Raw genomic sequence first — 56,640 nt, forward strand, 5'->3', positions numbered from 1 at the left:
AATACAAGGGCTTCTGGCTGCCGCAGGAATTCGCCAAGGAGGGCGCCATCGCCGAATACTGGGCCTGCCGTGAGAAGGCGGTGGTGATGGATCTCAGTGCCCTGCGCAAGTTCGAGGTCACCGGCCCTGATGCCGAAGCCCTGATGCAGTACACGCTGACCCGCGACGTCAAGAAGCTCGGTGTCGGTCAGGTCGTCTACACCGCCATGTGCTACGAGCATGGCGGCATGGTCGACGACGGCACGCTGCTGCGTCTGGGCAAGGACAATTTCCGCTGGATCTGCGGCGATGACTATTCCGGCGTCTGGCTGCGCGAGCAGGCGGAGAAACTCGGCCTCAAGGTGCTGGTCCGCTCCTCGACCGACCAGATGCACAACATCGCCGTCCAGGGCCCGAACAGCCGCGACATCCTGAAGGAGATCGTCTGGACGCCGCCGCACCAGCCGGCGCTCAGTGAGCTCGAATGGTTCCGCTTCACCATCGGCCGCATCGGCGATGCACAGGGTGTCCCTGTGGTGGTGTCGCGCACGGGCTACACCGGCGAGCTCGGTTATGAGGTCTGGTGCCATCCGCGCGATGCCGAGATCGTCTTCGACGCGGTGTGGGCAGCCGGCCAGCCGCATGGCTTGAAGCCGATGGGCTTTGCAGCCCTCGACATGGTGCGCATCGAGGCCGGCCTGATCTTTGCCAATTACGAGTTCTCCGACCAGACCGACCCGTTCGAGGCCGGCATCGGCTTCACCGTGCCCTTGAAGACCAAGACCGACGACTTCATCGGCCGCGAGGCACTGATCCGGCGCAAGGACAACCCGATCCACAAGCTTGTCGGCCTCGACATCGACGCCAATGTCGCTGTCGGCCATGGCGACTGCGTCCATATCGGCCGCGCCCAGATCGGCATCGTCACCTCGTCGATGCGCTCGCCGATCCTCGGCAAGAACATCGCACTCGCTCGCATCGAGGCAGCACATGCCGAGATCGGCACCGAGGTCGAGGTCGGCAAGCTCGACGGCCAGCAAAAGCGCCTGCCGGCCAGGATCGTGCCGTTCGCCCACTACGATCCCAAGAAGGAACGCCCACGCTCGTAGGCGCAACCGGCACCACACATCACCTTCGACAACGCAAAAGCCCCGCAATCGCGGGGCTTTCTGTTGGTAGCGGCGGGATCAGCCTGATCAGGCGGTGCCATCGAAGACGTGGGCCTTGCCGTGGACACTGATCCGTACGATCGCGCCCACCGTTGGCGCGTCGACGAAGGACCGGCGCAGGATGAGCGGGTGGTTGCCGATAACGGCGGCGTCGGGCGGGTCGAGACTGTTGAGTACACGCAACGCGACAGTGCTTACCGAGCCGGCGAACTCTGCCTCGATGATCTCGCCGAAGACCACGTTGGGTGGGGTATTGGCGACGTCTGCCCGCGACGCCGGCTCAAGGAAGACCTGCTCCGGGCGCAGCATGATACGGGCGACGTCGCGCGGGCTCGTGCTGTCAGCGCCGATGTGGCCGATGGCGCATTCGGCGATGCCGCTTGAGATACGCGCCGGAAGGATGATGCTGTCGCCGAGGAACTCGGCGATCATCCGGTCCTTCGGGCGCAGATAGAGGTCGCGTGGCGCGCCGACCTGCGAGAAGGCGCCGTCGCGCATGACAGCGACCTGGTCGGCGAAAGACAGGGCCTCGGCCTGGTCGTGGGTGACCAGGATCGTGGCGATGCCGGCCTGTTCGAGCAGTTCGGCGACGGCCTTGCGCATCGAGGCGCGCAAGCCCGTGTCGAGAGCCGAGAACGGTTCGTCGAGCAGCATCAGGCGCGGCTTGCGCGCCATGGCACGGGCGAGTGCCACGCGTTGCTGCTGGCCGCCGGAGAGCTGGTGCGGGCGGCGCTTGAGGATGCCCCTGTCGAGGCCGACGACATAAGCGAGGTCGGCGATGCGTTCGTCGCGCGCATCCTCGTCGCGTTTCATGCCGAAGCCAATATTGTCGGCGATGCTGAGATGGGGAAACAGCGCGCCGTCCTGCGCCACCACGCCGATGCCGCGGCGATGCGCCGGCACGACATCGCCATTGCCCGCGAGTTCGGTCCCATAAAGCACGATGCTGCCGGCATCGGGGGCCTCAAAACCGGCGATGAGACGCAACAGTGTGGTCTTGCCGCAGCCCGAGGGGCCGACGATGGCGGTGCGGCTTCCGACTGCGACCGCAAGCTCGATGCCGTCGACGGCGGTGACATTGCCATAGGCTTTGCGCAGGCCATGCAGGTGAAGAAAGCTCATCGGCCGGCCATCCGTCGCGACTGTACATAAAGGAGCCAGGTCAAGGGCAGCGACATCACCACCATGATCAGTGCGTAGGGTGCGGCTGCGGCATAGTCGAGTTCGTTGCTCATCGCCCAGAAGGCCATGGCGAGCGTGCGGGTGCCGTTGGGCGCGAGCATCTGGGTGGCGGTGAGTTCATTGGTGATGCCAAGCCCGACCAGGGCAATGCCGGCGGCGGCGCCCGGCGCGGAGAGGCGCACCGTCGTCGACCACAGCGCGCGCAGCGGGCTGCGGCCGAGGCTGCCGGCCGCCTGTTCGAGCTCGACCGGAGCCTGGGCGATGCTGGCGCGCAGCGACACCAGCGCCCGGGGCAGGAACATCAGCGCATAGGCGGCAAGGATGGTGGCGACGGTCTGGTAGAGCGGCATCGCGACACGCACAGTGACCGTGACCAGAGCGAGCGCGATGACCACGCCGGGCAAGGAGCCGACGATGTAGTTGCAGCTTTCGAGCAGGCGCGGCAGTGGGCCTGGGCGGCGGATCGACAGCCACGCCATTGGAATGGCGATGGCGACGGTGAGCAGCGCGCCGCCGAGCGCCAGCACGAGCGTCTGCCACAGCGCGAGGCTAATGACATCGAGGTTCCAGACCCCGGCGCCACCGGCGACGAGCCAGCGGCCGACGGTCAGGAATGGCACGCCGAGCGCCAGTGATGCTGTGATCAGTGGCAAGGCGAGGCAAGGCACGGTGGCGCGGCCGAGGCTTGTGCGCACAGCGGTGCGCGCAGCACCCGAGCCGACGCGGGCGTAGCGCTCGCCGCCGCGCAGCATGGCTTCGAGCGCCAGGAGCACGAGGCAGCAGACGACCAGCACGCCGGCCAACATGTTGGCCGCCGGTCCGTTGAAGGTCGACTGGAACTGGTCGACGATTGCGGTGGTGAAGGTGTCGAAGCGGATGAAGACATAGAGGCCGTATTCGGCAAGCAGGTGCAGGCCAACGAGCAGCGCGCCGCCCAGCACGGCGAGCTTGAGCTGGGGCAGGACGACCCGAAGGAAAACGCGCCAAGGGGTGTTGCCGAGCGAGGCGGCAGCGTCTTCTAGCGCCGGATCGAGCCGGCGCAGCGTCGCTGCCACCGGCAGATAGATGAAGGGAAAATAGGCGATGACCGAAATCAGCACGCCGGCGAAAAGGCCGTGCATGGATGGAAACAGGGTGATCCAGGCATAAGAATGGACGAAGGCGGGAACGGCGAGCGGCGCTACCGACAGCCCCGACCAGAAACGTGCGCCGGGCAAGTCGCTGCGTTCGGTCAGCCAGGCCAGGGCCACCGACAAAAGCGCGGTGATCGGCACGACGAGGATGACGAGCGAAAGCGTGTTGACCAAGAGTTCACCGACGCGTGGCCGGAACACCAGCTGGGCAACTGAGGTCCAGCCGGTCTGGATCGCAACCCAGATGATGAAGCCGAGCGGCAAAAGGGCAAACAGCGACACCAGCACCGCCGCGACCGCGATCCAGGATGTCGGCAGCAGGCGGGACCAGGCTGCGGCTGGGGTCGATGGCCGCGAAGGATGATATTCAGCCGACGAAGGCGTCACTCCAGGCTCCCGGTTCGCCTCGCGGCGAGGAATAGATGACCATCCGGTGAAGGAATTCCGCCGTCTTGGCAAGCCCTTCAGGTGCAAAAGCTCCCGCGACCGTGTTGCGGGAGCTTGATTGGCGCAGTGGCATTCAGAGCAGCCCGGCCGCCGTCATCAGCTCGGACACCTTCTTGCTGTCGAGCTTCGAGGCCTCGACCTTCGGCGCCTGCAGGTCCTTGAGTGGGGTGAGCTCCGGGTTGGACTCGTCGCCGGTGCCGACGGCATACTCGAACGAGGTGCCGGTCCTGAGGATGCCCTGGCCGGTCTTGCCAGTGATCCACTTGAGGAACGCCTGGGCTTCCTTGGGGTGTTTGCTGGACGCGAGGACCCCACCTCCAGAGATGCTGACGAAGGCGCCAGGATCCTGGTTCTTGAACAGATGCAGCGAGACATTCTTGCTGTTCTCGCCCGTCTTGGCCTGATCGCCATAGTAGTAATAGTGGTAGATCACGGCGCCATCGACCTCGCCGGCATTGACCGCCTTCATGGCGGTGCTGTTGCCGCGATAGGCGGTGAAATTGGCCTTCATGCCCTTCAGCCATTCGACGGTGGCTGCCTCGCCCTTCAGTTCGAGCAGCGCGCCGACAATGGCCTGGAAATCGGCGCCCGACGGCGAGGCCGCCCAGCGACCCTTCCAGCTCGGACCGGCCAGATCGAGCAGCGATTTCGGCAGCTTGTCGGCGGTGAGCTTGGTCTTGTCATAGGCAAAGACGGTGCTGCGCGCGGCAATGCCGGTCCAGTGGCCGTTGGCGGGACGGAATTCCTCGGGCACCTGCGCCAGCGTGTCGGCATCGACAGGCGCGAACAGCCCGGCATTGTCGACCAGCGCCATGGCCGGCGAGTTCTCGGTCAGGAAGACGTCGGCCGGCGACAGCTTGCCTTCGGCGACGATCTGGTTGCCGAACTCGGTGTCGCTGCCCTTGCGGATCGTCACCTTGATGCCGGTTTCCTTGGTGAAGGCTTCGGCCCACTCGTTGGTCAGGCTTTCGTGCTGGGCGTTATAGATGACGATGCCTTTGGCATCCTGCGCCAGAGCGGACGAGGCGTAGAGGGCCAACAGCAGGGCGGCGCTGGTCAAAGCGAAATGGGTGGACTTCACGGGGGCACTCCTTGGAAGCTGAAGGTGTATGCTGGGCCGGACAGGCGGCAGCAATACATGAGTAGCGTAGTCAACATGGATGGACATGTCGACGCCAGGGAAGGCGTTGGCGAGGCGCATTCGGTGAACGATGCTGGGAGCTGGGCCGTATCGAGAAGGCTGCTGGAAACTTGAGCGAAGTCATTCGCTGTCGCGAAGTCAGACGTTACTCGAACAAGCCAGGCCTGTCGGACTGGTGCTATGTTGATCGCAAGTGGAGAAAGCGTTGGACCCCGACCGCCAGATCCGCCGTTAGCCGGCGTTTCTTGGAAATTTGTGCCGACGCCGCACCGCGTGGCGGGGCGGTCAAGACAATCGGCTGCAAATCGTGACCCCGTTCCAGTGCGTCACGATTGCATTGCCCCAGGCGATTTTCTTTTGGCCCAGACGATCTGCGGCTAGGCGCGGCGGTCCCCGAGGATCATTTCGGCTGCCTTCTCGGCGATCATGATGACAGGCGAATTGGTGTTGCCGGAAACGATCGTCGGCATGATCGAGGCGTCGACGACACGCAATCCGTCGAGGCCGTGGACGCGCAGGCGGTCGTCGACCACGGACATTGTGTCAGACCCCATCTTGCAGGTGCCGACCGGGTGGAAGATCGTCGTGCCGATGTCGCCGGCCTTGCGGATGAGATCGGCGTCGCTGTCGTACTGGGTCCCTGGAAGCACTTCCTCAGGCGCGAAGCGCGCGACGGCCCTGGCCTTCATCAGGCGGCGGACATGGCGCAGCGAGGCAATGGCGGTGCTGCGGTCGCCGTCGGTGGAGAGATAGTTCGGCCTGATCTTCGCTGCCTCGCGCGCGTCTGATGAAGCCATGTGCACGCTGCCGCGGCTTTCGGGACGCAGATTGCAGACCGACACCGTGACGGCTGGAAAGCGGTGCAACGGTTCGCCCAGCCGATCAGTGCTGAGCGGCTGAACGTGATATTCGAGATCGGGCGTTTCGAGACGCGGATCGCTCTTGGCGAAAATGCCGAGCTGGCTCGGCGCCATCGACAGCGGGCCGCTGCGCTTCACCGCATATTCGAGCCCCATGGCGGCGCGGCTGAACAGATTGTGGTAGCGCTGGTTGAGCGTCGCCGCCCCCGTTACCTTGAACACGGTCCGGATCTGCAGATGGTCCTGCAGGTTTTCGCCGACGCCGGCCAGCGCGTGACGGATTTCGATGCCGAGGCCTGAAAGCAGCTCGGGCCGGCCGACGCCGGAGAGCTCGAGAATCTTTGGCGAGTTGATGGCGCCGGCGGCGAGGATTGTCTGGCTTGCCTTGACGCGATGCAACTGGCCGTCCTTGCGGAAGACGAGGCCGGTAACGCGCCTGCCGTCGAATTCGAGCTGCTCGGTCTCGGCGCCGGTGACGACACGCAGGTTGCTGCGGTCGGTTATGCCGCGCAGGAAGGCCTTGGAGGTGTTCCAGCGCACGCCGCCCCGCTGGTTGACCTCGAAATAGCCGGAACCTTCGTTGGTGCCGGTATTGAAGTCGTCGGTGCGCGGGATGCCGAGTTCCTCGGCGGCGTCGCGGAAGGCGTCGAGGATCGGCCAGGACAGGCGTTGTTTTTCGATGCGCCATTCGCCGCCCGACCCGTGCATGGCGCTCTTGCCGGCATGATGGTCTTCCGACTTCAGGAAGTAAGGCAGCACATCATCCCAACCCCAACCGACATTGCCGGACTGGCGCCAGCCATCATAGTCGGCGGCCTGGCCACGCATGTAGATCATGCCGTTGATCGACGAGCAGCCGCCCAGCACCTTGCCCCGGGGGTAGTTCAGGCTGCGGCCATTGAGGCCGGCGTCTGGTTCGGTCTTCATCAGCCAGTCGGTGCGCGGATTGCCCATGCAGTAGAGGTAGCCGATCGGGATGTTGACCCAGTGATAGCGGTCGGAACCACCGGCTTCGAGCAAAAGCACGCGATTGCGGGGATCGGCGGACAGCCGATTGGCAAGCACGCAACCGGCGGAGCCTGCGCCGACGATGACGTAGTCATAGTCGCCAAATGAGGAGGATGCTTCGGTCACTGCGGTGCCTGCTTGGACTGCTCAATGGCGATGCGCTGCCAAATCGGGGCCATCGCCTGGTTGATCTCGCCATACAATCGATAGCGCCTGGCATAAACAGGGGCAATCGCGCCATTGGGCGTATAGTGGCGGGCGGCCGAGGTCATCGCCGTCGCACCTTCAGCATAGTCGGCGAAGAGGCCAAAGCCGGTCGCGGCGGCAATGGCGGCGCCCAGCGCGCCGGTCTCGCGACTGCGAGCCACGGTGACCGGAACGCCGAGCACGTCGGCGAAGATCTGCGGCCAGACGGCGCTGCGCGAGCCGCCGCCCGACAATGTGACCTCGTCGAAGATGGCACCCGCCTTGCACAAGGTCTCGACGTGGCGCTTGTGCTCGAAGGCAACGCCCTCGAACAAGGCGCGCAACATATGGCCGCGCGTGTGCCAGCCGGCGACGCCGTAGAATCCGGCGCGGGCGTGGCCGTTCTGCTGCGAGCCATAGAGGAAGGGGTGGTAGATCGGAATGTCGCCATCGGGGTCGACAGACGCGACGAGTTCGCTGCACAATTCGAACGGCGAAGCGTCGCCGTCATGGCCATGCTCGAAGAACTCGCGGACGATCCATTCGAGATTGGCGGCCGAGGTGGCACTCGATTCGATCGCCAGATAGCGCCTGGGGTCGAAGGTCGACAGCATGAAAATCGAAGGGTCGCGGATCGGCTCGTCCGTAATGACCTGGTTGATGCTCCAGGTGCCGGCGATGATCGAGGCTGCGCCCGTGCGGGTGACGCCCGAGCCGACAGCGCTGGCAACTACATCGAACAGGCCTGCCACCACTGGCGTGCCGGCTCGCAGGCCGGTCTGGGCCGCGACCTCTGGCGTGACGTGGCCGGCGATCTCGGCCGATTCCAGCACAGGCGGCAGAAGCTCCATGCAGTCGCCAAGCCCGTAAGCGGCAAGCAGGTCTTGAGCGTAGCGGCGGCTGGGCATTTCAAGCAGGCCGCAGCCAGACATATCAGACGTATCGGTGGAGCGTGCGCCGGTCAGCCGGTTGACGACAAAATCCTTGCACAGAAACACCGTGCCGATGCGGCTGAAAAGCTCGGGCGCATGGCGCTTGATCCAGGCGAGCAGGGTGGGCGTCTGTGCCGCCCACGGCTTTTGCAGGCAATGGGCGTAGGTGCGGTCACCGACATTCTGTTCGCCCCATTCGTCGACGATGCCTATGGCGCGCGTGTCGAGCGACTGGATGCCGATCAGCGGAGCGCCGTCGCGGTCGAGCGCATAGAGCCCGTTGCCATGTCCGGCACAGCCGATGGCAACGATGTCACCGGCGTCGATGCCGGCCTGGTCGATGCACTGGCCGATGACGGCAATGGCGTTGCGCCAGAGCTCGTCGAGGTCGCGTTCGACATGGCCTGGCTTCGGCATGCAGGAGCGGCCGTCGCGGGCGGCGAGCGCAAGTTCGCGCCCTGACGTGTCGAAGATGATCGCCTTGATGACGGTGTTGCCCGCATCTAGGCCAAGAATGTACGTGCCCATTGGCTCCTCCCGATGCCGCTGCTTCAAGCCTGCTTGTACAGGTCGAAGGCTGTGGCACCATCCGCGCCGTCGTGGATGATCGCCATCAGTCCGCGAACGACCGCGCTCGGATGGGCATGCTGGTAGATATTGCGACCATAGACCATCCCCATCGCGCCTTGCGACATCAGCGCCGCCGACTTGTCGAAGACTGTGCGCAGATCCTCCTTGCCGCCGCCACGCACCAGGACCGGGCAGCGTGCCGCCTCGACCACGCGGTGGAAGTCGTTGGGATCGGTGGTCGGGTCGGCCTTGATGATGTCGGCGCCCATCTCGCGGGCGAGGCGGGTCAGCGTGACGATCTTTTCGGCATCGCCGTCGACCATGTAGCCGCCGCTCTGGTCGACGGGCAGCATCGCCAGCGGCTCGATCATCAGCGGCAGACCGTATTTCTCGCAGTCGGCGCGGACGCGTGCGATGTTCTGGACGCATTGCCGGAACAGGTCGGGCTCATCCGGCAGCATGAACAGATTGACCACGACGCAGGCCGCATCCATCTCGATCGCACCGAGCAAAGGCTCGGCCTCGTTCTGAAGCACCGCCCACATCGCCCGATGGCGGATCTTGTTGTAGGGATTGCCCATGTCGATGCGCATCACGAGTGCGGGCTTGTCCTTGCCCGGAACGGTCTGCAGCAGGTCGGCCTGGCCGTAGTTCATCTGGATGGCGTCGGGACGAGCCTTGACCAGCTGACCGACGACGCTTGCCATGTCCTCAAGCCCATTGAGGAAACTCGGTTCGTTGCAGACGCCGTGATCGATGGCGACGTCGAGGCAGCGGCCACCGCCGAACAGCCTGTTCATGCGGACTTTGTGGTTCAGGCGCATAGGGCGCTCCTTTTGTCGTTCGTCTGGGAGAGATCGGAAAGTGCGATGCCGTGCTGATGGGCGAGCAAGGCGAGAAAGGCGCTGCGCTCGGCGGCGGCCTCGGCGGCGCTCCAGCCTTTGTGGTTGGCCAGGATGGCGAGCACGGCCTCGATGAGCTGGAGGTTGAGCCCGCCCGAAATGGCGATGGTTGTGCGGCGCAGGAATATGTCGGCGAGGCATTCGACCTGCTCGCGCTCGACGATCATGCGGATTTCGCCGGTCGAATAGTCGGAGCCCACCAGCATCGGGTCGGAGGCAGCCGCGAAATCGACCGCCGAGGTGCCGTAACGCTCAAGCAGGGCATGCGCGCGTTCGATATTGAGACCGTGCTGTTCCGCCAGCTTTGCGCACCATGCATCCGAGGCGGCGGGAAATTCTCGTCCGCCACCGATGGCGAGGTCCTGGGTGCCGGTATGGCGCGTCAGGCCGAGGCGCTCGAGCGCCATGTCGGCCGCCATCTCGCCGAAGGAGCGGAAGGTCGTCCACTTGCCACCGATCATGCACAAGGTCGCCGGCAGGCCGCCGCTTGGTTCCACGAACTCGCAGAAATGGTCGCGCGGAATGCGCCCGGTGAAGCTGTCGTCGCTGGCAGGCAAGGGGCGCACGCCGGCAAAGCGGAAGACGATGTCTTCTTCGGCGATCACGATCGTGGGGAAAACAAAAGCGAGCGACTGCAGGATGTAGCTGCGTTCGTCGTCCTCACAGCGGACCTGGTCGGGATCATCGACGCGGATGTCGGTCGAACCGATCAGCACCTTGCCGAGATAAGGAAACAGGATGCAGATGCGGCCATCCTCGTTCTCGTAATAGACCATGTGGCCGCCAAGCGCGTCATGCAGCTCGGCATTGTCGACGATCAGGTGCGAGCCCTTGGTACCGCCCATCATGCGCGGGGCGGCCGCGCCAATGGCCTTGTTGGTGAGGTCGATCCAACCACCGGTGGCGTTGATGATCAGCTTGGGGCGGAGCTGCAGGACCTCGCCGGTCAAGCTGTCGGTAAGGGCGAGGCCGTCGTTGGATGCGGCGACCGCGGCATAGTTCAGGGCGTGCGCGGTGGGGCTCGATGCCAATGCGTCGAACAACATCTCCAGGCCGAGGCGCTCGGGACGGCTGACCCAGGCGTCGTAATAGGTGGCGGAGCTGCGGATATCGGAATTGATCGCGGGCCATGTCTTGAGGGTTTCGGCACGGCCGCGGAAGCGGTGCTTCGGCATCAATCGCCGTGCTGCCGTGAACAGGTCGTACATGGTCAGTCCGGCCTTGATCACCAGCGCGCCGCGGCGGCTGGGATTGCGCGTCAGGCCGAGGAAGCGGACCGCGCCGTTGGCGATGCCGGAGAAGGTGTCGAAGATCGGCACCGTCGTCGGCAGCGGCGCGACATAGTGCGGGGCGTTCTTGAGCAGCCGGTCGCGCTCGACCAGCGATTCACGCACCAACTTGAACTCGCCGTTTTCGAGATAGCGAAGCCCGCCATGCACCATGCGCGACAGTGCAGCACTGGCGCCTGAGCAATAGTCGCCCTTGTCGGCGAGCACGACGTCGACGCCTTGCAGCGCGAGTTCGCGGAACACCGAGATGCCGTTGATGCCGCCGCCTATCACCAGCACGGCAATATCGGGCCGCTCTCGCAGAGCGGCGAGTGTGTCGTTGCGGTTCATGTGGGCTGTGCCTTTTCGCTCAGGCATCCATGGCGGTGAGATGCGCGGCGATTGCCGTGTCGATGATTGCCAATTCGTTCGTGCCAAGCGTGATCTCGCCGGCCCGTGCATTGTCGAGCGCCTGTTCGGCTGTGCGCGCGCCGCACAAGCCGAAAGTGATACCGGGCTGGGCGAGTGTCCATGCGATGACGATCTGGGCCATCGACGCCTTGTGCTGTTCAGCGACCGGCGCGATGGCCTGCTTGAGCTTTGCCACCTTCTGCCTGTTGGCGGCGGAAAAACGTGGATTGCCCTTGCGCTGGTCATCGCCGGTGAATTCACGCGAAGGATCGATCATCCCGGTCAACAGGCCGAGCGCCAGCGAGGAGTAGCTGAGCGTGGCGATGTCGTTGCGCTGGGTGATCGGCAGCAGGCTGGTCTCGATCTCACGATCGATCATCGAATAGCGTTCCTGGATCGCGTCGATCTGGCCAGCGGAGACATAAAGCTCGAGGTCCTCGGCGCTGACGTTGGAAGCACCGATGGCGCGGATCTTGCCCGCTGCCTTGAGCTTTTCCAGCGTCGCCATCGTTTCAGCAATCGGCGTCGTCGGATCCTGCCAGTGGGTGATGTAGAGGTCGATGTAGTCGGTGCCGAGGCGGTTGAGGCTCTGCTCGATCTCGTGGGCGATGCCGTCGGCGCCGAGATAGCGGTGCACCGGCTTGCCATCCTGGTCGAAGAAGTGGTTGCCCTTGCCGGAATGCCAGTTGAGACCGCATTTGGTGGCGATGACCACCTTGTCGCGCTTGCCCTTGATCGCCTTGCCGACAATCTCCTCGCTGCGGCCGAGGCCATAGGCAGGCGCGGTGTCGATCAGGCTGATGCCTGATTCAATCGAGGCTTCGATGGCGCGGATCGAGGCCTGCTCGTCGGTGCCGCCCCACATCCAGCCGCCGATCGCCCAGGTGCCGAGGCCGACGGCCGAAGCAGAGACGCCGGAGCGGCCAATGGGGCGTTGGATCTGTCGGGAGCTCATGCTGCCTCCTGTTCGGCAAGGTCGAGAATCTGGAGGCTTGTCGCCTCGTCGGTGACGATGGTGTCGAGATGGTTGCCGCGCATGGCGCTGAGGATGGGCGCGGCCTTGCTCGGCCCGCTGGCGATGCCGATCGAGCGCGGTATGGTGGCGAATTCATCCAAGGTCAGCGACACCAGCGACCGGTTGAGGGCGTAGCCGCAAAGCTTGCCGCGACTGTCGATCAGGTGGGCGAGCAACTCGCCCGATGCGCCCGACTGCTGGATGGCCTGCCGGTCGGCGCTCGATGATGGGTGCAGGTCGTAATAGCTGGAGTCGTCGGTCAAGATCGAGCCGATGCCGACAACCGCCACATCTGCCTCGCGCGCCTTGCGGAAGACATCGGCAACGGAACGCACGCCCATCAGCATTTCGCGCTGTTCCGGCGTGTCGGCAAACAAGGGCGCATGCACCTGGTAGGCGCGGCCGCCGAGCTTGTCGGCCATCAGCGATGCGACGTGGTTGACGTCGGTGTAGTGCTTGCCCTGGACGAGACCGGTGGCCGGGATGACCTCGACATCATAGCTGCGACCGGGCTTCAGCCCGGCAACAAGTGCGCTGACGCCCTTGCCGCCGGTGATCGAGATGGTGTCGCCATCCTTGATGGTGTCGAGCAGCAGACGGGCGGCGGCCTCGCCGACCCGCTGCAGCGCGGTCTGCGGATTGTCGGATACCGAGGGTACGACGACGGCGCGTTCGATGCCGCCGAGCGCGACAAGACGCGTCTCGATGTCGACGAGATGGTCGATCGGCGACTTGATCTTGATCTCGACGAGGCCGAGCTGGTGGCCGCGCTTGATCAGCCGGTTGACGGTGGCGTGCGAGATGCCGAGTTCTTTGGCGATCTCGGCCTGGGTCTTGCCCTCGACATAGTGGAGCACGAGTGCCTGGTGCATCTGGCGGACGGTCGATATGTCGTCGCGGGTGTTGGGGGGAGCCATGATGGTGTCTCGTGCTTGATGCTCAGGACTTCTTGCGGTGCAGGAAGTGGTCGATGGAGACGGCCGCTAGAAGGATGCAGCCCTTGATCATGTCCTGCCAGTAGACGGAGACGTCGAGCAGGATCAGCGAGCTGGTGACCACCGAGAGCAGTGCCATACCGAGAATGGCGCCGAAGATGGTGCCCGAGCCGCCATTGAGAGATGCGCCGCCGATCACCGCCGCCGCGATGATGTTGAGCTCCATGCCGGCGCCGAAGGTGGGCGTCGCAGCACCAAAGCGGGCCATGTAGATGACACCCGCCAGCCCGGCGAGGGTCGAGCACAGCACCGTCACCCAGAACTTCACCTGCTTGGTCTTGATGCCGGAGAACTGCGCCGCCTTCTCGTTGGAGCCGGTGTAGAACACCTTGCGGAAGGCAGTGGCGCGGCGCAGCAGGAAGTCGAAGATCGCAACGACGACGACGAAGATGATGATGACATAGGGCAGGCCGTGGAGGCTGCCCTGGCCGATGGCCTTGAATTCCGGTGGCAGCGAAAACAGCGACAGCGGCGTGCCCTTGGTGATGACCAGGCACAGGCCGCGGACGATGACCATCGCCGCAAGCGAAGTGATGAAGTGGTTGAGCCCGACCACGGTGACGAAAAAGCCCATGGCAGCGCCGATCAAGGCGCTTGTGCCGATGCCGATCAGGCTCGCCGTCCACGGGTCCAGCCCGGCAAGGAACAGCGCGCCCGACACCACCATCGAGAAGCAGACCACCGAGCCGACCGACAGGTCGATGCCGCCGACGATCAGCAGGATGGTCATACCGACCACGACGATGCCCTCGATCGAGAAGCTCATCAGCATGGCGCGGAAATTGCCCCATGTCAGGAAGTGTGGCGAGGCAAAGCTCATGGCGATGCACAGCGCCAGAATGATGACGATCAGGCCGGCTTCGCGCATCGAGGCGAGGCGGGCGAAGTTGATGCGCCCGGCGGTGTCGGGTGCCTTGATCTCGGCATGCATCACGGTTTCTCCGGCTTCCCTAGGTGACATTTTGAGCCTGCTTTTCTTGATTTGAAGAGTTCTGGACGCCCGAGGCGAGCATGATGATGGCTTCCTCGCCGAGTGCGTCGGCGCCGAGTTCGCCGGCGATGCGGCCCTCGCGCACCACGATCACGCGGTCGCACAGGCCGATCAGTTCCGGCAGTTCCGAGGAGATGACGACGATGCCGGTGCCCTTGGCTGCAAGCTGGCGCAGCAGGCGGTGAATCTCGACCTTGGCGCCGACGTCGATGCCGCGCGTCGGTTCGTCCATGATGATGACCTTGGGATCGATCGACAATTGCTTGGCGATCGCCACCTTCTGCTGGTTGCCGCCGCTCAGCGTCGACACTTTGGCATCGATGCCGGCCATACGCACGCCGAGGCGCCTGGTCAGGTCCGTCGCTTGATTGTCCTCGGCCTTGCGGTCGAGCAGGCCGAGCGAACCGGTCAGCTTGCCCAGGTCGAGTGCGGAGACATTGGCCGCGATCGACATATCGAGAAACACGCCCGAGCCCTTGCGGTCTTCGGAGAGATAGACGAGGCCAGCCTTGACGGCATCGCTGTAGCTCGAGATGCGCAAGCTCTGGCGGTCAAGCGCGACGGTGCCCGACATCACGGGCCTGAGGCCACAGATGCTCTGGGCAATTTCACTGCGGCCAGCGCCGATCAGGCCGCCGATACCGAGGATTTCTCCGGCCCGGAGCTCAAGATTGACGCCGCTGAAGCGGTCGCCATCCGATAGGCCTTCGACCGAAAGCAGCTTGTGGCCCGGCTCCTGAGCCAGCTTGTCGGGATAGAGCTGGGTGATCTCGCGGCCGACCATCTTGCGCACGACGTCGTCGGGCGAACTTTTGGCAATGGGGTCGGTGGCGACATAGTGGCCGTCGCGGAAGACGGTGACACGGTCGCAGAGCGAGAAAATCTCGGCCATGCGATGGCTGATATAGACCACCGAAATGCCGCGATCCCTGAGGCCGCGGACGATGGCAAACAGCCTTTGCGCTTCGTTTTCGGTCAGCGCCGCGGTCGGCTCGTCGAGCATCAGCACCTTGCAGTCCAGCGTCAGCGCCTTGGCGATCTCGACGAGCTGCTGGCTGGAAATGGAGAGGTCGGCGACCTTGGTGCGCACCGGAATGGGCGCGAGCAGGTCCATCACCTTCTGCGCGTCGGCATAGAGTTTCTGGAAATTCATCAGCGGCGCGCGACGGGCATTGATCGCGGCCATGTAGATATTTTCGGCGACCGTCGCGTCCTGGCAGAGCGCAATCTCCTGGTGGACGAGTGCTACGCCGAGACGCTGGGCTGCCGCCGGCGAGGGGATCGAAACGCTTGTGCCGTCGATCAGGATCTCGCCCCGGTCGGGCTGCAGCACGCCGGCGATCATGTTCATCAGCGTCGATTTGCCGGCGCCGTTTTCGCCACACAGCGCATGGATCTCCCCGCGCTTGAGCTCGAACTGCACGTCGCTGAGCGCCTTTACCGGCCCGAACGCCTTGGACAGGCCGCGTATTTCAAGAATGGGCGTCTCGGTCACGCCATGCTCCTGCGATGGGCGCCACAAAGGGGAAGGGGACCGGGGTCCCCTTCCGGGTTTTCTGCCGCGAGCGGCAAGGGATGCGACCTTATTCCTCGATGCCCTTGGTGCCGCGACGCTTGAGATACTTGTCCCAATAGAAGTCGTCGGCATTTTCGGCTGTCACGATGGAGAAGCCGTTGTCGACGAAGGGCACGCTCATGCCGTTGGCGCCTGACCGCTTCGTGTCGTTCATCGGGTCGATCAGGTTGGGATGCGCGGCCAGCCACAGCAGCATGAAGCCCATATAGCCCTGCATGCCCTGGTTGGGGTTGACCGAACCGTAGATCTCGCCGGCCTTGATCATGTCAAGGATCTTGGCGTTGACGTCGGCGAGCATGACCTTGATCTTGCCGCCGCCTTCCTTGGCCGCCTGGGCAGCGCCGATGGCCGAGTTGGCTTCCGGCATGAACACCGCACCGAGGTCAGGATGCGCCTGGGCGAGGCTGAGAACGGCCTGATAGGCCTTGGTCGGGTCCTGGTTCGAGGCAGCGCGGCCGACCAGCTTCATGTCGGGCCATTTGGCTTCCATGCGGGCGATGAAGGCCGAGATGCGCTTGTCGTGGTTGTCCTGGCCGGGATTTTCCAGCACGGCATACTCGCCCTTGCCGTCCATCGCCTTGGCGACGGCATCGGCGGCATAGGTGCCTTCGGCCAGATTGTCCGAAGTGATGAAGGAGGTGCGCTTGGAGTTGGGTGAGTCGGCCGCGAAGGTGACGACGGCGGTGCCCTGCTCGATGGCGCGGTTGATCGGCTCGATGAACGGGTCGGAGTTCATCGGGTGGACCAGGATGCCGGCCGGCTTCTGGGCGAGCGCCTGGTCGAAGGTGGCGATCTGCTTGTTGACGTCGTATTCGGGCGTGCCGGTGTATTCCGTCTCGCAACCGAACTGCTGGCCGGCCTGCTTGAACATCTCATAGACCGGGAACCAGTATTCGACGCCCGAGACCATGACGTTCATGACGTATTTCTCACCCGGCTCGCATTTGAACGGGTTGGCGGTTTCGGCAAGCGCCTGGGTCGAAGCCAAACAGGTCGACGCAGCCGCCGCGATTGCGAGCGTGCTCAGAAATTTGCGCAAGTTTCCTCCCTTGGCCGAAGCCATCCTCAATGACCGTCGCGGGCGCCCCAGGCGCCGCTATGTGGATTGATTGCCGCCGGACTTCCTCCCGAAAGCCGACGGTCTGGAGATTACAGCTCACCCAGCATATGTCAATAAAATTCATATACTGAAATATATTTCAGATCAAGCCTCGCGATTCTGAATTTGCGCCGGGGCTGGTCGGGTCTCTGTGGTCGCTACAAAGCTAGACCTTTGTGCCAGCGTGCTGCCATGGCCAACCTTCGCGGATGAGATTTTTCCACTTGCCAATCCAATTAGAAAATATCACCTTCGCAATGTGATGCATCAGTTGCAAAATCCAGGACATCAAAGTCTGGCTGATCGCTCAATGGAGAGGGTTCTCATGGTTGCCGTCAATCGTCGCGGGTTTATTGTCTCGGCTCTCGCCGCGGGCCTTCTGGCCGGAGCCGCCAGCGGCGCGCTGGCTGAGGACAAGCCGAAGATCGAATTCCTCTATTCGCCCTTTGCCGACTATGCGCCGTTCTTCCTCGCCGAGGACCTCGGCTATTTCGACGAATACGGCGTCGACGTGACCCTGTCGCCGAAGAGCGGCACTGCCGAGACGATCCAGATGCTGGCCTCAGGCAACGTCCAGGCGGGCGCTGCGACCTGGGGTGCCGGGCTGTTCAATTCGATCAATGCGGGCGCCACGGTCGCCATCGTCGCGACCTCGGCCAAGATGCCCGACACCGTGCCGTCGCCGTCGCCCTTCATGGTCTCGCAGAAGGCCTGGGACGAAGGCATCAAGACGGTCGCCGACCTCAAGGGCAAGCGTGTCGGTATTCCAGGGCCTGGCGGCTTTGGCATGTATTCGGTCGCCAAGGCGCTGGAAAAGGGTGGTCTGACCGTCGACGACGTCGAGGCGATCTACCTGCCGCCGCCTGCGACTGCCGCCGCCTTCGCCAATGGCGGCCTCGAGGCCGGCTGGAGCATCGAACCCTTCGCCCTGCAGCTCGAGCGCGAAGGCTTGGGTCGTCGCCTCGTCGAGGACCATACCTTCGGCACCGAACTTGGCTTCATCGCGTTCAACAAGGAGTTCGTGGAGGGCCACGAGGATGCCGTCGTCAATTTCCTCGCTGCCTATCTCAAGGCTGCGCGCCAGCTCGACAATGGCGGTTGGAAGGACGAGAAGGTGCTCGACATCGTCGCCCGCTACACCGGCACGGAAAAATCGCTGCTGCAGGGCATAGCCTACACCATTCGTTCGGAAGACGGGTCGATCGACTTGAACTCCGTGCGTGAGCAGGAGGCATTCTTCCGCAAGCGCGGCGACCTCGAATACAAGGGCGACGTCGACATCTCCTCGGTCTATCGCAGCGACCTGCTGAAGCGCGCCAACGAACTGGTGGGCAAGAAGTGACCCAGGCCGCGTTGCCGCAAGGGGCGGGTACGATGAGCGAAACGGCGATCGAGGTGCGCAACCTCACCAAGGCCTTCTACGACGCCGACAGCGACCGCACGACCGTCGCTGCCTACGAGGTCGAGTTCGAGGTCAAGCGCGGCGAATTCGTCTGCATCGTCGGTCCCAGCGGCTGCGGCAAGACGACGGTGCTGCGCATCCTCGCCGGGCTTGAAAGCAAGCTCGGCGGCAGCATCGACATGCGGAGCGAAAACCCGCCAGCGATGGTGTTCCAGGAGGCGTCGGTGCTGCCCTGGCTCACCGTGCGCGAGAATGTCGGCTTTCCGCTCAGCCTGAAGGGCGTTTCTGCCGAAAAGCGGCGGATGCGCGTCGACGAACTGCTCGAACTGACCGGGCTGACCGACTTTGCCGATGCGCTGCCGCACCGGCTGTCCGGCGGCATGAAGCAGCGCGTCTCGGTGGCGCGCGCGCTTGTCGACGACCGCGAGATCCTGTTGATGGACGAGCCGTTCGGCGCACTCGACGAACAGACGCGGCTGGTGCTGCAGCAGGAATTGCTGCGCATCTGGGAGACGACGGGCAAGACCGTCGTGTTCATCACCCACAGCGTCGACGAAGCGCTGACACTGGCCGACCGGGTGTTGGTGATGTCGCCGCGCCCCGGCACCATTATCGCCGATCTCACTGTCCCCTTCGACCGGCCGCGCGACGTCGTAGAGATGCGCCGCGACAAGCGTTTCTGGGACCTCACCTATGAGGTCTGGCGGCTGTTGGCCTCAACTTCGCCGGAGCGCCACGCATGAGCCTCATCACCGCAAAGCTGACCGAAGAACAGATCCGCCAGCTCAAGGCTCCGGCCCAGCGTGAGCGGCTGTTCCGCACCATCTCCTATTTCAGCCCGATCCTGTTGTTGTTGCTATGGGAGATCGCCTCGCAGCTCAATGTCATCGACCGGCGCTTCTTCCCCCCGCCGAGTGCCATTGCCGGCACCGCCTGGCAGATGATCGCCAGCTTCGAAATTTTCGACCATATCGGTGCCACGCTGCGCCGCGTCTCGGTCGGCTATGTCATGGGTGCCGTACCGGGCATTCTGCTCGGCCTGATCCTCGGCCTGTCGCAGCCGGCGCGGCGGGTGCTCGGGCCGATCTTCGCCGCACTCTATCCGGTGCCGAAGATCGCCATTTTGCCGCTGATCCTGTTGATCTTCGGCGTCGGAGACGCCTCGAAATTCGTCGTCATCGCCATCGGCGTGTTCTTCCTCTTGCTCTACAACACGATGGGCGGGGTGATGCAGACGCCGCAGATCTATCTCGACGTTGCCAAGAACGCCGGCGCTACGCGCTTCCAGACATTTTTCCGCATTGCACTGCCGTCGGCTCTGCCCAACATCTTCACCGGGCTCCGGCTGGCCGCGGGGTCGTCCTACATCATCATCGCGGCGGCGGAATTCCTTGGCGCGCGCAGCGGCGTCGGCTTCTTCATCTGGGCGTCGTGGCAGACCTTTGCGGTGTCGCGCATGTTCGTCGGCATCGTGGTGATCTCGGCCCTGGGTTATCTCACCATTCTCGCGCTCGAGGCGCTGGAACGGCGTTTCGTGCCCTGGGCAAAACACTGAGGGGCTGAGGAGCACAAGCTCATGATCGTCGACGCCGACCCCACCGTGAATGCACCCGTTTCCGAGCGCATCTATCTGGCGCTCCGCCAGGAGATCATGCGTTGCGAGATCGTGCCGGGGACGACGCTTGATGCTGCCTCAATCGCCGGCAAGTACGAGGTGTCGAAGACGCCAGTGCGCGATGCCATGCAGAAGCTTGCCGCCGATGGACTGGTTACGATCCTGCCGCGCAGCGGCTATCGCGTCGCTCCCATCACCTTCCAGGCGGTGCACGACATCCTCGACATGCGCGCCGCGATCGGACCGCATGCCGCGCGGCAGGCGGCACGTTACGCCACGCCGGCGGAAATCGCGCTGCTGCGCCAGATCGTGAGGGAATATGCCCAGCCGATGGATATCGGCACCATGCAGCAGGTGGCTCGGCGCTTTCACCTCGCCATTGCCCGCTGCAGCCGCAACAAGCGTGTCGTCGCGCTTTCGGAGACCCTGTTCGACGAGCTCGAACGCCTGCTGCGCTTTGCCATCGATTTCACCGTCAAGGCAGGCGAGCATTCCGACGAGCACACGGCACTGGTCGATGCGATTGCGGCCGGCGACGGCGAGCGGGCCGCGGCGATAGAGTTCGCCCATATCAAGCACTCCAGGGAGTTCCTGATCGAGCGTCTGATGACGCTGGGCTACCTCTCGGCAAGCGAGATCCAGCTTGGCGGCGCAGCGCGGAGCCCGGCCGAATGATCGCGATCCCTGATGCGGCCGGCCGGTTGGCGGCAGCACTTGGCGGCGGCCCGGCAGCGCAGCTCGCGGCTTCGGCGCTGGTCGAGGCCGATGCTCTCGGCCTGCCGCGTTTCGGCATCGCCATGCTCGACGAATGGACTGTCGATGCAGCGCCGGTGCCGGCACGCGAGAGCTCGCAGGCCATAGGCTGGCTCGACTGTGCCTCATGCTTTGCACCGCTGGCGGTCGCCAGCGCCACGCTCGACCTTGCCGAGGCCGCCAGGCAGTTCGGCGTCGCCGCGGTGTTCCTGCGCGGTGTCAGGGGCTTTGGCCGGCTCGCACCCTTTGTTCGCCATCTCGCAGATGGCGGCCTGCTCGGCATCGCCGGTGCGGAAGGCCCGCCTTTCGTCGCGCCACATGGCGGTACCCGTCCGGTGATCGGCACCAATCCGCTGGCGCTTGCCATAGGGCAGGGTTCCGAACGCGTCGTCATCGATGTCGCCACCAGCACGGCAACCATGGCCGATATCCGCAACGCCCGTGCTTCGGGCGCGCCCTTGCCTGAGGGGATCGCCCTGGATGGCGAAGGACGGCCGACCAGAATCGCCGCCGAGGTTGCGGCATTGCTGCCGCGTGGCGGCCAGATCGGCTCGCTGCTCGGATTGGTGGTCGAGCTCATGGCCGGCGTCGCGGGTGGCGGCAGGGGAGATCCGAAAGGCCGGGGCGTGTTCCTGCTTGCCTTCGATCCGTCACGCGCGGGTGAAGGCATCGACTGGCAAGCCAGGCTGGCCGGGCTGAAGGGCGACTGGATCGAGGGCGGCGGTCACTGGCCGCGTGGCGGCCGCGCGGCACCCGAGGCCGTGCTGGACGACGATTTCGTCCAGCGTCTCGACACCTCTCTCGCCCGCATGACGATCCAGCCAGGCCGATGACCACGCCGGTCAACCAGATGCAGAGTTTGTAAGCCAGATGACCACAAAGCCCGTTTCAGCACCTGTCTTTTCCATCGATGTCTTGGACGGCCTGATCGACGAGCCGCGGCAGATCGTCGTCTCCGGCCTCGTCCCTGACGAACTCGTCGCCGTCTCTGCCCGCACCGAGCGGGCGCATGGCGTGACCTGGATGAGCCAGGCGACCTTCTTGGCGGACGCCGACGGCGTGGTCGACCTGGCCCGCGACGCGCCGGTCGGCGGAGACTATGCCGAAGTTGCAGCCATGGGCCTGATCTGGAGCCAGCAGCCGGTCGACAGCACCAGCGCCGAGCTCTTCGCCGACGATATCATGCAGCCCATGGCGACGACGCTGACAGCCGAAACCGCCGGTGGCGTGCGGGCCGAGGCCAGGCTTTTTCAGGCTTTCGCCGCGCCTGGAGTGGAGCGATGCGAGATCCGCGACGACGGATTGGTCGGCACGCTGTTCACGCCCGCCGGGCCGGGACCGCATCCGGTCGTCATGGTGCTCAACGGCTCGGGCGGCGGCATTAACGAACCGCGCGCAGCACTGCTTGCGTCCCGTGGTTACCAGGCCTTTGCGCTCGGCTACTTCAAGGCGCCGGGGTTGTCGCCCTTCATCACCGAAACACCGCTCGAATATCTCGAGGCCGGCCTGCGCTGGGCGCGTCGAGAGCTCCAGCCGAAAGACGGCTTCGTTGCTGTCAGCGGCCAGTCGCGCGGCGGCGAACTCGCGCTGCTGCTCGGCGCCACGTTCCCTGAACTGGTCTCCGCCGTGATTGCTTTCGTGCCAGGTGCTGTGGTCCATGGCGCCCAGGGCGCGGGCGATCCGGCACGTGGCGGCTGGCAAGGCACGACCTGGACAAGGGGCGGCGTTCCGCTGCCCCATCTGTGGCAGGACAATGCCGCCGTGCACTGGCATCCCTGGGCCGGCGAGGCTCCGCCCAGCCGGCATCACTCGGTCTTCTTCGAAGGCTTGAAGGACACCAAGCTTGCGGCCCGCGCGCGCATTCCAGTCGAGAACATTGCGGGTCCGGTGCTGCTGATCTCGGGCCGTGACGACCGCGCCTGGCCGTCCAGCCTCTATTCCCGCATGGTCGCTTCGGCCTTGCGGAAGCACGACCATCGTCATCTGGTCAGGCATCTCGATTTCGACGATGCCGGTCACGCCATCAACCTGCCGATTGTGCCGTCGACCCAGATCAGTCGCCTGCATCCGGTGTCGAAGGTCCCTTACACCAATGGCGGCACGCCCTCCGGCAACTCGAGGGCCGACACCGGCTCTTGGCGCGGCATGCTCGCCTTCCTGGACGAGATCACCGGGGCCGCCACCCACCAGAATGCCCACGCAAAAAGCTGAATTCTTCGAAAGGGAGACGAACATGCCCACAAGAGAACATTTGGAAGGCCAGTGGCGCGAATGGCGCTACGCTCATGTCGCCAAGATGTTCCGGCCTTATGGCTGGACCTCGCTGGTCGCCCAGTACTGGCTGGAAGCCGGCGACAAGGACGTCAGCTTCGACCTGCTCCCCGGAACCTGGTCGGTCGAGGACACCAAGGTCATGTTCACCCCGCCCGCTTCGGGGCCGAACCTCTCCGTCAATGGCACCTATCCGACCGAGCCGATCGAGATCATTCCGGGCCGCAACCAGACCTATGGCCACGGCAAAAGCGAGCCCGTCTATTTCGGTGTCAACGAGGTCGAAGCTATCCTGCGCAGCAGGAATGACGGCAAGTCGCTTTATGGTGTGCGCGTGCGCGATCCGCGCGTGGCGACGACGGTGGAGGAGGCGGGCGTTTCCGCATTCGACTACGATCCAGCATGGCGTATTCCCGGCGTCTACACGCCGACTGATATCACCGAATACGAGGCGGAAACCGTCGAAGCCGGTGTGCGTGAATCGACGCCGCGGATCGGCACCTTCACCTTCGAGCACAATGGCAAGAGCTATACCATCGAGCTGATCGGCAAGGACACGGCAACGGGCGTGCAGCCGGTGGCCCACGTCCGCGACAAGACCAGTGGCCCCGTCACCTACGGTGCCGGCCGCGTCATCGAACTGCAGTTCACCGACGGCACCAACAGCCGCATCGACTGGATCGATTTCAACTATGCGGTGGCGCTGCCATGCGCCTTCACCAACTTCGTCACCTGTCCGCTGGTCCCGCGCGAGAACCAGCTCGATTTCGAGGTTCTCGCCGGTGAAAAGCGCCCGGCGCGGGACGTGGTCAGGACGATGACCTATCAGGCTGGCACAGACGCCGCCTGACAGGCATTTGCCGCTCACGCGTGCGGTTCCCGATGTGGTGGGGTGACAGACACCTCGCCATTTGCAATCACTTCTGTTTCGACAGGAGGCGCGGGCGATGATGACGGGAGCGATGTGCAGGGCGGCGCGTGCGCTGGTGGAAATCAGCCGGCAAAGACTGGCTGTGGCCTCCAGCGTCGACGAGGCCGATATCGAGGCCTTCGAACGCAAGACCGGCATCCCGGACGATGCCGCCATTGGCGCGCTTCAGGCGGCATTGGAACATTACGGCGCCGTCTTCATCCCCGAGGAGGGCGGCAATGGCGCGGGCGTGCGCCTGAAGTTCAGCCGGTCGGTGACCAAAAGACTGTCGATGCTCGAGGGCGAGGGCGGGCCTGCCGCCAGCGACGACGTTCCCTGAGGCGGCTCATGATCTCGTCCTTGAGGCTATCGGGCAATCCGGTCTAGCTTCACGCATGCGACTGTTGTCTGCCCTGTTGTTGTCGCTTGTGTCGTCGGCCGCCTTTGCGCAAGACTGCGTCGTGCTGCTGCATGGCCTCGCGCGCTCCGACGTGTCCTTCCTGCTGATGGAAGAGACATTCACCAAACTCGACTACGCCGTCGTCAGCGACACTTATCCTTCGGTCGAGGCGCCAATCGGGCAGTTGATCGCCCATGTCGGTGCGTCGGCGGCAAAGTGCGGTCCGGCAGCCAGGGTCAACTTCGTCACCCATTCGATGGGCGGTATCCTGCTCCGGGCCTGGCTGAAGGACAACCGGCCGCCAAATCTCGGCCGGGTGGTGATGCTTGCGCCGCCCAACCACGGCTCCGAGGTCGTCGACACGCTCGGCGGCCTCAAGTTGTTCGAGATGCTCAATGGCCCCGCCGGCATGCAGCTCGGCACGGGGCCGGACAGCGTTCCGAACCAGCTCGGTGCTGCGGATTTCGAGGTCGGCATCATCGCCGGTGACCGCAGCGTGAACCCGATCCTGTCGACGATGTTCGACGGGCCCAATGACGGCAAGGTGTCGGTGGAAAGCACCAGGCTCGCCGGCATGGTCGACCACATCGTGCTGCCGACCACCCACACCTTCATGATGAACAATCCGCTGGTCATCGCCCAGACGATCAACTTCCTGCGCGACGGACGGTTCGACCACCAGCTGACATTGGGCGAACTGCTGCGGCGCGGGCTGGGCAACTGAGCGGGGAAGGCCCGGCGAGTTGGTTGCTGCAAAAGTCCTGAACAGCTGGCAGGAAGTGCCGCATCGGCGTCACTCGCTGTGGTAGTCGTCGATGAGCATGCGCTCGAAATCGAGCCCGCGCTGCCAGTTGTTGAGACGGCGATAGACGGCGTGGCCATAGTCGTCAGGCAGGTCGACCCGGCCATCGGTCTCCACCAGGACGCAGGCGCGCAGCCGCTTGCGATGTTCGTGGACCTTGGCAAGCGTGACGGCGCGGACGCGCTCGCGCGGCACGTTCCGCGCTTTCATCTGAGCGACGCCGTCGCGAACCGCTTCTTCAGTGGGTTCCACTGTCAGCCATGTCTCGGGGTCGCCGAAGATATGGCGGCCGCCGATCGAGGGCGTCGAGACGACGGGCAGCCCGGCAAGCAGGTATTCGATGCTGGCATACATCGCGCCTTCTTCCGCCGACAGGCACAGGCCGGTGGCGCTTGCCGCCATGACCGAATTGATCGCCCGCCAATCGAGCTTCTCGATGCGGTGGCCATCGTGCGGGTTGAGAAAGTGATGCGCTGGCATCATGCGCTTGAGCTCGTCGAGCAGATCGGCGGTCTTCTGTCGTCCGGTGAGGCGCGATTCGTAGAAGACGTGCGCGGCGCTTGGCACCAACCGGGCCAGGTGACGGCGTTTCCAGGGACTGATCATGGCGTTGTAGAAGGCATCGTAGGTGTTCTCGACACCAGATACGGGCTTGAACGTCTGTTCGTCGGCCAGGGCATTGTGGCTGCAGAACAGCGCGTTCAGTCCATTCTCGCGAAATAGCGCGACTTCCTCGAGTTCGTTGCACATGAAGACGAAGCGATGCTCGGGAAAGCGGCGGCGATAGAGCCGCTCAGCGGTCAGCGTCCGCAGGACCTGCCGCTCCTTGCGCATCGCCCAAGTGAACCAGACGAGAAACAGGGCAGGGCGGGCGGCCAAGCGAGATCCAAGATAGTTCGCAACGCCGAGTGGCGCGTGATTGAGCATCGAGGAGGTAAATACGGGGCACGAGCCGTCGTCGAGCCGCCCCGCTGCCATCCTGAGTTCTGCTCCAGCCCTTGTCGCTGCATCAGGTGCAAAGCCGGGTCCGGCGTGGATTCGGGTTCGGTAAGCTAGCCTCAGCTTGTTCTTCAGTCGCATGTTGCCCACAAGCCGTGCCCATCCAAGGCTCACCTATCGCATGGGAACCACCCGACAGAGAAGGGCCACGGAGAGGTGCCGAAAATTGCCACCAAAAACAATCTGGACGCGAGTATTGCGTTTTGCAATGCAACCCTATAGATATCCCGGCCCGCAGCTGTTGCTTATATGTGCATTTGCTTGATAAGCAGTTTGCCGGGAAAAAACCTAGGGGTAGGGCAGGCGTGGGGTATTCGACAATTTACGCGGTCTCGGGCAACGACATCGTCTATGAGACGTTCGATGGTGACGCGGTCGTTCTCGACCTCGCCAGCGGCAGGTATTTCGGCTTCTCCGACAGCGGCAGCTGTGTATGGGAAGCGCTGATCGCACAGGTTCCGCCGGCAAGTCTGGTCGGCCGCACCTGCGGCAGCGGACAGCTTTCCGCCGCCGACCTGGATGCTTTCATTGCCAGGCTGAACGAGTATGGACTGCTTTCGCCTGCGACCGGCATGGCATCGGCCGCATTGTCGCCCGAGCTCGCGCAGCGCCTGGCGGCGGCCCGCGAGGCGCTCAAGATCGACATGCACGACGAGCTCGCCGACCTGGTGATGGTCGACCCGATCCACGACGTCGACGAGCCTGCCGGCTGGCCGGCGGTGAAGCAGTAGCGCCGGTTTCCGGCGCATTTCGATACCACTTGCTGCCTTCAGGTTCCGATGCGACGTGTAACCCTTGACGATCTTGCCGACTATGCGCGCGAGCTCCTCGCCGCCTGCGAGGCGAATGCCGATGCCTTTCCCGGGAAAAGCCGGGTCGAGCTGCCCGGCCTGGCGATCGACGTGTTTTCCGATCACGGCGAACTGGCGAGGGCGCTTGGCCATGGCATGGTTGCAGAGATAGCTGCCGGACGACCGGCGACGCCGGGGCGGATTTTTCTCGCCCACCCTGGCATTGGCTCGATTCCGCAGCCGGCGTTGTGGGGCGAGGCGCTGTTTCATCCGAACATGTTTTCCGAGCGGCTCGAAGCCAACGGCCTGCGCGGCCATTACTTCCACGACCTCAGCTACTGGCAGTTCTACGATGTCGAAAAGCGGCTGGGCGTGCAGCTCATGCGGTCCGCCGACGGCTGCCCGCCATGGGAGTTCGGTGCCCCGCTGCGCTGCTTCCTGCATTGGGAATATGCGGCGCGCGGCATGCGCCTCACGCATGCCGGAACGCTCGGCAAGGGCGGCAGGGGCGTGCTGCTGGCCGGGGCCGGCGGCGCCGGCAAGTCGGGCACGGTCGCCTCGGGCCTGCTTGCCGGGCTCGACAGCGTCGGTGACGACTACGTGCTGGTCGAATTCGACGGTGACCGTTCGCTGGCGCGCCCATTGTTCACGACGCTGAAGCAGGACCAGGCGGGTTTCGACCGACTTGGGCTAGCTCGGCTGTTGCCCGATCCAGGCCTCCTCAACTGGCAAGGCAAGTACCAGTTCAGGGTCCAGGATCTTTGCCCGCGTGGCGTCGCCAGTGAACTCGACATCGTGGCGCTGCTTGTGCCGCAGATATCGGGCGCCGCGCAAAGCACCATCACGCCGCTTTCGCGCAAGGACGCGCTTATGGCGCTGGCGCCGTCCGGCATCGCGCAGATGCCGGGCGAACGCGAAAGCGGATTTCGTTTCTTTGGCGAGCTGACACGTCGGTTGCCGTGCTACACTTTGACACTGGGCACGCGCGGCAACGAGATCGCGGAGACGATCGCCGCGTTTCTGGATAGGGGCAATTCATGAAGCTGGGCATCGTGCTGCCCGTCTACAACCGCGAGAGCTACATCGGCTCGGCGCTGCGCTCGGTTTTGCGACAGAGCGACGCCGCGCAGCTCGACATCATCGTCATCGACGACGGCTCGGTCGACGGTACCGTGGCGGCTGTGCGGTCATTCATCGCCGACGGCGCGCCGATCCGCCTGTTCTCACAAGCCAATTCAGGCGTGACCAAGGCGCGCAATGCCGGCCTGCGCCGGCTCTCTGACGACACCGAGTTCGTCTCCTTCATCGATTCCGACGACATCTCACCCGCCGGGCGCTTTGCCGCCGACCTTGCCTATTTCAAGACCGATCCGGCGCTCGAACTCACCTATTCCTACATGCGCATGGTCGACCAGATCGACGACGAGACGCTCGAGCCGGTTGCAGGATGCGACGACCGCATCTTTCGCGGCGTGCATCTGTCGGCCGGCATCTATCGGCGCAGCCTGATCGCGCGGATCGGCGATTTCGACGAGGAGCTGGCGCAGGCAGAGGACACCGACTTCCTGTTTCGCATCTTCGAGCAGAGGGCGCGATTTGTCTTTCCCGACACGATCGCGCTCTACTACCGCCGCCATGAACACAATCTGACCCGGAACGTCGCCGAGTCGCGGCGGGAGTTCCTCAAGGCGATGCAGAAATCGATGCGCCGCCGCAAGGCCGACCCGACGCTCGGCGACCTCAGAGGTTTCATCCAGGTGGCGCATCCGTCGGGCGATGGGGCGCCGCTGCGGTCATGAGCTACAGCGTCGTCATTCCCGCCTGGAACGCGGCCCGCACGATCGCCGAGACGCTGCGCTCGGTTGCCGCGCAGACAGTGCCGCCTGCCGAGATCATCGTCGTCGATGACGGCTCGACCGACGAGACCGAGGCGGTGACGCGGCAATCGGGCGTTCCGGTCCGATATGTCAGGCAGGACAACTCCGGACCGGGCAGTGCCACGACGCGCGGCTTCGCGCTGGCCAGGGCGCCCTTCATTGCAACTGTCGACGCCGACGATCTGTGGCTTGGCGACAAGATCGAGCGTCAGTTTCGCAGGCTGGAAGAGGCGCCGCAGCTGGCTGCCGTGTTCACGCAGTGGCGAACCTTTCGGCATGGCGAACCAGACGATGGCACCGGCAAGGTGACGCCCGGCTGGTCGCGCACGACGATGTTGTTCCGTAGCCAGGTGGCGCTTTCCGTCGGCCCGGTGATCGACCCGCCAGGCAACCGCGGTGAAATGGTCGACTGGCTTGGCCGGGCCCGCGAAGACGGCCACCAGCTCGGCATGATCGATGAGGTCCTGGCCCTGCGCCGGATCCTGCCGGGAAGCATGTCCTACGGCCGCGATCCCGAGCGCGACCGTAGCTATCTCGAGGTCGCAAGAATGGCCATGCTGCGGCGCAAGCTCAAGAACGCCGGACAGGGCTGATGGCATCCACGTCACGCCGCATCGGCCGGCGCTTCCCCGACTATGGCTGGGCATGGCCAACCAACGGTCTCGACCAGTTGCTCAAGGCGGTGCTGTTGCCGGACCATGCGGTCGCGCAGACGCAGGCCTTGCGGTGGCTCGATGCCAACGACATCGATGCCGTCGAGTTCCGCGAGCACAGGCTGCTTGCCGCGATCGCCGACCGGTTCGGCAAGGCGCTGGCGATGCATCCCGCCTATCCGCGTCTCGCTGGCCTGCAGAAGATGCTGTGGACCAAGTCGCGGCTTGCCATGCGCGAGGCCGAGCCCGCACTGAGGGCCATCGTCGCGGCCGGCGTGCCGATCATGCTGCTCAAGGGCGCGAGCCGCATCGCGGTGGAGCCGGCGGCACAGCGCGGCCGGGTGGCGCACGACATCGACATCCTTGTGCACCCCGAGCACATGGTGGCCGCCTTCGACATGCTGCGTCATGGCGACTGGCAGGTGTCGACAGGGGTCAGTCCCCAATATCTCAAGCCGCGGTTAGCTGCGGTGCGGTCGATGAATTTCTTCAAGGGCAGCTATGGCGACATCGATCTGCACCAGGTCGCTTATGACTGGTCGCAGGCAGATGAGGCGGACGACGCTGCGGTTTGGCAGCGCGCCACGCCGGCCTCCTTCACCAGTCTCGACGTGCTGGTCCCTTCGACCGCCGACCGGGTGACGCTGGCGATCGGCCATGGCGGCCTCGACGCTCATACCCACAGCGACTGGCTGGTCGACACGGCCTCGGCGATCCGCGCCGGCGGCGTCGACTGGGCCGTGCTTTGCGACGTCGTCGCCCGCAGGCACCTTGCCGTGCCGACGGCGGTGGCGCTGAGCTATCTGAAAGCAGAGATGTCGGTGCCGGTTCCCGACGATGTGCTGGAGCAGGTGGTCGACATGGCCGATCGCGCCGGCGCCGCCCGTATCGCTGCCTTGCTGCAGGCCAAGCCGCGGACCGACTTCAAGGGTCTGACCTGGCTGTCACGCGGTGTCGCCAAGCAGTTGCGCATGCGCAAGAAACGCGCTGTCCGTGAGCGCGAGCTGCCCGGCGTCGTCTGGCACGGTCGGCGCACACAGGCGGGCGATGGTGCGGGGCAGGTCACCCCGGCACTGGCGCAGCAGGTGCCGTTGCCGCCGGCGGCAGTTGGCGGTGCGCCTGCCGAGATCGACATTGTCGTGCGGCTGGACGTGCCGCCGGTGCGCCGTCGCATCGAGATGGAGCTGAATGGCGGCGAATGCCATTTCGCGCGGTTGCGCTATCGCAAGCTGGGTAAATCAGGCGGCCGGCTGACCTTGCGGTTTCGCGGTACCATCCGGCCGGACCAGGCGGATGGCGCGTTGGTGCTGTCGGCGCGGCCGTCGCGACAGTTCCGCGCGTGGGAGCATGAGCAGACGGTCGCCACCTATGGTGCGGTGCCGTTCCAGATCGTCTCGGTGACCGTTTCGCCGGCTCGCTGAGCCGGAGAACAGTTTGCGCTGCCTGCAGTTCCGCGCAACCTGGTCTCAGCATCGTCGCGGCTCAGGCAAATGCCGCCCTGTATAGTCCCGGATGGCAACTTGACTTTACCTTGGCCGTCGATAGGTTGGCGCCGTCATGGTCTTCCGCCGCGAGGTGGAAGCTAAGAGGGAATCCGGTGCGAAACCGGAGCTGTCCCGCAACTGTAAGCGGTGAGCCTATTGCCCCTGTGTCACTGGCATTCGTGCCGGGAAGACGGGCGACAAGGCTAGGACCCGCGAGCCAGGAGACCTGCCTGACAGAGTGAGATTCCGTGGTCGGGGTGTGCCACAGGAATGCCGGTTCCCGTCCGGAAGCCCGTTTGCGGCTTTTGCCAGGTCTGCATTTCCGCATCCCCGCCAGGGCAGTCAGAGGTTGGCGCGGCGATGTCGGGAAGAACGGTTTCCCCAGAATATCGAAAGTTTGGGCGGACGCATTCGTCGCCTGCTGCCGTGGCATCGCGCCTCTACCTATTGTCCCGGACGCCTTCCGGGCATGGCAACGCCAGGCGTTGCGCACCCCTTTCAAGCAAGGAGAGATCATGAACATCAGACATTGGATCCTTTGGCTCGGGCTCGCCGCGGCATCCGCCATTGGCCTTGCGCCGGCGGCCGCGGATAGCTTCACGGACGATGCCGGCCGAACGGTCGAGCTGGAACTGCCGATCAAGCGGGCGGTGATCTTCAACCGCTACGCGGTCGAGTTCGCCCGCGCCATTGGCGCCATCGACAAGGTCGTTGGCGTCGATGCCAGCACGATGCGGGATCCGACCTACTGGCCGCAGTTCAAGGAAGCCGACATTGTCGGCCAAGGCCAGACGCAGCCCAATTACGAGGCGATCGTTGCGCTCAAGCCGGACCTGGTCATCATCCCTCGCAACGGCGTCTATGAGGAGGCAGCCAAGCAGCTCGAAGCCTTCGACATTCCGGTGCTGGTCGTCACCGCCTGGGACACGCTGCAGCATGTCGAAAACGTGACATTGTTCGGCAAGCTGTTCGACGAGAAGGAAAAAGCCGATGCGCTGAACGCCTACTACACCAAGTACATGGACCTGCTGGCCGAGCGTCTGAAGGGCGTCGAGCGTAAGAAGGTTTATCTTGAAGAGGTCCGTGATCTCGTGACCGTCACGCCCGGCTCAGGCTGGCACGACATGATCGAGGCCGGCGGCGGCACCAATGTCTTCGGCGACATCGACATCAAGAAGGAGCCGTCGTCGCGCGGCAACGAAAACAGCTTCACCGTCGATCCCGAGGAGATCATCGCGCGCAAGCCCGACCTGGTGATCAAGCTGCAGCCCGGCTCCTACCAGACCATCCCGGAGGCAAAATTCGCCGAGAGCTGGAGGGCGATCGTCGCGCGCGAGGAAATATCAGGCACGCCGGCAGGGCAGGCGGGCGATGTCCGCCTGATCAACTACTACCTCGCCGGCGGCTCGTCCAAGGTCACCGGCGCGCTGCAGGTCGCCAAGTGGCTCTATCCCGACCTCTTCACCGACGTCGATCCCGAGGCTGCGATGAAGGAATGGATCGAGATCTACCAGGGGCTGCCGTTCCAGGGCGGCATGACCTACCAGGGCACAGCCTCCAACTGATCGACCAGCACGCCGCCGCCCGTCAGGCGGCGGCGTACCCTCTCAATCCGGAGCCTTAGACCATGGACATCGCAAGCAGTGCCGGTTTGGCGCGTGGCCAATCCGACGGCATTTCCAGCCTCTACCGCCGAGCTGGCTATCGCAAGGCGGCTGTCATCTTGTGGTCGCTGCTTGTGCTGCTGCTCGTCGCCGGCGGCGTTGCCATCGTCGGCATCGCCGAGACGGGGCTGGTGACGCTGCTCATGGTCATCCTGCAAAAGGTCTCGTTCGGCCATTTCGTCGCCGAGGTCGATCCGCAGCAGGCGCGGGTGCTCGTTTATCTGCGCCTGCCGCGCGTCGTCATGGCCATGGTAGCCGGTGGGTCACTGGCATTCGCCGGTGTTTTGATGCAGGCGATCACCCGCAATCCGCTGGTTAGCCCCTACACGATCGGCGTGTCCTCGGCGGCGGCCTTCGGTGCCTCGATCGCCATCATGTTCGGCATAGGCTTCAGCGCCGCCGGGCTCTATTTCGTGCCGCTGACGGCATTTCTGTTCGCGCTCGGCTGCGCCGTGCTGGTGTTCTCCATGGCCTGGCTGCGCGGCATGGGGGCACAGACGATGGTGTTGACCGGCATTGCCCTGATGTACCTGTTCAGCGCCATGACTGCAGCCGTGCAGTTCGTCGCCACCCAGGAGCAACTGGCCCGGGTCGTGCACTGGACGTTCGGCAGCCTGAACGGCATCGGCTGGGATGCGGTTGCCGTCTCTGGTGCGGCACTGCTGGTCGCCCTGCCGCTGGCGCAGTCGCGGGCCTGGCAATTCAACGCGTTGACGAGCGCCGGCGACGACGTTTCGCGTTCGCTCGGCATCAATGTCGCGCTGCTGCGCGGCATCGCCGTCGTGCTGTCGGTGGTGGTCTCGGCGGTGGTCATCAGCTTCACCGGCGTGATCGGCTTTGTCGGGTTGATCGGGCCGCATGTCGCCCGGCTGCTGATCGGCAGCGACCATCGCCATCTCATCCCGTTTTCGGCGATCTGCGGCGCCATGCTGCTGCTTCTGGCCGACACTGTCGGGCGCATGGCGTTCAGCCCGACAGTCATTCCGGTCGGCATCGTCGTCGCCTTCGTCGGCGTGCCGCTGTTCCTGCACCTGATCCTGTCCAGGCGCTCGGAGTATTTTTCATGAGCGACTATCTTTCCGTCGACAAGGTCAGCTTCGGTTATGGCAGCCGCCCCGTGCTGCGCGAGGTCTCGGTCGGGCTGACGAAGGGCGACATACTCGGCCTCATCGGCCCCAATGGTGCCGGCAAGTCGACCCTGGTGCGGACCGTGCTCGGCCTTGCCACGCCGTCGTCGGGGCGGATCCTGCTCGACGGCCACGACATCCGCGCAATGTCGCCCAAAGTCCGCGCCCGCCGGATCGCCTATGTGCCGCAATCCTCGCCGCTCAGCTTTCCAGCGACGGTGTTCGAGACCTGCCTGCTCGGTCGCACACCGCATATGGGGGCGAGCCCGAGCCGTGGTGATCTCGCCGTCGTCGAGGACATGCTCAGGCGGCTGCGCCTCGAGGATTTCGCCTTCCGTCCGATGTCGGAGCTCAGCGGCGGCGAACGCCAGCGTGTGATGCTTGCGCGTGCCCTGGCGCAGGAGACCGAGGTGCTGGTGCTCGACGAGCCGACGAGCGCGCTCGATATCGGCAACCAGCTATTCACCCTGCGCGTGGTGGCCGAGATCGCGCGCGAACGAGGTGTGACGGCACTGGTCGCCATTCATGACCTGTCGCTCGCCGCCCGCTTTTCCGACAGCCTGCTCCTGCTCGACAAGGGCGCCGTTGTCGGCCATGGCAACTGGCGGAGCACGTTGACCGAACAGACGGTGCGCGACGTCTATGGCGTCAATGTAGAGATCGGGCTGCTGCGCGACATTCCCGTTTTTGCCCCGCACGAGCTGACCTGATGCGGCTCGACATTTCAGGCTTTGCGCGAGGGGGAAGGGCCCAGAGCCACGCTTCGGTGTTGCGGCTCTGCGAAGACGTCGAGCGCATGGGCTTCGACGGCATCTGGTTCAACGAGTTTCATTTCCAGAACCCGCCGCAGGCTTATCCGTCGACCTTGATCCTCGCCTCCGCCATCCTTGCCCGGACGCAGCACCTGCGGGGCGGCACCTCCATCGTGGTGACGCCGCTATACCATCCATTCCTCTTGGCTGAGGAGGTGGCACAGTTGCACTGGCAGAGCGGCGGCCGCATCGACCTGGGCATCGGCCGTGGCACACATCCGGCGACGCTTGCCGCGCTGGGCATCGCCGCCGAGAGCACCAGGGCTCGTTTCGAGGACTCCTACCGGATCATGCGCGATGCCTGGACATCAGGCGCAAGGATCGAAGAGGGCGCGTGCTGGCCGGCTTCGGAGGTTTCGGTTGGACCGCTTCTTCCAGGCGAGACGGTACCGGTCTATGTCGCCGGCACCTCGCGCGACACGCTTGGCTTCGCCGCCCGCGAGGGATTGCCGTTGCTGCTCAGTCTCGATCCGCCTGAAGTCGGGCAGCTTGCCACCTACCAGGCAATCCTCGAGGAGGAGGGCCATGCCTGCCGTCTGCGGGCGTCGCAACTGTCTCGCTATGTCTGCATCGCTCCGACGACGGTGCAGGCGATGGGCAAGCTCGACGAGCTCGTGCCGCGGCTGTTCGAACGTCGGGTTGCGTCGGCAAAGGCCGCAGGGCGGTCTACTGACCAGATCGTGATGCCCGACCGGCAGACGGCCATGGCGCGGCAGGTGATTGCAGGCTCGCCGGACGATTGTGTGGCGCAGCTCAAGGCGCTGGCGGCAGTTACGGGTATCGATGCCATGCGCCTGGTCTTCAACGGCAACGGCATCGTCGACATGGCGGCGGCGCTCGCCGACATGGAGTTTTTCGGACGCGAGGTGCTGCCAGCCTTGCGGCCCGCCTGAGCGCGTCTCAGGCGGCCTTGTCGGCCGCATCGGCACGGTCTGCCTTGCGCGCCACCACCCAGCCCAGCAGGGCCGCGCCGAAAAGCACGACCGCCGCGAGGTAGAAGGCGAGGCCGGGATAGGGCAGCGGCGTGCCGTCGCGCACCGTCCAGGCATAGACCGCGCCGAAGAACAGCGGCGAGGCGACGCCGGCGATGCTCGCCACGCTCATGTTGGCGCCTTGCAACTGGCCCTGCTCGAATTCGGAAACGCGCTGGGTCATCAGCGACTGCGTCGTCGGCATGGCGAGGCCCCAGAGCGCGTTCGGAATGATCGCCAGCGAGAACCAGAATCCCGTAGGCGCAAGGCCCATGCAGGCGATGCCGAAGGCGCCGGCAAACAGGCCGAACACCATCGTAGCGCGATCGCCAAAGCGCTTGACGGTCGGGCCGACGATCAGACCCTGGACGATCATGTCGAGCACCCCGACCATTGCCAGCAGCGTGCCGACCTCCCAGGCATGCCAGTTGTAGCGATAGGTGGCATAGAGCACGAACACCGCCGAAAAGACGTGATGGGCGAAATGCAGCAGGAAGGTCACTGCGGCGAGCCCGGTGAGCTCAGGGTGCGAACGCAGCAGCATCATCGCGCCGAAAGGATTGGCGCGGCGCCAGGAAAACGACATGCGCTTTTCGCGCGGCAGAGATTCCGGCAGCACGAAGGCACCATAGAGGAACGCGAGCCCACTCATTGCCGCCGCCACCCAGAACGGCGCGCGTGGCGAGATCTCGCCGAGGAAGCCGCCCATCAGCGGACCGGCGACGAAACCGGCGCTGAAGGCAGCACCGATCAGGCCGTAGGCGCGGGCGCGGCCCTCGGGCGGGGTAATGTCGGCCATATAGGCGAAGACGGTTGTGAAGCTCGACGAGGTGATGCCGGCGACGATGCGGCCAAGCGCCAGCCACCACAGGTTCGGCGCCAGTGCCATCAGCACGTAATCGGCGGCAAGGCCCGCCGTCGACAAAAGGATGACGGGACGGCGACCATAGCGGTCGGACAGCGAGCCGATGATCGGCGAGCAGACGAACTGCATGAAAGCCCACAGCGCGATGAAGACACCGTTGATCCAGCCAGCATCGGCGTTGGACCCGGCGAACTCCTCGATCAGCGAAGGCAGCACCGGAATGATGATGCCCATGGCGACGATGTCGAGAACGGCGGTGACGAAGATGAAGGCGATTGCCGCCTGGCGCCGCGACGCTGTGATGGACATGATGGTGGCCTCGATGGACGTGCCTTATAAAACAACCTGACGCGCGATCCAGCCGTGGCGGCGTATATTGTCCAAACCTACTGACATTGGGGCAAGAGCACCGAAGCGCTGAACCAAGTCTTCACGCCTTGAAAAAGCCGACCTACAAATGCGGTCGGATTCGAGACACGGGCGCGCCGCGCGCCGTTCTACAAGACTGCCGACACTACTGCGCCGCGCGTCGAATTGGGTGCGCAAAGGACGCTGTAGCATTGTGAAACCGTGCATGATCCCCATGCACCAAGGAGCCTGCCATGCTGCGCAAGACGGATTTCTTCATCGACGGAAAGTGGGTCGCGCCGACGGTCGCCAAAGAGCTCGACGTCATCAACCCGGCCGACGAGCAGCCCTTCGCGGTGATCTCGCTGGGATCCGCCGCCGACGTCGACAAGGCGGTTGCCGCAGCGCAGCGCGCCTTCCCGGCGTGGAGCGCCACAAGCCGCGAACAACGTATCGCGCTCTTGGAAAAGCTGCTCGCCGCCTACAACAGGCGAGTGCGAGACATGGCCCAGGCGATTTCCTGGGAGATGGGCGCGCCGATCAAGCTGGCGCTGGAACAGCAGGCAGCCAGCGGCTCGGGCCACATCAAGAGCTTCATCGAGGTGCTGAAAAGCTTCGAATTCGAGGAGCCGCTCAACGACAAGAACCCGCAGGAGCGCATCGTGCGCGAGCCGATCGGTGTCTGCGGGCTGATCACGCCGTGGAACTGGCCGATGAACCAGGTGGCGTTGAAGGTCGTGCCGGCGCTGGCAGCCGGCTGCACGGTGGTGCTGAAGCCGTCTGAGATCGCGCCGATGTCGTCGATCGTGTTTGCCGAGATGATGGAGGAAGCAGGCTTCCCGGCCGGTGTCTTCAACATGGTCAATGGCGACGGGCCGACAGTCGGCGAGGCGATGTCGCGCCATCCCGGCATCGACATGATGTCCTTCACCGGTTCGACCCGCGCGGGCGTGGCCGTGACCAAGGCTTCCGCCGAGACGGTCAAGCGCGTGGCGCTGGAACTGGGCGGCAAGTCGCCCAACATCGTCTTCGACGACGCTGACCTCACCGACGCGGTGACGCGTGGGCTGGCGCATTGCTTCGAGAATACCGGCCAGTCCTGCAACGCCCCGACACGTATGCTGGTGCAGCGCCCGGTCTATGCCAAGGCGGTCGACATCGCGGCGAAATATGCCGCTACCGTCAAGGTCGGCAACCCGGCCGAGGATGGCGACCACATCGGCCCGCTGTCGTCCGACGTACAGTTCGAAAAGGTACAGGGCATGATCGATGCCGGTATCAAGGAGGGCGCGCGTGTCGTTGCCGGCGGCCTCGGTCGGCCCGAAGGTTTCAACCGCGGCTATTATGTACGCCCGACGGTGTTTGCCGACGCCAACAACGACATGCGCATCGCCCGCGAGGAGATTTTCGGCCCTGTCGTGGCGATGATCCCGTTCGAAACGGAAGAGGAAGCCATCGCCATCGCCAACGATACGCCCTACGGCCTGTCGGCCTATGTCCAGACCGGCGACAAGGCGCGCGCCCAACGCGTGGCGCGCAAGCTCCGTGCCGGCATGGTGCAGATCAACGGCACCGACCGCCCCTATGGCAGCCCCTTCGGCGGCTACAAGCAGTCCGGCCTCGGCCGCGAGGGCGGCAAATGGGGCATCGAGGATTTCCTCGAGGTCAAGGCGATCAGCGGGTTCGAGGAAGGTCTGGGCTGATCTCTTTTCGTCTCAAGAGGTTCCCCCTCTCCGTCACGGCTTCGCCGTGCCACCTCTCCCCCACGTTGTGGGGGCGAGGAACCCAAGTTTCTGCGAGGTCGCACTCTACCTGTGCAGACCAGTCAATTTCGCTAGGGCCTGCGTGATTGGCGTTTCCTCTCCCTCACGGAGTGGGGAAAAGGTGGCTCGGGCGAAGCCCGACACGGAGAGGGGCTTCAAGCGAAACCGCCTCTCTTAACCCCCGTTCCGCCTCAAATATTCCATGGCAATCTTACGCATCCTTGTGCCATCGATGCTGTCGGCGTGGCCGCCATGGGCGATGCTTACCGGCAGATCGATGAGGCGCCGCATGGTGGCACAATAGGCGGTGCGGTCGGAATCCGGCATGTCGTCGACCAGAAGCCCACAATGGATGGCGTCGCCCGAGAACAGCGTGCCGTCATGGCAGTCGAACAGGCCGATCGAACCGGGCGAATGGCCGGGCAGATGCAGCACGGTAAAGCTGCGATCGCCAAGCTCGATGACATCGCCCTCTTCAAGCAGGCGGTCAAGCGGCGCAGGCACAATGGCATAGTCGGCGGAGCTCCAGCCGGGCCAGGGCAGTTCCGAAACCGCGCCGGGAAAATTGCGGAACATATTGGCATAGGTGGCCTCGTCGGGCATCGTCGCGAAGAATTCCGCTTCGACGCGGGGGCCGGCACGCCAGGCAAATTCGTGCAGCGAACCGACATGGTCGAGATGCACGTGGGTTGCTACGGCGAGCAGCGGCTTGCCCGGCGTGATGTCGATTTCGGGTGCGAGCGCACAGATGCCCATGCCGGTGTCGACAAGCATGTCGAGGTCGCGGCCGCGCACCAGCCACATATTGGCGCGACAATAGTCAGTGACGAAGGGCTCGCTCAGCATCGTCGTCGTCGCGTCGACGATGGTTCTCGAAAACCAGCCGGGACGGGGCTTCACACGAAGGGCCTGCCGATCTTGAAGCGGCCGGGCACCAACCGCCTGAGATAGTCCATGCCCTTTTCGGACAGATGGTTGACGTCTGGCAACATGTAGTCGTCGGGCATGTGCCGGGTCTTGCCGGCGACATTGGCCAGCGGCACCAGCTTCAACACGGTCTTGCCGCCCTCATATTTCAGCGCCACCGAGCCGCCGCCCTTGTCGGCCGCATCGACGGCGAAGACGCCGGCGTCGAAGGCCTCCTGCGCGTCGACGGCATTGACCGCGCCGATGTAGCCGCGCGGCATGTAACCGAGCGCGTCGACACGGGCGCGCTTGCCCGGCAGGCCTTCGGCGAGCGCGTTCTCGAAGGCGCGGCTCAGGTCGCTGCCCGAAAGCTTGATGTTGCCATGGGCGTCGCGCTCAAGCTTGTCGGCAGGCACGATGCTCTCGACCAACGCCTTGCCGTCGGCGGTGCTGACGCCTTCGGAAACCGCAACGACGCAACGACGATGGCGGGCCAGCGTCTCCTTCACCTCGTCGATGAAGCGCGGCACGGAGAAGGCACGCTCCGGAACGTAGATCAGGTGCGGCCCATCGGTGTCTTCGTCGCGCCATGCGGCGGCGGCGGCGGTCAGGAAGCCGGCATGACGGCCCATGACGATGCCGACATAGATGCCGGGCAAGGCGCGGAAATCGAGATCGACCGAGAGGAAGGCGCCGGCGACGAATTCCGCCGCCGAAATGAAGCCCGGAGTGTGGTCGTTTTCCTTGAGGTCGTTGTCGATGGTCTTGGGCGCGTGCACGAAGGCGATACTGCCCTGGGCCGCATCCGTCAGGATCTGCTGGGTGCCGGCGGTGTCGTTGCCGCCAATATAGATGAAAGCGCGCGCATCGGCCTTCTTCAGGCCTTCGAGCACGAGATCGCAATAGGCGGCATCAGGCTTGTCGCGCGTGCTGCCGAGGGCCGCGCCCGGGGTCGCCGCGATGCGCAGCAACTGCTCCTCAGGGATGTCGGTCAAGTCGACATAGTCACCGTCGCGGATACCGCGCACGCCGTGCCGCGAGCCGAGGACCCGCGCCTTGGGATGGCGGCGGCGGATTTCGAGCACGGCACCCGCCATGGTCTGGTTGATGACGGCGGTCGGTCCGCCGCCTTGCGCAATCACGAATGTCGAGGGCATGGTCGTCCTCCCCAAGGGTGCCGGAAATCGCCGTCGGAATGGCGCTGTTTTCCGGCACATTCGCCCTTCTGGCGAAGCGACGCAATGGGAGATTCAACCGGTTCGTAAGGTTTCGGAGATGAGCGGGCCGGAGCTTCCGCTCCGGCCGTCTGCTTTAGCCGACGACGATCGGCGTCTTGCCGTTGACGCGGCTGTAGAGGTCAATGACGTCCTGGTTGATCATGCGCACACACCCCGACGACATCGCCTGGCCGATGGTCCACCATTCGGGCGAGCCATGGACGCGGTAGCCGGTGTCCTGGCCGTTCTGGAAGATGTAGAGGGCACGCGCCCCGAGTGGATTGTCGAGGCCGCCTGGCTGGCCACCGGCCCATTTCACCAGCTCCGGCTTGCGCGCGATCATCTCGCGCGGCGGCGTCCAGGTCGGCCACTTCTTGCCATACTGGATGTTGGCGCGTCCGCTCCACAGGAAGCCGTCGCGACCTATGCCGACGCCGTAGCGGATGGCTTCGCCGCCGGGCTGGACAAGATAGAGGAAACGTTCCTGCAGCTTGACGACGATGGTGCCGGGGGCTTCGCCGGTCGGATCGACGACGATCTGGCGGCGGAATTTCGGATCGACCTTGGCAAAGGGGATTTCCGGCAGCTGGAATCCTTCGTCGGTGAAGGACGCATACATCACATTCGGGCTGGTGACCTGCTTGTCGACGCTGATCTGCGGGCGGACCGAACCGGTGACGGTGTTGTCCAGGCCCATCGCCGGCAACTCGAAGTCCATGGCACGGCTGCAGCCGGCGACCAGGCCAGCGGCACCGAGGCCGAACAGCACGTTGCGACGCGAGGCAAGTTTCGAAAATTCGGTCTTCGGAGCAGGCGACTTCGACACGGCACAATTCCACTCTATACGCGGGGCGGCCAGGCACCGGAGTGAAACTCCGGCTGTGGATCGCGTGTATTTTCACCATTCATGGTTGAAAAAGCATGAACGCCGCCTGCCGCGCGTTAAGGGCTTTACATCGGCGCGGAGCCGGAGCTTGATCCCGCATCCAATGAGGGAGAGTTGCCATGTCGTTTGAAAGCTGGGCCGCCTTTGCCGCCGCGTCCGCGGTGCTTCTCGTCATCCCGGGGCCCACGATCCTGCTCGTCGTATCCTACGCGCTCGGCCAGGGCTGGCGCACGGCACTGCCGATGGCCGTCGGCGTGGCGCTGGGCGATTTCACCGCCATGACGCTGTCAATGCTGGGCATCGGCGCGCTGCTTGCCGCGTCCGCCACAGTCTTCACCATCGTCAAGTGGATCGGTGCCGCCTATCTGATCTATCTCGGCATCAAGCTGTTCCGCGCCGGTGGCACGCTGGACGCCAAACCGCGCACGGATGCCGCGTCTGCCGCCAAGATGATGGCGCATGCCTGGATCGTGACCGCGCTGAACCCCAAGAGCATCACCTTTTTCGTGGCCTTCCTGCCGCAGTTCCTCGACCGCAGCGGCGATTTCTGGACGCAGATGGTGATCTTCGAGCTGACCTTCCTGACGCTCGCCTTCGCCAACGCCTTCGGCTACGCGCTGGTGGCTGCACGGGCGCGAAGTGTCGTGTCCAATCCTCGCGCGATCCGCATTTTCAACCGTACCGGTGGCACGCTTCTGGTCGGCGCCGGCATTGCCGCTGCGGCCACCCGCTCCGGGCACTGAGGAAGCTGTGATGGTGAAGGACGGGCTCGGGCTTGCGCTGAGCGGCGCCGATGCGGCGGCGGCTGCGCACTACGAGCGCGGGGTGAGCGAACTCCAGCGCTTTGTCGGCGATCCGGTCGGATCGGTCGACAAAGCGATCGCGACCGCGCCCGACTTTACCATGGCGCATGTACTCAAGGGCTGGCTCTATGGCCTCTCCACTGAACTTGAGGCGATGGCGGTGGCGCGGGATTGCCACGCTGCGGCTGCAGGGCTCGCGGCGACGGCGAGGGAAAAGGCCCATGTCGCGGCTCTCGGACGCCTCGCTAGCGGGCATTGGCATGAGGCCGGGCGTATCCTCAGCGAGCTGACGGCGGAGCATCCCACCGATGCATTGGCGTTGCAGGCCGGGCACCAGATCGATTTCTTCACCGGAAACGCCCCGATGCTGCGCGATCGTATCGCCAGGGCGCTATCGTCATGGGGCATGGGCATGCCCGGTTATCACGCCATACTCGGCATGCAGGCCTTCGGTTTCGAGGAGATGGGCGACTATGCCAGGGCCGAGGCGTTGGGGCGCGAGGCGGTCGAGCTCGAGCCGCGCGACGGCTGGGCCCAGCATGCGGTGGCGCATGTGATGGAGATGCAGAGCCGCCAGCGCGATGGCATCGCCTGGATGCGCGGCAACACCGACGCGTGGACGAAGGAGAGCTTTCTCCAGGTCCACAACTGGTGGCACTTGGCGCTGTTTCACTACGATCTCGGCGAGACCGACGAGGTGCTGGCGCTTTATGACGGACCGATCTACGGCGCGCAATCGAAGCTGGCGCTCAACATGGTCGATGCCTCGGCGATCCTGTGGCGGCTCAATCTCGGCGGTGTCGATGTCGGCGAGCGCTGGGCGAGCCTTGCCGCCAACTGGGCACCGAAGGCCGCGGCCGGCAACTATGCCTTCAACGATGCACACGCGATGATGGCCTTTGTCGGCGCCGGGCTGGAAGCGCCGGCTAAGGCGATGCTCTATGCCCAGCGCGAGGCGATTGCCCGCGACGATGACAACGCCGCATTCGCCCGGGATGTCGGCCATCCCGTCACATTGGCGATCAAGGCCTTCGGGGAAGGGCGTTATGGCGAGACGGTGCGGCTGCTCGAGCCTGTCCGGACCATCGCCCACCGTTTCGGTGGCAGCCATGCCCAGCGCGACGTGATCGAACTGACGCTGATCGAGGCGGCCCTGCGCGACGGCAACGATGCGCTTGCCGTGAAGCTTGCCTCCGCCCGTAACAACGCGCGGCCGGCCAGTCCGCTCTCGAGCCTGTTCGTCCAGCGCGCCGCGCTGCTCGCGCATGGCTGATCTGGGCTGACAGCGCTTTCCGAGGCGTTTGATTTTATTTTTTGCGAGTTCCGAAATAAATGTCGACCCGACCCCGGAATGTTTGCTAATAAGCAGCGTCCGTCGGAGGAACGGGACGATGGCCTGGCCGTTTCTGCCTGTTGGCGATGAAGGCCGGCCAATGACGTGAGAGGATGGACGCTTGCCGTCCGCGTCGCTCATTCGGGAGGAATGGCATGTATCTGGGGCTCGATCTCGGCACGTCAGGCGTGAAGGCACTGCTGATGGACGCCGACCAAAAGATCATTGGTTCCGGCCATGGTTCGCTCGACGTCTCCAGGCCGCATCACGGCTGGTCCGAGCAGGACCCTGCCGAATGGATCCGCGCCGCAGAAGAGGCGGTCGCCGAGCTCAGGTCCGCGCATCCAACAGAACTTGCCGCCGTGCGTGGCATCGGCCTCTCCGGCCAGATGCATGGCGCAACGCTGCTCGACGCCGCGGGAAAGGTGCTGCGCCCCTGCATCCTCTGGAACGACACGCGCAGCTTTGCCGAGGCGGCCAGCCTCGACGCCGATCCGCGCTTCCGCAAGATCACCGGCAACATCGTATTCCCTGGCTTCACCGCCCCCAAGCTCGCCTGGGTGCAGGCCAACGAGCCCGACATCTTCGCCAAGGTGGCAAAGGTGCTCCTGCCCAAGGACTACCTCAGGCTCTGGCTGTCAGGCGAATACATCTCCGAAATGTCCGACGCGGCCGGCACTTCCTGGCTCGACGTCGCGGTGAGGCGCTGGTCGCCGGAGCTGCTCGCCGCCACTGGCCTTAGCACCGACCATATGCCGTCGCTGGTCGAGGGTACCGACCAGGCAGGCACGCTGCGCGGCGAACTGGCTTCGAAATGGGGCATGGGGCAGGGCGTGGTGATATCAGGCGGTGCGGGCGACAATGCCGCCTCCGCCTGCGGGATGGGCACCGTCAAGCCGGGTGCTGCCTTCGTGTCGCTCGGTACGTCGGGTGTGCTGTTTGCGGCCAATGGCGCTTACCTGCCCAACCCGGAAAGTGCCGTTCACACCTTCTGCCATGCGTTGCCGCAGGCTTGGCACCAGATGGGCGTCATCCTGTCGGCGACGGATTCGCTCAACTGGCTGAGCACCATATCGGGCAAGGACGCGGCCGAGTTGACACGCGAACTCGGCGACGAATTGCGCGCTCCCTCAGGTGTCACCTTCCTCCCCTATCTCTCGGGCGAACGGACCCCACACAATGACGCGGTGATCCGCGGCTCGTTTACCGGCCTGGCCCATGAGATCGACCGCGCGGGCCTGACCCAGGCCGTGCTCGAAGGCGTTGCCTTCGCTTTCCGCGACAGTCTTGAAGCGCTGGCGTCGGCTGGAACGACGCTGACGCGGGTGACCGCCATCGGCGGCGGCTCACGCTCGCGCTACTGGCTGAAGGCGATCGCCACTGCCCTCAGCGTGCCGGTCGACATTCCCGCCGACGGCGATTTCGGGGCTGCCTTCGGCGCTGCGCGTCTCGGCCTGATCGCTGCCGAAGGTGCTGACCCGCACCAGGTTTGCACGCCGCCTGATACCGCCGAAACCATCGAACCTGTGGGAGCACTGGCAGGCGCCTATGACGAGGCCTACCAGCGCTATCGTAAGCTCTATGCGGCGATCCGGGGGACAATGTGAACGCCGAGCGTGCCAGATCAGCCCGGCACCTTGTCAAGAAAGCCGGTGATGAGGCTCAGGCGCCCGTCCTTGATGGTGGCGAAGTCAGAGCCTTCTATCACGGCTTCCGCGCCATCGGGACCAAGGCCCCAGGAAAAGCGGATGTTGTCGCCGAAGCCGTCGGCCTTGCCCTTCAGCTTGAAGCGGAAGCCGGGAAACTGGCCGTGCACGCCGGTGATGAGCGCGTCGATGCCGGCATGGCCGTCGCCCTGCATGATCGGGTCGCGATAGCTGACGCCGGTGGCGAAGGCAGCTTCGACAAGTCCCTTGCGGGCGGCGGCGTCGGTCTCGTTCCAGGCGACGAAATAGGCCTCGGCGATGGCGTTGTAGTCGGTCATTTCTGCTCTCCGTCTGACACGTCTTGGTTGACGCCACCCTTGTCGCAGCGGGCGCGAATGAAACCAATTACGCCTGAGGTAATCGAACACGGAAATTCGGCGACCGCCCCAAAACGGGCGGTCATGCGTATTCACTGAAAGGAGTTTTGCCATGAGCACCGGCTATTTCGGCGACATCAAGCCCGTCCGCTACGAAGGCCCCGACAGCACCAATCCGCTGGCCTATCGCCATTACAACGCCGACGAGGTGGTGCTGGGCAAAAGGCTGGAAGACCATCTGCGCTTCGCCGTTGCCTACTGGCATACATTCGCCTGGCCGGGCGGCGATCCGTTCGGCGGCCAGACCTTCGAGCGGCCCTGGTTTGGCGAGACGATGGAGAACGCCAGGCTGAAGGCCGATGTCGCCTTCGAGCTGTTTTCGCTGCTGGGCGTTCCCTACTATTGCTTCCACGATGCCGATGTGCGGCCGGAGGGTGCCAACTTCACCGAGAGTGCAAAGCGCCTCGACGAGATCGCCGACTATTTCGAAGCCAAGATGGCCAAGACAGGCGTCAAGCTTTTGTGGGGCACTGCGAACCTGTTCTCCAACCGCCGCTTCATGGCGGGTGCCGCGACCAACCCCGATCCCGATGTCTTTGCTTATGCGGCGGCGACGGTGAAGCATTGCATGGATGTCACCAAGCGGCTCAAGGGCGAGAACTACGTGTTGTGGGGCGGTCGCGAGGGCTACGAGACTCTGCTCAACACCGACATGGGCCGTGAGCTCGACCAGCTCGGGCGCTTCCTCAATCTGGTCGTCGACTACAAGCACAGAAGCGGCTTCACCGGCACCATCCTGATCGAACCCAAGCCGCAGGAGCCGACCAAGCACCAGTACGATTACGACGTCGCCACCGTCTATGGCTTCCTCAGGAAGTACGGGCTGGAGAACGAGGTGAAGGTCAATATCGAGCAGGGGCACGCGATCCTGGCCGGCCACTCCTTCGAGCACGAACTGGCGACCGCCAATGCGCTCGGCATCTTCGGCTCCATCGACATGAACCGCAACGACTACCAGTCGGGCTGGGACACCGACCAGTTCCCCAACAACGTGCCTGAAATGGCGCTTGCCTATTACCACGTGCTTGCCGGTGGCGGCTTCAAGTCAGGCGGCACCAATTTCGACGCCAAGCTGCGCCGCCAGTCGCTCGACGCCGAAGACCTGCTGGTCGCCCATATCGGCGGCATGGACGCTTGCGCGCGCGGCCTCAAGGCCGCGGCGAAGATGATCGAGGACAAGGCGCTGTCGGGTCCGCTCGAGGCGCGTTACGCCGGCTGGAATTCGGCTGAAGCCAAGGCGATGCTGGCTGGCGAACGCAGCCTCGAGCAGATCGCCGCGCGCGTCGTCGCCGCCGGCATTGAGCCGCAGCCGAAGTCGGGCCGGCAGGAATATCTGGAGAACGTCGTCAACCGCTACGTCTGACGGCTTCGCACGACGATGAACGACGGCGCCGGCCCCGAGGGCTGGCGCCATTTCTTGTCCGCACTGTCCGATGCCCAAACGCAGTCCTGCTGCTAGATGGACGCCTGGAAAGCAGGAGAGAGAGCATGGACATGCGCAACATCTTGGTGCGGCCGGCGAATACAGAGGACTTCGCCGCGGTAAAGCAGGTGTTGGCCGACACGTTCGAGAGCACCTGGCGGCCGGAGATCACCGAAGCGGCTGCCGAACGCTACCTCTCGTCCGATGTCGGCGGCCGTTATGTCGATGAAAACGGCCCCGCCTTCTGGGTCGCGGAAGTCGACGGCCAGGTCGCCGGCATGGTCCACTGGAGTGGCGACTTCATCGAAGCATTGCACGTCTCCGGCAGATTCCAGCGCCTCGGCCTCGGCAGGCTGCTGCTGGCGCGGGCCGAACAGGAGATCGGCAAGGCCGGTTTGCCGAAAGTACGGCTCGAAACCGATACGTTCAACCAGCAGAGCCAGGCCTTCTACCGCGCGCTCGGCTATGTCGAGACGGCAAATTATCCCGACGAGGAATGGGACAGCGGGCTGACCACTGTGCTGTTCGAAAAGTCGCTCGGTCGCGGACGGTGACAGGACAGGAATCGCATGGGTTGAGCCCCGGTGCGCAGGTGCACGCCTGCCCCTGAATTGCCTCTTTCTCGCCCTCAAGATGCCAGTCGAATCAGCGACTTACCGCGCCATGAGACGGGAACAAGAGACTTTCATCACACATGGCCACGAACCGGCGATCGACGCCCTGCTAAACAGGTCGGAGACCGGTTCGATCGTCGACCGGCTGATGGCATTACCGCCGTTGCTGGAGCCTGAGCTTTCCGACGAATGGACCCGGGCGGTTGCGTCACGCCTCGAGGCCATATTGGCCCAGAGCATGCGTTCGCGCATCGACGGCGTCGTCAACCAGGCGGCCTGATCCCAACAGCGTGGTTTGACGAAGCCAGGGCGGTCGGCCATCCTCCTTGCATGATACGCGCGGTGCTGCTCGATCTCTCGGGCGTCGTTTATGACGGCGACACGCCGATACCGGGCGCGGTCGCTGCCATCGGGCGGCTCCGCGCCGAGGGCTTGCCGATCCGCTTCGTCAGCAACACGACGCGTTCATCGCACGGGGCGATCATTGCACAACTTGCCAACCTTGGCGTCTCCGTCAGCAGTGACGAGCTGTTCACGCCGGCGCGTGCTGCGGTCGATTGGCTCGCCCGCGGAGGCTGCGCGCCCCATCTCCTGGTGCATCCCGACCTCGTGCCCGAATTCGCCGGCAACATGTTCGGCGACAGGAAGGCGGTGGTGGTTGGCGATGCCGCCGAGGCCTTCACCTATGCAGCGATGAACGCCGCCTTCCGCCAGCTGATCGATGGTGCTGAGTTTCTCGCGCTTGCCGTCAACCGCACCTTCAAGGATGCCGATGGCGGGCTCAGCCTCGATGCGGGCGCCTTCGTCGCGGCGCTCGAATTTGCGGCCGGCAAGCAGGCGACGGTGCTGGGCAAGCCTGCGCGGGACTTCTTCCATGCCGCGTTGGCCGGGTTGGACTGCCTGCCGGGACAGGCGGTGATGGTCGGCGACGATGCCGAAAGCGATGTTGCGGGTGCCTTGAGGGCGGGTGTCGGCTCGGCGCTTCTGGTGCGCACCGGCAAATATCGCGCCGGCGACGAAAGCCGCCACGCGCCGCATCCGAATGCCGTCGTCGACGATCTCGCGGCGGCGGTCGAGTGGATTCTCGCCCGCCGGGGCTAACCCTTGCGCATTCTCACCGGTGGTGTGCCGAATGCATGCGAGAAGCTGCGCGAGAATGCGGCAGCCGATGAAAAGCCGGTGCGCTCCGCCACTTCGGCCATGCTGACACGCGTGTCGACCACCAGCCGCCTGGCCGCGTTCAGTCTCAGCCTGAGATAATAGGCGCCGGGCGTCTCGCCGATCGAGCCGCGGAAAATGCTTTCGAGCGTGCGTGCCGTCACGCCCGCACGCCTTGCGATTGCTGCAATCGTCAGCGGCTGGTCGACATGTGCTTCCATCAGCCGGATCGCCTGGGCGAGGCGCGGGTCGTAGCCGTCGAGCCGGCCAAGCGAGACCAGCGGCTGCGCGTCGGTGGCGGCACGCGACTGGTCGTAGATGAAGACGCTGGCGACATCGAGCGCGGTGGCCATGCCGAGCCGCGAGCGTACCAGATGCAGCATCAGGTCGAAGGTCGGAGCCGCACCGCCCGAGGTGAAGACAGGGCCGTCGATGATGTAGCGGTCGGGGCGGACCTCGACGTCGGGGAAGGCGGCGGCGAAATCCTCCATGTCTTCCCAATGGGTGGTGGCGGCACGGCCTTCCAAAAGCCCGGCACGCGCGACCAGCCAGGTGCCGGCCTCGATGCCTCCGGCCGCTCGCGCCTGGCGGGCACAGCGCCTGATGCCGCCGAGCAGCTTCGAGGTGGTGTAGCCTTGGGTGCCGAAGCCGGCGATGACCATCAGCACGTCGCAGGGCTCGTCTGGGTCGAAGGCGCCGGATACCGCTACCGGCAGGCCGCAGGTGGTGATCGCCGGCTCGCCCGTGGCGGATACCAGCCGAAAGTCGAAATGCGTCTCACCTGATATGCGGTTGGCCGCACGCAGCGGGTCGACGGCTGATGCCACGCACATGATCGACGCGCCGGAGAAAACCAGCATCGTCACCTTGAGCGGCGAGCGCTCCTCGCGAAAGATTGTCGGCTTTTCGCTTTTTGCCATTTGGCTTTCGTAAAACGCAAAACAAGACGACGCAAGCGGCGCAATGATCCGTCAAGTTTCGTAAGGGAGGAATGCGATGCCGCTCGAGATGAACCGTGAGGTTTTCATTACCTGTGCCGTTACCGGGTCCGGCGGCACGCAGGATCGCAGCCATCTGGTGCCGCGTTCGCCCAAGCAGATCGCCGACTCGGCTATCGAGGCAGCCAAGGCCGGTGCTGCCATCGTCCACTGCCACGTCCGCGACCCGGAGACCGGCAAGCCGCGCCGCGACATCCATCTCTACCGCGAGGTGACCGAGCGCATCCGTGAAGCCAATGTCGACGTGGTGTTGAACCTCACCGCCGGCATGGGCGGCGACATGGTGTTTGGCGGCGTCGAAAGCCCGCTGCCGCTCAAGGAAGCCGGCACCGACATGGGCGGCGCCACCAACCGCGTCGAGCATGTGCGCCAGTGTCTGCCGGAGATCTGCACGCTCGACTGCGGCACGATGAACTTCGCCGAGGCCGACTACGTCATGACCAACACGCCGGGCATGCTGCGCGCCATGGGCGGCATGATGACCGCGATGGGCGTGAAGCCCGAGATCGAGGCCTTTGACACCGGTCATCTATGGTTTGCCAAGCAGCTGGTCGAGGAGGGCGTGCTTGCGCCCGACGCGCTGGTGCAGCTGTGCATGGGCGTGCCGTGGGGTGCGCCCGACGACCTCAATACCTTCATGGCGATGGTCAACAACGTGCCGAAGAGCTGGACCTTCTCGGCCTTCTCGCTGGGCCGCAACCAGATGGCCTATGCGGCCGCAGCGGTGCTGGCCGGCGGTAATGTGCGCGTCGGCCTCGAGGACAATCTCTGGCTCGACAAGGGCGTGCTCGCCACCAATGCGCAACTGGTCGAGAAGGCGGTCGCCGTCGTCGAGACCCTGGGCGCGCGGGTCATCGGACCGGAAGAGGTGCGTAAGAAGCTCAACCTCGTCAAGCGCGCGCCGCTGGCGGCCTGATGGCCGCAAGTCCAAATCTGCCGGGAGGGGCATGTTCATGAACACAATTTCCAAAGCAGCCGCCATTGGCGGCGGGGTGATCGGCGCGGGCTGGGTGGCGCGGCTGCTGCTCAACGGCATCGACGTGTCGATCTTCGATCCCGACCCGGAGGCAACCCGCAAAGTCAGCGAGGTGATGAAGGGGGCGCGCCGCGCCTACAAGCAGATGGTGCCCGGCGGGCTGCCCAAAGAAGGCAAGCTGACCTATGCCAAGACAATTGCCGAGGCGGTGGCAGACGCCGATTTCATCCAGGAAAGCGTGCCTGAGCGACTCGATCTCAAGCACAAGGTGCTGGCCGAGATCGACATGCACGCGCCAGCCAATGCGATCATCGGCTCGTCGACCTCGGGCATCAAGCCGTCTGACATGCAGGTGGCGATGAAGAATCACCCTGAAAGACTGGTTGTCGGCCATCCGTTCAACCCGGTCTATCTTCTGCCGATCGTCGAGATTGTCGGCGGTATCAAGACGTTCCCCGAGGCCATCGAGGTCGCCAAGGAGATCTATTCTTCGATCGGCATGAAGCCGGTTGTCATCCGCAAGGAGATCGAGGCCTTTGTCGGCGACCGCCTGCTCGAAGCGGCCTGGCGCGAGGCGCTGTGGCTGATCAAGGACGGAATCTGCTCGGTCGAGGAACTCGACGACATCATGCGCTACGGGTTCGGCCTGCGCTGGGCTCAGATGGGCATGTTCCAGGTCTATCGCATTGCCGGCGGCGAAGCGGGCATGCGCCACTTCATGGCCCAGTTCGGGCCCTGCCTGCAGTGGCCGTGGACCAAGCTGATGGATGTGCCGGAGTTCAACGACGAACTCGTCGACCTGATCGCCGGCCAGTCCGACGACCAATCAAGCAAGTGGTCGATCCGCGAGCTGGAGAAGATCCGCGACGACAATCTTGTCGCGATCATGGATGCGCTGTCGAAGCAGAACAAGGGCAAGGGCTGGGGCGCCGGCGCGCTCTACAAGGACTACACCAAACAGCTCGCCGCCCTGGCCAAGCCGAAGGTCTCGAAGGCCGCCGAAAAGGCCAAGGCGAGCAAGCCGGTTAAGAAGGCTCTGAAAAAGGCTCCGGCCAAGAAGAAGGGCTAAGCCATGCATTTCGGTCTGTCCGAGGAACAGCAACTCATCGTCGACACGACGCGTGCCTTCGTCGAGAACGAGCTCTATCCGCATGAGCAGGAGGTCGAGCGCACGGGTCATCTCCGGCGCGAGCTGATCGAGGACATCAAGGCAAAGGCGATCACGGCTGGGCTTTATGCTGCCAACATGCCGGCGGATGTCGGCGGTGCCGGGCTCGATACGCTGACCTGGCTGCTTTACGAAAAGGAGCTCGGCCGCGCCAACTATGCGTTGCACTGGACCTGCGTGGCGCGCCCGTCCAACATCCTGCTCGCCGGCACGTCGGAGCAGCGCGAGAAGTATCTTTTCCCTTGCATCCGCGGCGAGAAGTCGGACTGTCTAGCCATGACCGAGCCGGGTGCGGGTTCCGACCTGCGCGGCATGAGAGCGACTGCCGTCCAGGATGGCAGCGACTGGGTGCTCAACGGCACCAAGCATTTCATCTCCCACGCCGACATTGCCGATTTCGCCATCGTCTTCATGGCCTCGGGCGAAGAGGACAGTCCGCGTGGAAAACGCAAGAAGATCACCGCGTTCTTCGTCGACAAGGGCACGCCTGGCTTCACCGTGCGCGACGGCTATCGCAACGTCTCGCATCGCGGCTACACCAATTCGGTGCTGGAGTTCGACGACTGCCGCCTGCCGGCGAGCCAGGTCCTTGGCGAGGTGCACAAGGGTTTTGAAGTCGCCAACAGCTGGCTGGGCGCAACGCGCCTGCAGGTCGGCGCCACCTGCCTCGGCCGCGCCGAACGCGCATTGAACCATGCCGTCGAATACGCCGCCCAGCGCCAGCAGTTCGGCCAGCAGATCGGCAAGTTCCAGGGCGTGTCGTTCAAGCTGGCCGACATGGCGACCGAGCTCAAGGCTGCCGAGCTGATGGTGATGGAGGCAGGCTGGAAATACGACCAGGGCACGGTCACCGACCAGGACATGGCGATGGCCAAGCTCAAGGCTACCGAGATGCTGGCATTCGTCGCCGATGAAGCGATCCAGATCCACGGCGGCATGGGCCTTATGGACGACCTGCCGCTGGAGCGCATCTGGCGCGACGCCCGCGTCGAGCGCATCTGGGAAGGCACTTCGGAGATCCAGCGCCACATCATCTCCCGCGCGCTGCTCAGGGCGGTGGGCGGATGATCTCGGGGCTGCGCAGGCGGCAAAAAAGTTTGACCTTGCTCTTCGGGGCAAGGTGGCCCGCAGGGCCGGGTGGGGGTGGAAATGAGTAGCTCGACTTTGACCACCTCCACCCCGAAGCCAGCAGGGCGAACGCGGCTCGAGCGTTTGCTGCGACCGAAGTCGATTGCCGTTTTCGGCGGCTCGCAAGCCGCCGCCGTGGTCAAGCAGTGCCTGAAGATGGGCTTTGCCGGCGACATCTGGCCGGTGCATCCGACAAAGGGTGAGGTCGAGGGCATCAAAACCTTTCGCTCGGTGGCAGAGCTGCCGGCGGCGCCCGACGCCGCCTTCGTTGGCGTCAACCGCTTCCTGACCATCGAGGTGATCGCGCAACTCGCCGCGCGTGGCGCGGGCGGGGCGATCTGCTTTGCCTCGGGCTTCCTCGAGGCCGGCAACGACGATGCCGATGGTGAGCGGCTGCAGACCGAGCTGGTAAAAGCCGCCGGTGCGATGCCCGTCATCGGACCCAATTGCTATGGCCTGATCAACTATGCCGACGGCGCACTGTTGTGGCCCGACCAGCACGGTGGCCAGAGGCTTGCGCCTAATGGGCGCGGCGTTGCCATCATCACGCAATCGTCCAACATCGCCTGCAACCTGACCATGCAGAAGCGAGGCCTGCCGGTTGCCTTCCTGATGACGGCCGGCAACCAGGCGCAGACCGGCCTCTCCGAGATGGCGTTGGGCCTGATCGAGGACGAGCGCGTGTCGTGCCTCGGCCTGCACATCGAGGGTTTCGACACGGTCGACGGCTTCGAGCGGCTGGCTGTGCGCGCACGTGAACTGAACAAGCCGATCGTCGCCATGAAGGTTGGCCGCTCCGAGCAGGCGCGCAAGGCGACGATATCGCACACCGCGTCGCTCGCCGGCTCCGACACCGCGTCGGATGCCTTCCTCAAACGGCTGGGCATCGCCCGTGTCGATACCATCCCGTCACTGCTCGAAACGCTGAAACTGCTGCATGCCTTGGGACCGCTGCCCGGCTTCACGCTGTCGTCGATGAGTTGTTCGGGTGGCGAGGCCTCCGTCATGGCCGACAGTGCCGAGGGCCGGCGGGTGCGTTTCCCGGCGCTTAAGCCTGACCACTATGCGCGGATAAAATCGACGCTCGGCGCTTTTGTGGCGGTCGCCAATCCGCTCGACTACCACACCTTCATCTGGAACGACGAACCGGCGATGACGGCCACTTTCACCGCCATGGCATCTGATAGCTTTGACCTCAACATGCTGGTGCTCGACTTCCCGCGTAACGACCGTTGCTCGGATGCCGACTGGTGGCCGACGGTGCGCGCCTTCGAGGCGGCGCTGAAAGCCAATGGCGCGTCTGGCGCGGTGGTGGCGTCGATGTCGGAGAACCTGACCGAGGAGCACGCCGCCGACCTGTTTGCGCGCGGCATCGTGCCGCTGCAGGGCATAGCGGAGGCGATGGACGCGGCAGAGGCTGCCGCGTTTGTCGGCGAGGCGTGGCGTAGGCCGGTTGCTGCGGCGGTAGGGCGTGGTGCTGATGCATCCCGCTCCGGCGAAAGGCTACAAAGGGGCGACGCCAAGGCGATATTTGACGAAGCCGCCGCCAAGTTCCTGCTGCGCGACGCCGGCCTGGCCGTGCCGAGCGGCCGTCGCGCGGCAAGCGTTGCGGAGGCCATCGCGGCTGCGGAGTCGCTGGGCTATCCGGTTGCGCTCAAGGCGCTCGGCGTGACCCACAAGAGCGAACTCGGTGCCGTCAGGCTCAACCTGCGGACCGGCAAGGAGGTCGGCGCGGCGGCTGCAGCCCTTTTGCTGCTCGGCTCCGGCCTCTATGTCGAAAAGATGGTCTTGGGCGGTGTGGCCGAGTTGATCGTCGGTGTCACCAGCGATCCGCTGTTCGGGCCCGTCATGACCATCGGCAGCGGCGGTGTACTGGTCGAGCTGATGAAAGACAGTGCCACGCTGCTTTTGCCCGCCTCGCGCGGCGAGGTTGCAGCGGCGCTCACGGGGCTGAAGATGTACCCGTTGCTCCAAGGCTATCGCGGCCGCGCCAGGGCTGATGTCGGTGCCGCAATCGATGCGATCATGGCCATATCAGGCTTCGTGTCCCATCATGGCGATGCAATCGAGGAACTCGATATCAATCCGCTGATCGTCTGTGGTGAGGGGCAGGGCGCCTGGATTGCGGATGCGCTGCTGGTGACGGCCTAGAGGGAGAGAAAAAAATGTCCGATGTCGTGAAAACCCGTCGCGAGGGTGCGATCCTCGAAGTCACGCTCGACCGGCCCAAGGCCAATGCCATCGATCTCGCGACGTCACGGCTGCTGGGCGAGACCTTCAAGACCTTTCGCGACGATGACGGCCTGCGCGTCGCCATCGTCAGGACGGCGGGGGAAAAATTCTTCTCGGCCGGGTGGGACCTGAAGGCCGCCGCCAGTGGCGATGCGGTCGACGGCCACTACGGCGTCGGCGGCTTCGGCGGGCTGCAGGAACTGCGTGACCTCAACAAGCCGGTGATTGCCTGCGTCAACGGCATGGCGGTGGGCGGCGGCTTCGAACTGGCGCTGTCCTGCGACCTGATCTACGCGTCCGAGCATTCGAGCTTCGCACTGCCCGAGATCCGTGCGGGCACGCTCGCCGACGCCGCGACCATCAAGCTGCCCAAGCGCATTCCCTACCACGTGGCGATGGACCTTCTGCTCACCGGCCGCTGGATGGACGTCGCTGAGGCGCATCGCTGGGGCCTGGTCAACGAGGTGCTGCCGGCCGACAGGCTCGAGGATCGTGTCTGGGAGATCGCCCGCCTGCTCGCCGGCGGTCCGCCGCTGGTCTTCGCCGCCATCAAGGAGGTGGCGCGCGCGGCCGAGGGCACCTGCTTCCAGGAAACGATGAACCGCATCACCAAGCGGCAATTCCGAACGGTCGACGAACTCTACGCCTCGGAGGACAATCTCGAAGGCTTCAAGGCGTTTGCGGAGAAGCGCGATCCGGTGTGGAAGGGGAAGTAGGGAAGCCTAACGTCATGGTCGAGTCCCGTCATGCCCCCACGAGGCGCGCTCAGGAGTGCTACCGGAGCCTGCGCCAATGACCGACTATACAAAACTCATCGATGCCGAGACCTGGGCCTTCATCGAGCGCACCAACGCCTGTTATCCGCCCGATACCATCGACTACACCATTGTCCAGCAGCGTGAGATCTACGATCGCATGTGCCGGGAGTTCTTCGCCGGCTATCCCGAGGGCGTGTCGGCCGAGACGACGGCAATCACGGCGCCAGCTCACGACGTGCCTATCCGCATCTACCGCCTGGCCGGCAAGGCGCCGGAAGCGGTGGTGCTCTATTTCCATGGCGGCGGCTTCATCCTTGGCGGGCTCGACAGCCATGACGATGTCTGTGCCGAGCTGTGTGGCCGCACCGGCTACGAGGTCGTGTCGATCGACTACCGGCTGGCGCCCGAGCACCGGCATCCGGCCGCTTTCGATGACGCCATGGCAGCCTTCGAATGGGCTACGGCCAAATACAGCCAGCCAATCGTGCTCGCCGGCGACAGCGCCGGCGGCAACATTGCAGCCGCCGTCAGCCAAGCGACGCGCGGCCACAAGCGTCGTCCGGTCGGGCAAGTGTTGGTCTACCCG

The 56,640-nt window shown here is 64.6% G+C and carries 52 protein-coding genes and 1 riboswitch (1 of these 53 only partly in view); of the genes, 33 read left to right on the top strand and 19 right to left on the bottom strand.

The features are described 5' to 3' along the window. The coding region (locus HNQ95_RS21710; protein WP_182575238.1) for an aminomethyl transferase family protein at positions 1-1,088 on the top strand (1,088 nt) is incomplete at its 5' end. 87 nt (positions 1,089-1,175) lie between these two features. On the opposite strand, the gene HNQ95_RS21715 is transcribed toward HNQ95_RS21710, so the two are convergent. The 12 genes from HNQ95_RS21715 to HNQ95_RS21770 form a co-directional block, all read right to left on the bottom strand. Further along, complete coding sequence (locus HNQ95_RS21715; RefSeq protein ID WP_182575237.1) at positions 1,176-2,270, bottom strand: ABC transporter ATP-binding protein; 1,095 nt, start codon at positions 2,268-2,270, stop codon at positions 1,176-1,178. Next, positions 2,267-3,784, bottom strand: coding sequence for an ABC transporter permease (locus tag HNQ95_RS21720; RefSeq protein WP_246340928.1), 1,518 nt, complete (start codon positions 3,782-3,784; stop codon positions 2,267-2,269). Before HNQ95_RS21720 ends, HNQ95_RS21715 begins: the two co-directional genes overlap by 4 nt. A gap of 199 nt (positions 3,785-3,983) precedes the next feature. Further along, positions 3,984-4,991 carry an iron ABC transporter substrate-binding protein gene (locus HNQ95_RS21725; RefSeq protein WP_312870961.1) on the bottom strand — a complete coding sequence of 336 codons (1,008 nt, stop codon included), beginning with the start codon at positions 4,989-4,991 and terminating at the stop codon, positions 3,984-3,986. A gap of 437 nt (positions 4,992-5,428) precedes the next feature. Beyond that, positions 5,429-7,045, bottom strand: coding sequence for a GMC family oxidoreductase (locus HNQ95_RS21730; RefSeq protein ID WP_182575234.1), 1,617 nt, complete (start codon positions 7,043-7,045; stop codon positions 5,429-5,431). Further along, entirely contained in the window at positions 7,042-8,565 is a 1,524-nt protein-coding gene (locus tag HNQ95_RS21735; RefSeq protein WP_154386378.1) for an FGGY-family carbohydrate kinase, read from the bottom strand. Before HNQ95_RS21735 ends, HNQ95_RS21730 begins: the two co-directional genes overlap by 4 nt. A 23-nt stretch (positions 8,566-8,588) precedes the next feature. Further along, positions 8,589-9,431 (bottom strand): class I fructose-bisphosphate aldolase, encoded by an 843-nt coding sequence (locus HNQ95_RS21740; RefSeq protein WP_067957897.1) that lies wholly within the window; start codon positions 9,429-9,431, stop codon positions 8,589-8,591. Beyond that, the gene (locus tag HNQ95_RS21745; RefSeq protein WP_154386380.1) at positions 9,422-11,128 is read right to left on the bottom strand and encodes a glycerol-3-phosphate dehydrogenase/oxidase; all 1,707 of its coding nucleotides are present in this window, start codon (positions 11,126-11,128) and stop codon (positions 9,422-9,424) included. Before HNQ95_RS21745 ends, HNQ95_RS21740 begins: the two co-directional genes overlap by 10 nt. A 19-nt stretch (positions 11,129-11,147) precedes the next feature. After that, positions 11,148-12,143 (bottom strand): aldo/keto reductase, encoded by a 996-nt coding sequence (locus HNQ95_RS21750; RefSeq protein WP_154386381.1) that lies wholly within the window; start codon positions 12,141-12,143, stop codon positions 11,148-11,150. Beyond that, positions 12,140-13,120: a sugar-binding transcriptional regulator gene (locus tag HNQ95_RS21755; RefSeq protein ID WP_067957907.1), complete on the bottom strand. Its 981-nt coding sequence runs from the start codon at positions 13,118-13,120 to the stop codon at positions 12,140-12,142. The genes HNQ95_RS21750 and HNQ95_RS21755 overlap by 4 nt, the downstream gene beginning before the upstream one ends. 22 nt (positions 13,121-13,142) lie before the next feature. Then, entirely contained in the window at positions 13,143-14,129 is a 987-nt protein-coding gene (locus HNQ95_RS21760) for an ABC transporter permease (protein ID WP_154386425.1), read from the bottom strand. Between the two features lie 19 nt (positions 14,130-14,148). After that, a complete protein-coding gene (locus tag HNQ95_RS21765) occupies positions 14,149-15,684 on the bottom strand; it encodes a sugar ABC transporter ATP-binding protein (protein WP_312870960.1) in 1,536 nt (511 codons plus the stop codon). Between the two features lie 88 nt (positions 15,685-15,772). Continuing rightward, positions 15,773-16,804, bottom strand: coding sequence for a substrate-binding domain-containing protein (locus HNQ95_RS21770; protein WP_067966154.1), 1,032 nt, complete (start codon positions 16,802-16,804; stop codon positions 15,773-15,775). Positions 16,805-17,189: 385 nt separating this feature from the next. Between HNQ95_RS21770 and HNQ95_RS21775 the strand changes: the two genes are divergently transcribed. From HNQ95_RS21775 to HNQ95_RS21815, 9 genes are all read left to right on the top strand, one after another. Next, positions 17,190-18,206, top strand: a complete 1,017-nt coding sequence (locus HNQ95_RS21775; RefSeq protein WP_083948747.1) for an ABC transporter substrate-binding protein — start codon at positions 17,190-17,192, stop codon at positions 18,204-18,206. Positions 18,207-18,238: 32 nt separating this feature from the next. Further along, the gene (locus tag HNQ95_RS21780) at positions 18,239-19,009 is read left to right on the top strand and encodes an ABC transporter ATP-binding protein (protein ID WP_067957912.1); all 771 of its coding nucleotides are present in this window, start codon (positions 18,239-18,241) and stop codon (positions 19,007-19,009) included. After that, the gene (locus tag HNQ95_RS21785; RefSeq protein ID WP_067957915.1) at positions 19,006-19,821 is read left to right on the top strand and encodes an ABC transporter permease; all 816 of its coding nucleotides are present in this window, start codon (positions 19,006-19,008) and stop codon (positions 19,819-19,821) included. The genes HNQ95_RS21780 and HNQ95_RS21785 overlap by 4 nt, the downstream gene beginning before the upstream one ends. A 21-nt stretch (positions 19,822-19,842) precedes the next feature. Further along, positions 19,843-20,556, top strand: a complete 714-nt coding sequence (locus HNQ95_RS21790; protein ID WP_154386383.1) for a GntR family transcriptional regulator — start codon at positions 19,843-19,845, stop codon at positions 20,554-20,556. Beyond that, positions 20,553-21,467, top strand: coding sequence for an Ldh family oxidoreductase (locus tag HNQ95_RS21795; RefSeq protein WP_154386384.1), 915 nt, complete (start codon positions 20,553-20,555; stop codon positions 21,465-21,467). Before HNQ95_RS21790 ends, HNQ95_RS21795 begins: the two co-directional genes overlap by 4 nt. Positions 21,468-21,504: 37 nt before the next feature. After that, positions 21,505-22,845 carry an acyl-CoA thioesterase/BAAT N-terminal domain-containing protein gene (locus tag HNQ95_RS21800; RefSeq protein WP_154386385.1) on the top strand — a complete coding sequence of 447 codons (1,341 nt, stop codon included), beginning with the start codon at positions 21,505-21,507 and terminating at the stop codon, positions 22,843-22,845. Positions 22,846-22,867: 22 nt separating this feature from the next. Then, positions 22,868-23,755: a DUF1684 domain-containing protein gene (locus HNQ95_RS21805; protein WP_246340922.1), complete on the top strand. Its 888-nt coding sequence runs from the start codon at positions 22,868-22,870 to the stop codon at positions 23,753-23,755. Between the two features lie 97 nt (positions 23,756-23,852). Further along, positions 23,853-24,155 carry a hypothetical protein gene (locus HNQ95_RS21810; RefSeq protein ID WP_067957933.1) on the top strand — a complete coding sequence of 101 codons (303 nt, stop codon included), beginning with the start codon at positions 23,853-23,855 and terminating at the stop codon, positions 24,153-24,155. Between the two features lie 55 nt (positions 24,156-24,210). After that, positions 24,211-24,939, top strand: coding sequence for a lipase family alpha/beta hydrolase (locus HNQ95_RS21815; RefSeq protein ID WP_182575231.1), 729 nt, complete (start codon positions 24,211-24,213; stop codon positions 24,937-24,939). A 69-nt stretch (positions 24,940-25,008) separates the two neighbouring features. Here the strand turns inward: HNQ95_RS21815 and HNQ95_RS21820 are convergent, their stop codons facing one another. Then, the gene (locus tag HNQ95_RS21820; RefSeq protein WP_182575230.1) at positions 25,009-25,896 is read right to left on the bottom strand and encodes a glycosyltransferase family protein; all 888 of its coding nucleotides are present in this window, start codon (positions 25,894-25,896) and stop codon (positions 25,009-25,011) included. Between the two features lie 425 nt (positions 25,897-26,321). Between HNQ95_RS21820 and HNQ95_RS21825 the strand changes: the two genes are divergently transcribed. From HNQ95_RS21825 to HNQ95_RS21865, 9 genes are all read left to right on the top strand, one after another. Further along, the gene (locus HNQ95_RS21825; RefSeq protein ID WP_182575229.1) at positions 26,322-26,747 is read left to right on the top strand and encodes a PqqD family protein; all 426 of its coding nucleotides are present in this window, start codon (positions 26,322-26,324) and stop codon (positions 26,745-26,747) included. Positions 26,748-26,795: 48 nt separating this feature from the next. Further along, positions 26,796-27,848 carry a serine kinase gene (locus HNQ95_RS21830; RefSeq protein ID WP_154386389.1) on the top strand — a complete coding sequence of 351 codons (1,053 nt, stop codon included), beginning with the start codon at positions 26,796-26,798 and terminating at the stop codon, positions 27,846-27,848. Continuing rightward, a complete protein-coding gene (locus tag HNQ95_RS21835; RefSeq protein ID WP_067957945.1) occupies positions 27,845-28,606 on the top strand; it encodes a glycosyltransferase family 2 protein in 762 nt (253 codons plus the stop codon). The genes HNQ95_RS21830 and HNQ95_RS21835 overlap by 4 nt, the downstream gene beginning before the upstream one ends. Next, positions 28,603-29,277: a glycosyltransferase family 2 protein gene (locus tag HNQ95_RS21840; RefSeq protein WP_182575228.1), complete on the top strand. Its 675-nt coding sequence runs from the start codon at positions 28,603-28,605 to the stop codon at positions 29,275-29,277. Before HNQ95_RS21835 ends, HNQ95_RS21840 begins: the two co-directional genes overlap by 4 nt. Then, positions 29,277-30,758: a nucleotidyltransferase family protein gene (locus HNQ95_RS21845; RefSeq protein ID WP_154386391.1), complete on the top strand. Its 1,482-nt coding sequence runs from the start codon at positions 29,277-29,279 to the stop codon at positions 30,756-30,758. Before HNQ95_RS21840 ends, HNQ95_RS21845 begins: the two co-directional genes overlap by 1 nt. A gap of 120 nt (positions 30,759-30,878) precedes the next feature. Next, positions 30,879-31,068: riboswitch (cobalamin riboswitch) on the top strand. Between the two features lie 268 nt (positions 31,069-31,336). Continuing rightward, a complete protein-coding gene (locus HNQ95_RS21850; protein WP_067957954.1) occupies positions 31,337-32,386 on the top strand; it encodes an ABC transporter substrate-binding protein in 1,050 nt (349 codons plus the stop codon). 62 nt (positions 32,387-32,448) lie between these two features. Next, positions 32,449-33,552 carry a FecCD family ABC transporter permease gene (locus HNQ95_RS21855; protein ID WP_182575227.1) on the top strand — a complete coding sequence of 368 codons (1,104 nt, stop codon included), beginning with the start codon at positions 32,449-32,451 and terminating at the stop codon, positions 33,550-33,552. Continuing rightward, positions 33,549-34,322: an ABC transporter ATP-binding protein gene (locus HNQ95_RS21860; RefSeq protein ID WP_067957960.1), complete on the top strand. Its 774-nt coding sequence runs from the start codon at positions 33,549-33,551 to the stop codon at positions 34,320-34,322. The genes HNQ95_RS21855 and HNQ95_RS21860 overlap by 4 nt, the downstream gene beginning before the upstream one ends. After that, positions 34,322-35,317, top strand: coding sequence for an LLM class flavin-dependent oxidoreductase (locus HNQ95_RS21865; protein WP_182575226.1), 996 nt, complete (start codon positions 34,322-34,324; stop codon positions 35,315-35,317). Before HNQ95_RS21860 ends, HNQ95_RS21865 begins: the two co-directional genes overlap by 1 nt. A gap of 7 nt (positions 35,318-35,324) precedes the next feature. On the opposite strand, the gene HNQ95_RS21870 is transcribed toward HNQ95_RS21865, so the two are convergent. Beyond that, a complete protein-coding gene (locus tag HNQ95_RS21870; RefSeq protein ID WP_182575225.1) occupies positions 35,325-36,569 on the bottom strand; it encodes a TCR/Tet family MFS transporter in 1,245 nt (414 codons plus the stop codon). 293 nt (positions 36,570-36,862) lie between these two features. Here HNQ95_RS21870 and HNQ95_RS21875 point away from each other — a divergent pair, with 293 nt between their 5' ends. Beyond that, positions 36,863-38,311, top strand: a complete 1,449-nt coding sequence (locus HNQ95_RS21875; RefSeq protein WP_154386394.1) for an aldehyde dehydrogenase family protein — start codon at positions 36,863-36,865, stop codon at positions 38,309-38,311. 234 nt (positions 38,312-38,545) lie between these two features. Here the strand turns inward: HNQ95_RS21875 and HNQ95_RS21880 are convergent, their stop codons facing one another. The 3 genes from HNQ95_RS21880 to HNQ95_RS21890 all read right to left on the bottom strand — a co-directional run bounded on the left by HNQ95_RS21880 (position 38,546) and on the right by HNQ95_RS21890 (position 41,320). Then, entirely contained in the window at positions 38,546-39,217 is a 672-nt protein-coding gene (locus tag HNQ95_RS21880) for an MBL fold metallo-hydrolase (RefSeq protein ID WP_067966159.1), read from the bottom strand. 50 nt (positions 39,218-39,267) lie between these two features. After that, positions 39,268-40,434 (bottom strand): diphosphate--fructose-6-phosphate 1-phosphotransferase, encoded by a 1,167-nt coding sequence (locus HNQ95_RS21885; protein WP_067957972.1) that lies wholly within the window; start codon positions 40,432-40,434, stop codon positions 39,268-39,270. 154 nt (positions 40,435-40,588) lie between these two features. Further along, positions 40,589-41,320 carry a L,D-transpeptidase gene (locus HNQ95_RS21890; protein ID WP_067957975.1) on the bottom strand — a complete coding sequence of 244 codons (732 nt, stop codon included), beginning with the start codon at positions 41,318-41,320 and terminating at the stop codon, positions 40,589-40,591. A 179-nt stretch (positions 41,321-41,499) separates the two neighbouring features. Here HNQ95_RS21890 and HNQ95_RS21895 point away from each other — a divergent pair, with 179 nt between their 5' ends. The 3 genes from HNQ95_RS21895 to xylB all read left to right on the top strand — a co-directional run bounded on the left by HNQ95_RS21895 (position 41,500) and on the right by xylB (position 45,123). Continuing rightward, a complete protein-coding gene (locus HNQ95_RS21895; protein WP_067957979.1) occupies positions 41,500-42,123 on the top strand; it encodes a LysE family translocator in 624 nt (207 codons plus the stop codon). A gap of 10 nt (positions 42,124-42,133) precedes the next feature. Continuing rightward, complete coding sequence (locus HNQ95_RS21900) at positions 42,134-43,456, top strand: tetratricopeptide repeat protein (RefSeq protein WP_210283836.1); 1,323 nt, start codon at positions 42,134-42,136, stop codon at positions 43,454-43,456. Between the two features lie 215 nt (positions 43,457-43,671). Beyond that, complete coding sequence (gene xylB / locus HNQ95_RS21905) at positions 43,672-45,123, top strand: xylulokinase (RefSeq protein WP_067957982.1); 1,452 nt, start codon at positions 43,672-43,674, stop codon at positions 45,121-45,123. Positions 45,124-45,140: 17 nt separating this feature from the next. On the opposite strand, the gene HNQ95_RS21910 is transcribed toward xylB, so the two are convergent. Then, the gene (locus tag HNQ95_RS21910; protein WP_067957985.1) at positions 45,141-45,500 is read right to left on the bottom strand and encodes a nuclear transport factor 2 family protein; all 360 of its coding nucleotides are present in this window, start codon (positions 45,498-45,500) and stop codon (positions 45,141-45,143) included. Positions 45,501-45,651: 151 nt separating this feature from the next. On the opposite strand from HNQ95_RS21910, the gene xylA reads away from it, so the two are divergent. From xylA to HNQ95_RS21930, 4 genes are all read left to right on the top strand, one after another. Beyond that, entirely contained in the window at positions 45,652-46,962 is a 1,311-nt protein-coding gene (gene xylA, locus HNQ95_RS21915; protein WP_067957987.1) for a xylose isomerase, read from the top strand. A gap of 125 nt (positions 46,963-47,087) precedes the next feature. After that, the gene (locus tag HNQ95_RS21920; RefSeq protein ID WP_182575223.1) at positions 47,088-47,576 is read left to right on the top strand and encodes a GNAT family N-acetyltransferase; all 489 of its coding nucleotides are present in this window, start codon (positions 47,088-47,090) and stop codon (positions 47,574-47,576) included. Positions 47,577-47,685: 109 nt separating this feature from the next. After that, on the top strand, positions 47,686-47,916 hold the full coding sequence (locus HNQ95_RS21925) for a hypothetical protein (RefSeq protein WP_067966164.1): 231 nt from the start codon (positions 47,686-47,688) through the stop codon (positions 47,914-47,916). 50 nt (positions 47,917-47,966) lie between these two features. Continuing rightward, positions 47,967-48,737, top strand: a complete 771-nt coding sequence (locus HNQ95_RS21930; RefSeq protein ID WP_182575222.1) for a TIGR01458 family HAD-type hydrolase — start codon at positions 47,967-47,969, stop codon at positions 48,735-48,737. Here HNQ95_RS21930 and HNQ95_RS21935 read toward each other — a convergent pair. After that, positions 48,734-49,714: a GlxA family transcriptional regulator gene (locus HNQ95_RS21935; RefSeq protein WP_182575221.1), complete on the bottom strand. Its 981-nt coding sequence runs from the start codon at positions 49,712-49,714 to the stop codon at positions 48,734-48,736. The genes HNQ95_RS21930 and HNQ95_RS21935 overlap by 4 nt on opposite strands. Before the next feature lie 76 nt (positions 49,715-49,790). Here HNQ95_RS21935 and bcoG point away from each other — a divergent pair, with 76 nt between their 5' ends. The 6 genes from bcoG to HNQ95_RS21965 form a co-directional block, all read left to right on the top strand. Next, the gene (gene bcoG / locus HNQ95_RS21940) at positions 49,791-50,708 is read left to right on the top strand and encodes a 3-dehydrocarnitine:acetyl-CoA trimethylamine transferase BcoG (RefSeq protein WP_154386402.1); all 918 of its coding nucleotides are present in this window, start codon (positions 49,791-49,793) and stop codon (positions 50,706-50,708) included. Positions 50,709-50,745: 37 nt separating this feature from the next. After that, complete coding sequence (locus HNQ95_RS21945; protein ID WP_182575220.1) at positions 50,746-51,837, top strand: carnitine 3-dehydrogenase; 1,092 nt, start codon at positions 50,746-50,748, stop codon at positions 51,835-51,837. Between the two features lie 3 nt (positions 51,838-51,840). Further along, the gene (locus tag HNQ95_RS21950; RefSeq protein WP_182575219.1) at positions 51,841-53,004 is read left to right on the top strand and encodes an acyl-CoA dehydrogenase family protein; all 1,164 of its coding nucleotides are present in this window, start codon (positions 51,841-51,843) and stop codon (positions 53,002-53,004) included. Positions 53,005-53,085: 81 nt separating this feature from the next. Beyond that, entirely contained in the window at positions 53,086-55,215 is a 2,130-nt protein-coding gene (locus HNQ95_RS21955) for an acetate--CoA ligase family protein (RefSeq protein WP_182575218.1), read from the top strand. A 14-nt stretch (positions 55,216-55,229) separates the two neighbouring features. Next, a complete protein-coding gene (locus HNQ95_RS21960) occupies positions 55,230-56,012 on the top strand; it encodes a carnitinyl-CoA dehydratase (protein ID WP_182575217.1) in 783 nt (260 codons plus the stop codon). Between the two features lie 76 nt (positions 56,013-56,088). Then, positions 56,089-56,640: the 5' portion of an alpha/beta hydrolase gene (locus HNQ95_RS21965; protein WP_182575216.1), read on the top strand. Its footprint extends 390 nt past the window's final position; 552 of the gene's 942 nt are visible here — the first part of the coding sequence; the start codon lies at positions 56,089-56,091; the stop codon falls past the right edge of the window.

The organism is Aminobacter ciceronei (assembly GCF_014138625.1).
Lineage (GTDB): Bacteria > Pseudomonadota > Alphaproteobacteria > Rhizobiales > Rhizobiaceae > Aminobacter > Aminobacter ciceronei.

What these genes read in the sequence shown, in the direction of transcription:
- HNQ95_RS21960 (WP_182575217.1), top strand. Translation starts at nt 55,230, where the DNA reads ATGTCCGATGTCGTGAAAACCCGTCGCGAGGGTGCGATCCTCGAAGTC.
- HNQ95_RS21715 (WP_182575237.1), bottom strand. Translation starts at nt 2,270, where the DNA reads ATGAGCTTTCTTCACCTGCATGGCCTGCGCAAAGCCTATGGCAATGTC.
- HNQ95_RS21735 (WP_154386378.1), bottom strand. Translation starts at nt 8,565, where the DNA reads ATGGGCACGTACATTCTTGGCCTAGATGCGGGCAACACCGTCATCAAG.
- HNQ95_RS21910 (WP_067957985.1), bottom strand. Translation starts at nt 45,500, where the DNA reads ATGACCGACTACAACGCCATCGCCGAGGCCTATTTCGTCGCCTGGAAC.
- xylA (WP_067957987.1), top strand. Translation starts at nt 45,652, where the DNA reads ATGAGCACCGGCTATTTCGGCGACATCAAGCCCGTCCGCTACGAAGGC.
- HNQ95_RS21790 (WP_154386383.1), top strand. Translation starts at nt 19,843, where the DNA reads ATGATCGTCGACGCCGACCCCACCGTGAATGCACCCGTTTCCGAGCGC.
- HNQ95_RS21850 (WP_067957954.1), top strand. Translation starts at nt 31,337, where the DNA reads ATGAACATCAGACATTGGATCCTTTGGCTCGGGCTCGCCGCGGCATCC.
- HNQ95_RS21755 (WP_067957907.1), bottom strand. Translation starts at nt 13,120, where the DNA reads ATGGCTCCCCCCAACACCCGCGACGACATATCGACCGTCCGCCAGATG.
- HNQ95_RS21780 (WP_067957912.1), top strand. Translation starts at nt 18,239, where the DNA reads ATGAGCGAAACGGCGATCGAGGTGCGCAACCTCACCAAGGCCTTCTAC.
- HNQ95_RS21865 (WP_182575226.1), top strand. Translation starts at nt 34,322, where the DNA reads ATGCGGCTCGACATTTCAGGCTTTGCGCGAGGGGGAAGGGCCCAGAGC.
- HNQ95_RS21875 (WP_154386394.1), top strand. Translation starts at nt 36,863, where the DNA reads ATGCTGCGCAAGACGGATTTCTTCATCGACGGAAAGTGGGTCGCGCCG.
- HNQ95_RS21775 (WP_083948747.1), top strand. Translation starts at nt 17,190, where the DNA reads ATGGTTGCCGTCAATCGTCGCGGGTTTATTGTCTCGGCTCTCGCCGCG.
- HNQ95_RS21920 (WP_182575223.1), top strand. Translation starts at nt 47,088, where the DNA reads ATGGACATGCGCAACATCTTGGTGCGGCCGGCGAATACAGAGGACTTC.
- HNQ95_RS21945 (WP_182575220.1), top strand. Translation starts at nt 50,746, where the DNA reads ATGAACACAATTTCCAAAGCAGCCGCCATTGGCGGCGGGGTGATCGGC.
- HNQ95_RS21785 (WP_067957915.1), top strand. Translation starts at nt 19,006, where the DNA reads ATGAGCCTCATCACCGCAAAGCTGACCGAAGAACAGATCCGCCAGCTC.
- HNQ95_RS21845 (WP_154386391.1), top strand. Translation starts at nt 29,277, where the DNA reads ATGGCATCCACGTCACGCCGCATCGGCCGGCGCTTCCCCGACTATGGC.
- HNQ95_RS21830 (WP_154386389.1), top strand. Translation starts at nt 26,796, where the DNA reads ATGCGACGTGTAACCCTTGACGATCTTGCCGACTATGCGCGCGAGCTC.
- HNQ95_RS21895 (WP_067957979.1), top strand. Translation starts at nt 41,500, where the DNA reads ATGTCGTTTGAAAGCTGGGCCGCCTTTGCCGCCGCGTCCGCGGTGCTT.
- HNQ95_RS21745 (WP_154386380.1), bottom strand. Translation starts at nt 11,128, where the DNA reads ATGAACCGCAACGACACACTCGCCGCTCTGCGAGAGCGGCCCGATATT.
- HNQ95_RS21885 (WP_067957972.1), bottom strand. Translation starts at nt 40,434, where the DNA reads ATGCCCTCGACATTCGTGATTGCGCAAGGCGGCGGACCGACCGCCGTC.
- HNQ95_RS21860 (WP_067957960.1), top strand. Translation starts at nt 33,549, where the DNA reads ATGAGCGACTATCTTTCCGTCGACAAGGTCAGCTTCGGTTATGGCAGC.
- HNQ95_RS21805 (WP_246340922.1), top strand. Translation starts at nt 22,868, where the DNA reads ATGCCCACAAGAGAACATTTGGAAGGCCAGTGGCGCGAATGGCGCTAC.
- HNQ95_RS21795 (WP_154386384.1), top strand. Translation starts at nt 20,553, where the DNA reads ATGATCGCGATCCCTGATGCGGCCGGCCGGTTGGCGGCAGCACTTGGC.
- HNQ95_RS21935 (WP_182575221.1), bottom strand. Translation starts at nt 49,714, where the DNA reads ATGGCAAAAAGCGAAAAGCCGACAATCTTTCGCGAGGAGCGCTCGCCG.
- HNQ95_RS21760 (WP_154386425.1), bottom strand. Translation starts at nt 14,129, where the DNA reads ATGCATGCCGAGATCAAGGCACCCGACACCGCCGGGCGCATCAACTTC.
- HNQ95_RS21880 (WP_067966159.1), bottom strand. Translation starts at nt 39,217, where the DNA reads ATGCTGAGCGAGCCCTTCGTCACTGACTATTGTCGCGCCAATATGTGG.
- HNQ95_RS21750 (WP_154386381.1), bottom strand. Translation starts at nt 12,143, where the DNA reads ATGAGCTCCCGACAGATCCAACGCCCCATTGGCCGCTCCGGCGTCTCT.
- HNQ95_RS21800 (WP_154386385.1), top strand. Translation starts at nt 21,505, where the DNA reads ATGACCACAAAGCCCGTTTCAGCACCTGTCTTTTCCATCGATGTCTTG.
- bcoG (WP_154386402.1), top strand. Translation starts at nt 49,791, where the DNA reads ATGCCGCTCGAGATGAACCGTGAGGTTTTCATTACCTGTGCCGTTACC.
- HNQ95_RS21950 (WP_182575219.1), top strand. Translation starts at nt 51,841, where the DNA reads ATGCATTTCGGTCTGTCCGAGGAACAGCAACTCATCGTCGACACGACG.
- xylB (WP_067957982.1), top strand. Translation starts at nt 43,672, where the DNA reads ATGTATCTGGGGCTCGATCTCGGCACGTCAGGCGTGAAGGCACTGCTG.
- HNQ95_RS21870 (WP_182575225.1), bottom strand. Translation starts at nt 36,569, where the DNA reads ATGTCCATCACAGCGTCGCGGCGCCAGGCGGCAATCGCCTTCATCTTC.
- HNQ95_RS21810 (WP_067957933.1), top strand. Translation starts at nt 23,853, where the DNA reads ATGATGACGGGAGCGATGTGCAGGGCGGCGCGTGCGCTGGTGGAAATC.
- HNQ95_RS21840 (WP_182575228.1), top strand. Translation starts at nt 28,603, where the DNA reads ATGAGCTACAGCGTCGTCATTCCCGCCTGGAACGCGGCCCGCACGATC.
- HNQ95_RS21835 (WP_067957945.1), top strand. Translation starts at nt 27,845, where the DNA reads ATGAAGCTGGGCATCGTGCTGCCCGTCTACAACCGCGAGAGCTACATC.
- HNQ95_RS21900 (WP_210283836.1), top strand. Translation starts at nt 42,134, where the DNA reads ATGGTGAAGGACGGGCTCGGGCTTGCGCTGAGCGGCGCCGATGCGGCG.
- HNQ95_RS21925 (WP_067966164.1), top strand. Translation starts at nt 47,686, where the DNA reads ATGAGACGGGAACAAGAGACTTTCATCACACATGGCCACGAACCGGCG.
- HNQ95_RS21815 (WP_182575231.1), top strand. Translation starts at nt 24,211, where the DNA reads ATGCGACTGTTGTCTGCCCTGTTGTTGTCGCTTGTGTCGTCGGCCGCC.
- HNQ95_RS21740 (WP_067957897.1), bottom strand. Translation starts at nt 9,431, where the DNA reads ATGCGCCTGAACCACAAAGTCCGCATGAACAGGCTGTTCGGCGGTGGC.
- HNQ95_RS21930 (WP_182575222.1), top strand. Translation starts at nt 47,967, where the DNA reads ATGATACGCGCGGTGCTGCTCGATCTCTCGGGCGTCGTTTATGACGGC.
- HNQ95_RS21855 (WP_182575227.1), top strand. Translation starts at nt 32,449, where the DNA reads ATGGACATCGCAAGCAGTGCCGGTTTGGCGCGTGGCCAATCCGACGGC.
- HNQ95_RS21955 (WP_182575218.1), top strand. Translation starts at nt 53,086, where the DNA reads ATGAGTAGCTCGACTTTGACCACCTCCACCCCGAAGCCAGCAGGGCGA.